The 57671-nt window shown below is 63.3% G+C and carries 50 protein-coding genes and 1 tRNA gene (1 of these 51 running past the window's edge); 7 read left to right on the top strand and 44 right to left on the bottom strand.

What is annotated here, in order from left to right:
* The 3 genes in view from RDW26_RS03690 to cpaB are tightly spaced (at most 32 nt apart) and all read right to left on the bottom strand, a layout consistent with a single transcriptional unit that may run on beyond the window.
* Nucleotides 1-548, bottom strand: partial view of a CpaF family protein gene (locus RDW26_RS03690; protein WP_307982571.1) — the 5' end (the start) only. It extends 781 nt beyond the left edge of the window; 548 of the gene's 1329 nt are visible here — the first part of the coding sequence; the start codon lies at nt 546-548; the stop codon falls past the left edge of the window.
* 2 nt (nt 549-550) lie between these two features.
* Nucleotides 551-2080, bottom strand: coding sequence for a hypothetical protein (locus tag RDW26_RS03685; RefSeq protein ID WP_307982570.1), 1530 nt, complete (start codon nt 2078-2080; stop codon nt 551-553).
* A 32-nt stretch (nt 2081-2112) separates the two neighbouring features.
* Complete coding sequence (cpaB, locus tag RDW26_RS03680; RefSeq protein WP_307982569.1) at nt 2113-2766, bottom strand: Flp pilus assembly protein CpaB; 654 nt, start codon at nt 2764-2766, stop codon at nt 2113-2115.
* Nucleotides 2767-3041: 275 nt separating this feature from the next.
* Here cpaB and RDW26_RS03675 point away from each other — a divergent pair.
* Nucleotides 3042-3116: transfer RNA gene (locus RDW26_RS03675), tRNA-Val, on the top strand.
* 464 nt (nt 3117-3580) lie between these two features.
* Here the strand turns inward: RDW26_RS03675 and recN are convergent.
* Nucleotides 3581-5257: a DNA repair protein RecN gene (gene recN / locus RDW26_RS03670; protein ID WP_307982568.1), complete on the bottom strand. Its 1677-nt coding sequence runs from the start codon at nt 5255-5257 to the stop codon at nt 3581-3583.
* A gap of 176 nt (nt 5258-5433) precedes the next feature.
* Nucleotides 5434-7467 carry a hypothetical protein gene (locus RDW26_RS03665; protein ID WP_307982567.1) on the bottom strand — a complete coding sequence of 678 codons (2034 nt, stop codon included), beginning with the start codon at nt 7465-7467 and terminating at the stop codon, nt 5434-5436.
* Nucleotides 7468-7562: 95 nt separating this feature from the next.
* Here RDW26_RS03665 and RDW26_RS03660 point away from each other — a divergent pair, with 95 nt between their 5' ends.
* Nucleotides 7563-9104: a VWA-like domain-containing protein gene (locus tag RDW26_RS03660; RefSeq protein ID WP_307982566.1), complete on the top strand. Its 1542-nt coding sequence runs from the start codon at nt 7563-7565 to the stop codon at nt 9102-9104.
* 27 nt (nt 9105-9131) lie between these two features.
* Complete coding sequence (locus RDW26_RS03655; protein WP_307982565.1) at nt 9132-10643, top strand: MoxR family ATPase; 1512 nt, start codon at nt 9132-9134, stop codon at nt 10641-10643.
* Nucleotides 10644-10999: 356 nt separating this feature from the next.
* Here RDW26_RS03655 and RDW26_RS03650 read toward each other — a convergent pair whose 3' ends face one another.
* Complete coding sequence (locus RDW26_RS03650; RefSeq protein WP_307982564.1) at nt 11000-11416, bottom strand: Rrf2 family transcriptional regulator; 417 nt, start codon at nt 11414-11416, stop codon at nt 11000-11002.
* Nucleotides 11417-12176: 760 nt separating this feature from the next.
* On the opposite strand from RDW26_RS03650, the gene RDW26_RS03645 reads away from it, so the two are divergent.
* Together RDW26_RS03645 and larE are read left to right on the top strand one after the other, a co-directional pair.
* The gene (locus tag RDW26_RS03645) at nt 12177-12764 is read left to right on the top strand and encodes a glycoside hydrolase family 25 protein (protein ID WP_307982563.1); all 588 of its coding nucleotides are present in this window, start codon (nt 12177-12179) and stop codon (nt 12762-12764) included.
* Nucleotides 12765-12853: 89 nt separating this feature from the next.
* Entirely contained in the window at nt 12854-13693 is an 840-nt protein-coding gene (gene larE / locus RDW26_RS03640) for an ATP-dependent sacrificial sulfur transferase LarE (protein WP_307982562.1), read from the top strand.
* A 197-nt stretch (nt 13694-13890) separates the two neighbouring features.
* Here larE and uvrB read toward each other — a convergent pair whose 3' ends face one another.
* Both uvrB and coaE read right to left on the bottom strand, forming a co-directional pair.
* Nucleotides 13891-16014, bottom strand: a complete 2124-nt coding sequence (gene uvrB / locus RDW26_RS03635) for an excinuclease ABC subunit UvrB (protein ID WP_307982589.1) — start codon at nt 16012-16014, stop codon at nt 13891-13893.
* Nucleotides 16015-16251: 237 nt separating this feature from the next.
* Nucleotides 16252-16860, bottom strand: a complete 609-nt coding sequence (coaE, locus tag RDW26_RS03630) for a dephospho-CoA kinase (RefSeq protein ID WP_258795715.1) — start codon at nt 16858-16860, stop codon at nt 16252-16254.
* A 187-nt stretch (nt 16861-17047) separates the two neighbouring features.
* Between coaE and RDW26_RS03625 the strand changes: the two genes are divergently transcribed.
* Entirely contained in the window at nt 17048-19216 is a 2169-nt protein-coding gene (locus RDW26_RS03625; RefSeq protein WP_307982561.1) for an acyltransferase family protein, read from the top strand.
* Between the two features lie 437 nt (nt 19217-19653).
* Here RDW26_RS03625 and rpsA read toward each other — a convergent pair whose 3' ends face one another.
* The 4 genes from rpsA to RDW26_RS03605 all read right to left on the bottom strand — a co-directional run bounded on the left by rpsA (nt 19654) and on the right by RDW26_RS03605 (nt 23569).
* Nucleotides 19654-20856, bottom strand: a complete 1203-nt coding sequence (rpsA, locus tag RDW26_RS03620; protein ID WP_042434903.1) for a 30S ribosomal protein S1 — start codon at nt 20854-20856, stop codon at nt 19654-19656.
* Nucleotides 20857-21223: 367 nt separating this feature from the next.
* Nucleotides 21224-21643 (bottom strand): transcriptional repressor, encoded by a 420-nt coding sequence (locus RDW26_RS03615; protein ID WP_307982560.1) that lies wholly within the window; start codon nt 21641-21643, stop codon nt 21224-21226.
* A 282-nt stretch (nt 21644-21925) separates the two neighbouring features.
* Nucleotides 21926-22264, bottom strand: coding sequence for a P-II family nitrogen regulator (locus RDW26_RS03610; protein ID WP_303861529.1), 339 nt, complete (start codon nt 22262-22264; stop codon nt 21926-21928).
* A gap of 30 nt (nt 22265-22294) precedes the next feature.
* Nucleotides 22295-23569, bottom strand: coding sequence for an ammonium transporter (locus RDW26_RS03605; RefSeq protein ID WP_307982559.1), 1275 nt, complete (start codon nt 23567-23569; stop codon nt 22295-22297).
* A gap of 195 nt (nt 23570-23764) precedes the next feature.
* Here RDW26_RS03605 and RDW26_RS03600 point away from each other — a divergent pair, with 195 nt between their 5' ends.
* Nucleotides 23765-24271 (top strand): GNAT family N-acetyltransferase, encoded by a 507-nt coding sequence (locus RDW26_RS03600; protein ID WP_307982558.1) that lies wholly within the window; start codon nt 23765-23767, stop codon nt 24269-24271.
* A 175-nt stretch (nt 24272-24446) separates the two neighbouring features.
* Here RDW26_RS03600 and dxs read toward each other — a convergent pair whose 3' ends face one another.
* From dxs to RDW26_RS03440, 32 genes are all read right to left on the bottom strand, one after another.
* Entirely contained in the window at nt 24447-26333 is a 1887-nt protein-coding gene (dxs, locus tag RDW26_RS03595) for a 1-deoxy-D-xylulose-5-phosphate synthase (RefSeq protein ID WP_307982557.1), read from the bottom strand.
* A gap of 45 nt (nt 26334-26378) precedes the next feature.
* Nucleotides 26379-26699, bottom strand: coding sequence for an exodeoxyribonuclease VII small subunit (gene xseB, locus RDW26_RS03590; protein WP_307982556.1), 321 nt, complete (start codon nt 26697-26699; stop codon nt 26379-26381).
* A 12-nt stretch (nt 26700-26711) separates the two neighbouring features.
* Nucleotides 26712-27179 carry a transcription antitermination factor NusB gene (gene nusB, locus RDW26_RS03585; RefSeq protein WP_294420702.1) on the bottom strand — a complete coding sequence of 156 codons (468 nt, stop codon included), beginning with the start codon at nt 27177-27179 and terminating at the stop codon, nt 26712-26714.
* A gap of 32 nt (nt 27180-27211) precedes the next feature.
* Nucleotides 27212-27565, bottom strand: a complete 354-nt coding sequence (locus RDW26_RS03580; protein ID WP_042434922.1) for an Asp23/Gls24 family envelope stress response protein — start codon at nt 27563-27565, stop codon at nt 27212-27214.
* Nucleotides 27562-28914: an acetyl-CoA carboxylase biotin carboxylase subunit gene (accC, locus tag RDW26_RS03575; protein ID WP_294415524.1), complete on the bottom strand. Its 1353-nt coding sequence runs from the start codon at nt 28912-28914 to the stop codon at nt 27562-27564. Before accC ends, RDW26_RS03580 begins: the two co-directional genes overlap by 4 nt.
* A gap of 1 nt (nt 28915) precedes the next feature.
* A complete protein-coding gene (gene accB / locus RDW26_RS03570; RefSeq protein ID WP_307982555.1) occupies nt 28916-30802 on the bottom strand; it encodes an acetyl-CoA carboxylase biotin carboxyl carrier protein in 1887 nt (628 codons plus the stop codon).
* Between the two features lie 400 nt (nt 30803-31202).
* Nucleotides 31203-31763, bottom strand: coding sequence for an elongation factor P (gene efp, locus RDW26_RS03565; RefSeq protein ID WP_114620514.1), 561 nt, complete (start codon nt 31761-31763; stop codon nt 31203-31205).
* Nucleotides 31764-31817: 54 nt separating this feature from the next.
* Nucleotides 31818-32963 carry a Xaa-Pro peptidase family protein gene (locus RDW26_RS03560; RefSeq protein WP_307982554.1) on the bottom strand — a complete coding sequence of 382 codons (1146 nt, stop codon included), beginning with the start codon at nt 32961-32963 and terminating at the stop codon, nt 31818-31820.
* 1 nt (nt 32964) lies between these two features.
* Entirely contained in the window at nt 32965-33477 is a 513-nt protein-coding gene (aroQ, locus tag RDW26_RS03555) for a type II 3-dehydroquinate dehydratase (RefSeq protein ID WP_307982553.1), read from the bottom strand.
* A 135-nt stretch (nt 33478-33612) separates the two neighbouring features.
* Nucleotides 33613-34728 carry a 3-dehydroquinate synthase gene (aroB, locus tag RDW26_RS03550; RefSeq protein ID WP_307982552.1) on the bottom strand — a complete coding sequence of 372 codons (1116 nt, stop codon included), beginning with the start codon at nt 34726-34728 and terminating at the stop codon, nt 33613-33615.
* Nucleotides 34710-35381, bottom strand: coding sequence for a shikimate kinase (locus RDW26_RS03545; RefSeq protein WP_307982551.1), 672 nt, complete (start codon nt 35379-35381; stop codon nt 34710-34712). Before RDW26_RS03545 ends, aroB begins: the two co-directional genes overlap by 19 nt.
* Nucleotides 35382-35400: 19 nt before the next feature.
* A complete protein-coding gene (gene aroC / locus RDW26_RS03540; protein ID WP_307982550.1) occupies nt 35401-36576 on the bottom strand; it encodes a chorismate synthase in 1176 nt (391 codons plus the stop codon).
* A 70-nt stretch (nt 36577-36646) separates the two neighbouring features.
* Nucleotides 36647-37597, bottom strand: coding sequence for a hypothetical protein (locus RDW26_RS03535; RefSeq protein WP_307982549.1), 951 nt, complete (start codon nt 37595-37597; stop codon nt 36647-36649).
* Between the two features lie 117 nt (nt 37598-37714).
* On the bottom strand, nt 37715-38281 hold the full coding sequence (locus RDW26_RS03530) for an HAD hydrolase-like protein (protein WP_307982548.1): 567 nt from the start codon (nt 38279-38281) through the stop codon (nt 37715-37717).
* Between the two features lie 8 nt (nt 38282-38289).
* The gene (gene mltG, locus RDW26_RS03525; RefSeq protein ID WP_307982547.1) at nt 38290-39441 is read right to left on the bottom strand and encodes an endolytic transglycosylase MltG; all 1152 of its coding nucleotides are present in this window, start codon (nt 39439-39441) and stop codon (nt 38290-38292) included.
* Between the two features lie 5 nt (nt 39442-39446).
* Nucleotides 39447-39869, bottom strand: a complete 423-nt coding sequence (ruvX, locus tag RDW26_RS03520; RefSeq protein ID WP_114620522.1) for a Holliday junction resolvase RuvX — start codon at nt 39867-39869, stop codon at nt 39447-39449.
* Between the two features lie 83 nt (nt 39870-39952).
* On the bottom strand, nt 39953-42586 hold the full coding sequence (alaS, locus tag RDW26_RS03515) for an alanine--tRNA ligase (RefSeq protein WP_307982546.1): 2634 nt from the start codon (nt 42584-42586) through the stop codon (nt 39953-39955).
* Nucleotides 42587-42635: 49 nt separating this feature from the next.
* The gene (locus RDW26_RS03510) at nt 42636-43913 is read right to left on the bottom strand and encodes an AI-2E family transporter (protein WP_307982545.1); all 1278 of its coding nucleotides are present in this window, start codon (nt 43911-43913) and stop codon (nt 42636-42638) included.
* A 12-nt stretch (nt 43914-43925) separates the two neighbouring features.
* Nucleotides 43926-44558 (bottom strand): hypothetical protein, encoded by a 633-nt coding sequence (locus tag RDW26_RS03505; RefSeq protein ID WP_307982544.1) that lies wholly within the window; start codon nt 44556-44558, stop codon nt 43926-43928.
* A gap of 182 nt (nt 44559-44740) precedes the next feature.
* Nucleotides 44741-46210 carry a replication-associated recombination protein A gene (locus RDW26_RS03500; RefSeq protein WP_307982543.1) on the bottom strand — a complete coding sequence of 490 codons (1470 nt, stop codon included), beginning with the start codon at nt 46208-46210 and terminating at the stop codon, nt 44741-44743.
* Nucleotides 46211-46611: 401 nt separating this feature from the next.
* Nucleotides 46612-48045: an ATP-binding protein gene (locus tag RDW26_RS03495; RefSeq protein WP_307982542.1), complete on the bottom strand. Its 1434-nt coding sequence runs from the start codon at nt 48043-48045 to the stop codon at nt 46612-46614.
* Between the two features lie 11 nt (nt 48046-48056).
* On the bottom strand, nt 48057-48749 hold the full coding sequence (locus RDW26_RS03490) for a response regulator transcription factor (RefSeq protein WP_307982541.1): 693 nt from the start codon (nt 48747-48749) through the stop codon (nt 48057-48059).
* A 12-nt stretch (nt 48750-48761) separates the two neighbouring features.
* Nucleotides 48762-49472: a response regulator transcription factor gene (locus tag RDW26_RS03485; protein ID WP_307982540.1), complete on the bottom strand. Its 711-nt coding sequence runs from the start codon at nt 49470-49472 to the stop codon at nt 48762-48764.
* 71 nt (nt 49473-49543) lie between these two features.
* Nucleotides 49544-50224 carry a phosphate uptake regulator PhoU gene (locus RDW26_RS03480; RefSeq protein ID WP_307982539.1) on the bottom strand — a complete coding sequence of 227 codons (681 nt, stop codon included), beginning with the start codon at nt 50222-50224 and terminating at the stop codon, nt 49544-49546.
* Complete coding sequence (gene pstB, locus RDW26_RS03475) at nt 50224-50964, bottom strand: phosphate ABC transporter ATP-binding protein PstB (RefSeq protein ID WP_307982588.1); 741 nt, start codon at nt 50962-50964, stop codon at nt 50224-50226. The genes RDW26_RS03480 and pstB (RDW26_RS03475) overlap by 1 nt, the downstream gene beginning before the upstream one ends.
* A gap of 70 nt (nt 50965-51034) precedes the next feature.
* The gene (gene pstB, locus RDW26_RS03470; RefSeq protein WP_374110308.1) at nt 51035-51841 is read right to left on the bottom strand and encodes a phosphate ABC transporter ATP-binding protein PstB; all 807 of its coding nucleotides are present in this window, start codon (nt 51839-51841) and stop codon (nt 51035-51037) included.
* A gap of 14 nt (nt 51842-51855) precedes the next feature.
* A complete protein-coding gene (gene pstA, locus RDW26_RS03465) occupies nt 51856-52773 on the bottom strand; it encodes a phosphate ABC transporter permease PstA (RefSeq protein ID WP_307982537.1) in 918 nt (305 codons plus the stop codon).
* Nucleotides 52766-53683 carry a phosphate ABC transporter permease subunit PstC gene (pstC, locus tag RDW26_RS03460; protein ID WP_307982536.1) on the bottom strand — a complete coding sequence of 306 codons (918 nt, stop codon included), beginning with the start codon at nt 53681-53683 and terminating at the stop codon, nt 52766-52768. The genes pstA and pstC overlap by 8 nt, the downstream gene beginning before the upstream one ends.
* A 51-nt stretch (nt 53684-53734) precedes the next feature.
* A complete protein-coding gene (locus RDW26_RS03455; RefSeq protein WP_307982535.1) occupies nt 53735-54679 on the bottom strand; it encodes a phosphate ABC transporter substrate-binding protein PstS family protein in 945 nt (314 codons plus the stop codon).
* Between the two features lie 414 nt (nt 54680-55093).
* A complete protein-coding gene (locus RDW26_RS03450; protein ID WP_307982534.1) occupies nt 55094-55858 on the bottom strand; it encodes a mechanosensitive ion channel family protein in 765 nt (254 codons plus the stop codon).
* Between the two features lie 82 nt (nt 55859-55940).
* Complete coding sequence (locus tag RDW26_RS03445; RefSeq protein WP_307982533.1) at nt 55941-56207, bottom strand: hypothetical protein; 267 nt, start codon at nt 56205-56207, stop codon at nt 55941-55943.
* Between the two features lie 5 nt (nt 56208-56212).
* Nucleotides 56213-57112 (bottom strand): homocysteine S-methyltransferase family protein, encoded by a 900-nt coding sequence (locus tag RDW26_RS03440; protein WP_307982532.1) that lies wholly within the window; start codon nt 57110-57112, stop codon nt 56213-56215.
* Between the last annotated feature and the right edge of the window lie 559 nt (nt 57113-57671).

Raw genomic sequence — 57671 nt, 5'->3', positions numbered from 1 at the left:
CGGATGGTGACGATGGGCCCGTCGGGCGCGAGCGGCGGGATGACCACGTGCACGCGATGGCCTTCGGGCATGCGGGCGTTCACCATAGGCGACGACTCATCCACGCGCCTGCCGAGCGGCCCGAGCACGCGATCGATAAGCGCCCGAAGCTGAGCTTGGCTTGAAAACGCCCGGTCGCTGCGCACAAGGCGCCCTTGCCGCTCGAAGAACACGTCGCCGGGGCCGTTCACCATGATCTCGGTGATGGTCGGATCGGCCAGCAACGGCTGCAAAGGGCCGAAGCCGAACACCTCGTCGATCAACTGCTCGGAGAGCCTCGATCGGCGCAAGGCATCGGCCCCCTGCCACACGGGCAGCGCGAACGCCTGGCGGCACGCCCCTAAAAGCTCGCTTCGCGCCCGCGCCGGCTCGAAGGCCATCAATGCCGCTATGTCGTCCACCGACACGAACAGGCGCACATCCTCCTTCAGGCGCGCAAGCGTCGCCGTGGGCGCATGACCTTCGCCGCCACCCGCACCCAACGCCTGCGCACGCTCGGCCAGCGTCATAATCAGGCCTTCTTGCGCTTGCGCGAGCGCTTTCCGCGAAGGAAGGGCATGCCCGGCCCCTCGCGCGAAGACCCCGCCGCAGCCGATACGCCAGGCAATATCTCGGCCATAAGCTCCTCGATGCCCTCGAACAGATCGTTACGCGAATCGATCAGGTCGCCCACCAGCCCCGCCGCCAGAAGCTCCTCCACATCGGCGCCGCCATCGGGCAGCTCATGCACATGAGCCCCCTTCAACGCGCACGACACATCCATCGACGACAACGGCGCCCCCTTGCCGCAGCCGTTCAGCGTGAACAGGAACGGGTTGACGGCTATGCCGCAACGAGCGCATAGGTCGAGCGCGCGCTGCGCCGCATGCACCGACGTGGCTCGCTGGTCGACAAGGAACAGCGCCTTCGAACTGCGCTCCAGCAGCACCGCATGCTGCTCGGCCCACGCACCGCCCGTGTTCGCCACGATCACGTCGAAGCGTTCTCGCACGGCATCCAGAAGCGCCGGGGCCTGCGCCACCACCGCCTCTGCGGCATCCACATGCTCCGGAGCGGTCAGCAGCGCCGGCACCTTCCCCTCGCAGGCAAGCTGGGCCAAGCGTTCGGGCCGGGCAAGCACCTCGTCGATGCGCAGGGGCTTTTTCACGCCCATGAGCTGCGCCATGTCGCCGAACTGCAGGTCGAAGTCGAGCAGCAGCGTACGCAGGCCCAGCCCCTGGGCCGCATGCGCCGCAAGCAACGCGACCGCGCTTTTGCCCGCGCCCCCGCTGCCGCTCACCACCGGCAGCAAAAAGCCCTTCGCCGTAGGGTGCTGCAGGTTCGCCGCCGAAGCCGAGGAGCTTCCAGAAGCTCCCGGTCCCGATGCGGTCCCATAGGGGGAAGCGGTTGCGGCAAAGGCCTTCGTCGCCGATGGGGCGGCAAGGCCCGTCTGGGCGCTCGCCGGCGTATACGATCCTCCCAGCTGGACCCCCGCAGACGAAGCCATCGCCGCCGCGGGTGCCGCCGCGCCCTCAAGCGCCCCCGGAAAGCCGGCCGTAGGCATTGCGACCGTTCCGTACGGGGAAGCGGCCGAAGGCGCGTTGCCGAACGCCGCCTGTTGCGACACGGCCGCCTCCCCCGCAGGCGCGCAGCCGGCCCCAGGGCCGATCCCCGTCTGCAGCTCGATCGCCCGCATGGCCGCCTGCTTGCACTGCGCATACCGCTCGACGAAGGCCTGCCTGGTCAACGACGCATCCACGCCCGCCGCGGTCGTCCTGGACCGAAGCGACCCCGATTCCTGCGCCGTCAGCATGCACACGCGCCTATCGGCGCGATCGTGCTTCAACGCCGCCGCAAGGTTGATAGGGGCCACATCCGCGCAGGAAACCACCCATACCTCCTGCACGCTCACCGCATCGCGCAACGCCGTACGCGCCGCTTCGGCGGACGTGAACGGCATGAGCCACTGCTGCGCAAGCAGGTTCTCCCCCTCAAGGCCCAACAGCTCCGGATGCCGAAAGCATTCCTCATCGGCGCACAGCGCCACCAACGGCATGGACATCCCTTCTCCTTCCGTTTGCTTTAATACCGCTCTCACCTCGCATCCGCGCCGGGCAAGGTCAGATACAGCTCGGTTTTCTGAGCCGCCGACACAAGCTCCTCCACCTGGTTCGGGTCGACGGCAAGCGTCACCCACGTCACCTTCGAGGCCGATCCCGATGCCTGCCGATCGTCCGTTCCAGCGCTGGTTGCCAACACGTTCACGCCCCGCGCCAACGCTTGCGTGGCAGCGCTTCCCGTGGCATACACGTCCACCGATGAACCCGCCGACACCGCACCGCCCACCGCCTGAACGTCCTTGGCCGGCACGCTGATCGCAACCTTGCCATCGGGCACGTCTATGGCCGCCGATGCCACGCCGAACCTTCTTGCGGAGAGGACCTCGCCGGAAAGCACCGTTGAAGACGCCTTCGACCCCACAACCTCCGATGTTTGCCGCACCGCTTCGGGCGGCAGGAGGTCGGCCACCCACAGACGCACCTCCACGGCTCCGGAATCAACCGTTTCACCTGCGGCTATGTCTCGTTTCGCCACGCAAACCTCCACCTGATCGCCGCCGTAGCGCGCCAGGGCGTCAGCACGGGCGCGCTCTGCCTCGCCGCGCACCGACTGGGTATATCCGAGCACGCACAACGCGCACAGCACGCCGCATATCGCACCCGCCGCAGCGGTCTTGTTCCGTCTCATGCGCACCTCCTTCGCTTCGCAGCATCCAGTATGGGAACGCCACCTTGCGAAACCCTTGCCGGCAACGCCGCCTCTTGTCGTCAAAACCTTGCAGGGCCGTCCAACCCGAAGCCATGCGGAATCCCCCTGCCCGCTCTCCAAACGCAAAAACCCGCCGACCCGAAGGGCAGGCTCGGACAAACTCGAGCAAGCCCAGCGGCATCGACGGGTTGTGCAGTATTTGCGAAAGCGGGTTTCTTATGCGACAATAAGCTTCACCCATTCAGGGAATCAACGGCCGGTTGGCGCAGCGGGAGCGCAGGTGCCTTACAAGCACAAGGTCACAGGTTCAAATCCTGTACCGGCCACCATTAAAACCGCAGGTCAGACGTTTTTCGTCTGACCTTTTCTTTTTTCAGGGCAACCAGGGGCTTATAAGGTAAAAGCGTGTCTGAATTAGAGGCGTCGGCGCAGGCCGGTGCCTCTTTTTACGAGCTTTAATTCGGCCACGCAAGCCTTCCACCCATACGTCGCACCCATAAAAATGGACGCCGGCCTGCGCCGACGCCCGAAAACCAACGCGCTTTTCGCGCCAAAAGCCCGGGCCCGACATGGGGCAGCGCCCGAAAACGGATGCACCTTCCGTTTTACGGACCCGGGACGCACCGGCGCCCGGGCGAGAATCCGCCCTACGCGCCACAAGCCCGATTCCTTCACGCAAACTCAAAAAGGCCGCCGGCTCAGCCGACGGCCCTCAAGCTATACGATTCCCATGTGGCGACCCGGAAAACCCCGAACGGGTACGTCGAGACCTGCAGGGCCGACGCGCCGCGCTTCATTCCCCTTGCGCGCCCTTCACGGCCCCGAGCATCTCGCGCGCATGGGCAAGCGATGCCTCCGTGGCGTCGCCGGAAAGCATACGGGCGATCTCGGCGGGCCGCTCGTCAGCGGATAGCTGTCGCAGGCAGGTCTGGGGCATCCCATCGTCGCCGGCTATCTTGGTGACCGCATAGTGCACATCGCCATGCACGGCAACCTGGGCCAAGTGCGTCACCACGATGACCTGATGGCTGCGGGCAAGGTCCGCCAGGACCTCCGCCAGCGCCACGGCCACGGAGCCGCCTACGCCGGCATCCACCTCGTCGAACACCAGCGTATCAACGCTGTCGGCCTGCCCGAGCACCACCTTTATGGCCAGCATGACGCGGCTGACCTCGCCGCCCGAGGCTATGCGGGCAAGCGGGCGGGCCTGCATGCCGGCGCCGGGCTGGAACATGAACTCCACCTCCGACGCACCGGAGCGGGTCCACGATGCGCGCGGCAGCGCACGCTGCTCGCACACGAGCTGCGCCGTGCCCATCTCCAACCGCTGCATCTGCGCCGACACCGCCTGGGAGAACCTTGGCGCAGCTTCGCCGCGCGCATCGTCGAGGGTCCGCGCCGCCGCCGCCAATGCCTGTTCGGCGGCATCGACCGCTCGCTGCGCGACACGCTCGCGCTCCTCGGCATCATCCACCAACGACACCAGGTCAGCAGCCTCGTCGCGCGCCGCAAGCACATCGGCCATGCGCGGCCCGTAGGTGCGCATGAGCCCCTGCAAGGCCGCCATGCGCTCTTGCCCTCGCTCCAGTTCCTCAGGGTCGAATTCCACCCCATCGCGATAGTCCCGGGCTGTGCGCGAAACGTCCTCCAGCACATACCCCGCCTCGCGCAGGGATTCCGCAAGCTTGCCGAGCTCAGGGTCGTAGCGGGACCCTTCGTCCAGGGCCGCCGCGGCGCTGCCCAGCAAATCGATGGCGCCCTCGTCGCCCCCGAGCGCCTGATGCGCGCGATATGCCGACATCGCAAGCGTTTCAGCGTGCTCGGCGCGGGCAAGCTTAGCCGAAAGCTCCTCGTATTCGCCCTCGCGCGGGTCCACGGCATCGATGCGCTGCAACACGAAGCGCGCCTCATCGAGCTTCGCCGACGAGGCGGCTCCGGCATCGCGGACCCGGGCAAGCTCCGCCGCCGCCCGCGACGCCTCGGCGAACGCCCCCTGATACGCGTGAAGCGCCTCGGCCACGCTCTGCCCGGCCCATGCGTCGAGCATCCCTACGTGCGCCGCCGGCTTCAATAGCTGCTGCTGATCGTGCTGGCCGCACAAATCGATGGAAGGCGACACCGTACCCGCCAGCTCCCGCACGCTTGCCATGCGGCCGTCAAGCGTGACGCGCGAGCGCCCGTCGGCGCCCACGCGGCGCACGGCCACCAGCTCATCTTCGTCTTCGCGCGGCTCATCGCCATCAGAGGACGCGCGGGAAAGCCCGAAGAAACGTCCGCTGACCTCCAAGCCATCCTGGCCATCGCGCACGGAATCCTTGTCCGCGCGGGATCCCATAAGCAGCTTGAGCGCCGACAGCAACGCCGTTTTGCCAGCGCCCGTCTCACCCGTGAGCACGGTCAGGCCCTGAGCGGGGACAAGGGAGGCCTGCTTTATCAGCGCCAGGTTCTTAACTTGCATCTCGTCGATCATGGCGGTTCCTTCTGCGTGCGGATCATGCGGCCGCAACACGTACGGCTGTTCTATATGGCACAGTATACCAGCGTTACCGCACAACAAGCGCGCACGCGGGGGGCTTTTCGGGGTATCCGACATAAGTTGGCAGGAAACCTCCCCATACCCCCGAAAACCTTGCACGCCCATCCCCTCTAAAGGGCGAACTTGCTCCTCAAGCTTGCAGGCGCATCCTGCTCGCCGCCCCCATCGACCTGCGCGCCGGTGCGATGCCGCCGCTCCATGAGGAATGCCACGCAATCCATGCGGTTGCCCTGGCGCAGCAGCTCGATCTGCGCGTCGAAGCGTTTATCTTCCATAAGCCCTAGATCGGCCAGCTGACGCACCATCTCCAGGCTGCCCTCCCGGGCGATGCGCACGAGCGCCTCGCGCCCCGCGGCGCGCACTTCGTCGGCGAAGGCGGCCTGCATCTGCGCATCCAGCCCAACGGGCCGCTCCAGGCGATGCAGCAGCGCCCCTAAACGGTCCGGCACGTTCTTTCCCGATCTGAGCACCTCGTCGTAGCGAGGCAGGTCGAACGGGTCGCACCCGGGCTCGGCGTCGAGGGTGAAGCAGCTCAGCAGCTGGTCGGCGGGCACATGCACTGCCACGCCCGACCACGCCAGCCGGCACACGGAGAACTCGAAGCTGCCCTCGCCCACCGACCGAAGCGATTTCGGCAGAGCCACGGGTCCCTCGAGCGTGCGCGAGCAGAAGCTGTGCGCGCCCACGCGCTCAAGACCCTCGGGAAGCACCAGGCGCTTCGTTCCGCGACACGCGTTGCCGTCTCCCACTTCGCGAACCGTTGCGGGGATGATCAGGGTCTTCGGCGCATACGGCAACGCGCTCGGGGCGATGCGCGTCAACTCCGCGCCCCGCACCTGAGCAGGCAAAGCCAACGTTTCGACGACCTGGGGCTGCGCGAGCACCGCCGCCGACGGCCCCTGGCCGACCGGTCCCAACCTGCCGCCCGACACAAGCCCGCCGCAATCGTTGGCCTCGGCGCGCGCCGCCGCTTGCTTCGCATCCACGGCAACGCCCTCGTCGCTGGCCGCAGCAGCGCGCACACGCGCCGCCACGCTGGCGAAGCGCTTCGATGCGGACTTCGGGGGCTGCGGGCCCGCCACCAGCAGGGCCGCGCCGTCACGGCAGTCGAACCAGCAGCCGTCCGCCTCGATGGCGTCAGGGCCGCACACGCGCACGCCTCGGCGGCGCAGGCGGCGCGCACCGTCGCACCCTGCCGGGCACATCCACAGCGCGGCATCCCATTGCTTGACCCGGACATGCTGCAAACACGCCGGCGCGGACACCACGTGCGGCGGCTCGCAACCCTGCGCGAACGCCGTCTCGCCGACCACCTCCACGCCGTCGGGAAGGTCATAACGCTCTTCATAGGGCGGGGCGCAGAACAAAAGCATCTTCCCGTCCGCGGAAAGCAGGCTGCCGTCCTGCGCTTGATAATGCTCGTTTTCCCCGCTCACCGAATAGGTGCGACGCTCGAGCGGCGGCGTGACGCCGGAAAGGTCGCAGGCCTGGGCACCGCCGGCGCGCACGCCCGCCCCCAGATGGATATGACGCCCGGGCAAAGCTGAGAAGGCGCCGGCGCCGATGCGCTGCACCGTGTCGGGCACCACCAGCACGTCGACACCCACGCCGCGCACCAAACGACGCGCGAACGCACCGGGCGCGATGCGCACCACGGGAACGCCGTCCACGAACGAGGGGAGCACCACGGCAAGCCCCGATTGCGCTCCGGTCGCTTGCGCAAGCGCGCGCAGATCGAAGCCGACCAGGGCATATCCCGCCTCCTCGCGCTGAACCGACACGGCCGGGGCATCCTGCTCGTCGGGCACGTCCACGGCAGCGGCGCCGCCCACACCCTCCTGACGGGCCGCCATGGCCAACAGACGCGCGCGGGCGTCGTCGTCCACGCCCATGCCCAACGACCCCGCCGCCAGCAGATCGCCATCGGCATCGCCGTCCACCTGCCCGGCGCGCGCGGAGCCGCCTTCCCATGATTGATACGGCAGCAGCTGCGGCGACCACACCTCGCCCGCCTGCGAGCGCCCCGGGCTCACCTCGCGCACCTGATCGGCCGCAAGGCTCACCGGCGCCGCAAGGGCGCGCGCCACCACCTCCTGCGCTTTCGCGCCATGCGTTGCGAACACCATCTCCTCAGCCGCTGCCATCGAAGCACCTCCCATATCAAGGCCCTGTGTTTACCCGCTTTGCCGCCCATGCTACACTGCGCGAAGCGACGAAATCAAGCGACGGGAGGCCCTCAATGGCACATAACGCCTCAGGTCGGCTTGCCCAGCAAGCCCTTGAGCTCACCCGCAACAAGCTGCTGGTCAGCTTGCGCTTTATGAACGCCGCGTTCGCCCATCTCAAGCTGCTGGCGCAACCTGGGCAGACCATCGCCACCGATGGCACGTACCTGCGCTACAGCCCGGCCGACGTGGCGCGCACCTTCGCGTCAAGCCCGGAGGAGCTTGCGCGCACGTACCTGCACATCATGCTGCACGACGTGTTCCTGCACCCCTTCCCCAACCCGAACATGGACGCCGCGCGCTGGGATGCCGCATGCGACATAGCCGTCGAAGCGGTCATCACCCAGCTGGCATTGCCGGCCACGGCAAGCCCGCGCGCCGCGCGTCAAACGGCAGCCCTCGCCCAGCTTCAAGCTGAATGCCCGCAGCTCACGGCCGAGGCGCTATACCGCTACTTCGCCGACAAGGGAATGGACGACCAGGAACTCGCGCAGCTGGCCGCGCCCTTCGTCGCCGATGACCACGAACCCTGGCACCGCATGGCTGCCGAGGAGGCAGCACGCCGTCAGGCCCAAACGGGCGAGAAGCAGGAAAACGCCGCCGATTCCCCCGCCCCCGCCGCCGGCGAGGCAGGCAAGAACGGCACGGACATGCCCATGCCCGACGAGGCGCGCAAGGCCAAGCCCAACCACAAGGCCCACCGCGGCCTGTCGCTCGACGACATCACCGAGAAGGAGGCGCCCGAGCAGGCGCGCGGCGTGCAGGCGAACCGCTTCGCCGACACCGTCAACCTCGACCGCTCGCGCGACCAGTGGAAGAACGCGGCGCTGGAAATGGGCGTGCAGCTTGACTCCTATATCAAGCTTTGGGGCGTGGAAGGGTCCAACCTCTCCATGAACCTGCGCTCGGTCACACGCCGCAAGCAAGACTTCACCGCTTTTCTGCGCAAGTTCGCGCGCATGGGCGAGCATGTACGCGTCAACGACGACGAGTTCGACTACGTCTATTATTGCTACGGCCTTTCGCGCTACGGCAACCTGCCCCTGATCGAGCCTTTGGAATACGTCGAGGAGCGGCGCATCCGCGATTTCGTCATAGCCATCGACACTTCCGCATCCACCAAAGACGGGCTGGTCAGGCGTTTTCTTGAGCGCACGTATCCCATCCTGTCCAACGAAACGGGATTTTTCACCCGCATGAACGTGCATCTGGTGCAATGCGACGCCGCCGTAACGGCCGTCGACTGCATCCACAGCTTGGACGAGCTGGACGATTTCCTGGACAATGTGCAGGTCAAAGGCCTGGGCGGAACCGATTTCCGACCCGTGTTCGCCTACGTCGAAGATGCGCTTGAACGAGGCGAGTTCCAAAACCTCGGCGGCCTTCTCTACTTCACCGACGGCCAAGGCACCTACCCTGCCCACAAGCCGTCCTTCGATACCGCCTTCGTGTTCCCTGACGCCGAGACCGCCGACGCAAGCGCACCGGTGCCGCCCTGGGCCATGAAGGCCGTCCTCGACGAAACGTTTACCGAGCAGGCCCCCGACCTGGCCTAGCACCACCCCATCGAGCAAGGAGCAGCCATGGATATCCAACAGGCGAAACAGCAGATCAAGTACACCATGCAGGCGTATTTCGCCAAAGACGAGTTCGGCGGCTACGCCCTGCCGCCGCAGCGCCAGCGCCCCATCTTCCTGTTGGGCGCGCCCGGCATCGGCAAAACCGCCATCGTCGAGCAGATCGCCCAAGAGCTTGAGGTGGGCTTCGTTTCCTACTCTATGACCCATCACACGCGCCAAAGCGCGCTGGGTCTGCCGTTCATCGCCCAGAAGGAATACGGCGGCAAAACCTATGACGTGTCCGAATACACCATGAGCGAGATCATCGCCGCGGTCTACGACGCCATCGAGCAAACCGGGCATCGCGAGGGCATCCTGTTCCTCGACGAGATCAACTGCGTGTCGGAAACGCTCACGCCCGCCATGCTGCAGTTCCTGCAGTACAAGGTGTTCGGCCGCCACAAGGTCCCCGAGGGCTGGATCGTGGTGACGGCAGGCAACCCGCCCGAGTACAACCGCACGGCGCGCGACTTCGACCTGGCAACGTGGGACCGCTTGAAGCGCCTTGACGTGGAGCCCGACTTCCAGGCATGGCGCGAATACGCGCTCGGCCACGGCGTGCATCCGGCGGTCATCACCTACCTTGACGTCGAGCAGGACCACTTCTACCACCTGGAGACCACGCCCGACGGCAAGGAATTCGTCACGGCTCGCGGCTGGGACGACCTGTCGAGCGCCATCAGGCTCTACGAGGCGCAGGACCTGCCCGTCGACGAGGTGCTCATCGGCCAATACGTGCAGGCGCCCCAGATCGCCAAGCGTTTCGCCGTGTACTACGACCTGTTCACGAAGTATCGCGCCGACTACCAGGTGGACCGCGTGCTTGCGGGCACGGCCGGCCCCGAAGTGGTCGAGCGCGCCCAGGCCGCGCCCTTCGACGAGCGCGTGTCGGTAGTGGGCCTGCTCTCCGACGCGCTTGCAGGCGTGCTGCGCGAGGCGGTGCTCGAGGAAGGCGCCGTGGAGTTCGCGCATCCTCGCCTGGCCGCTATGCGCGACAAGCTTGAAGCCACCGGCACCGCCGATGCCACCGAGGAGGTGCGCGCGCAGGAAGCCGAGGTGCGCCGCTTGCTGCGCACCGACCGCGCAAGCGGGCTTCTGTCCGAGCAGAAGTATCGCTCCTACGAGCGCGCCATCGACATGCTGCAGCAAGCGCAGCACCTGGGAGCGCAAAGCGGGTCGCTTACGTTCGACCAGGTCAAAGAAGCGTTCTCCAAGATGCTCGGCGGGCTTGAGAGCCGCGTTGAGCAGGGCGAGCAAGCCCTTGACCGCGCATTGGCGTTCGCCGAGCAGGCGTTTGGCGAAGGTCAGGAGATGCTGCTGCTTATCACCGACCTCTCCGCGAACCGCTACAGCATGGCGTTCATCAACGCACACGGAAGCGAGCGTTTCTTCAAGCACAACAGCGTGCTTCTGTTCGGCGACCGCGGCGCCGACCTGGCGGCCCGCATCAAGCAAACCGCGCTCGACGAGGAATAGCGCCAACAATGGCGACGGGCTGCAAACGTTAATTCGCAGCCCGTCGCCGTATTCCCCGATCGGATGCTGGCAGCCAGCAGGCGCCGGGCACGAATCGAGCCGACATCGGCGAAGCCTTAGCTCGATGCGTTTTCCCGCTAGCTATCAACAACCCGGGCGATAGCCGCGACACAACGGAAAGCCTCCATTCGCAATGAAGTGCGATTGCCAACACGGCTCAAACCGCTCTTTTTTGTGCACACGTATAAAAAGAAACGGGCATCGCCAAATGAAAACACCGGGCCGCAGCTTGCAAGCTGCGGCCCGGTGCGTTTGCAGGGCTGATCGTCAACGACGTATTGCGCCCCTGGAATCGGTTATGCCTCCACGTTGCCTTCCAGCACATCGGCGAGTGTGATGCGGTCGATATAGGCGTTGATGGCGTTGCCCATCCCCCGCCAGAAGCTGCGCGCCTCGCAGCCGTCAGCAAAATCGCATTTGCCCTCATCGTCCACGCATGCAACCGGCATGCAGGAACCTTCCGTGGCGCGCAACACGTCGCCGATACGAATCTGATCCGCCGGCTTGACCAGATAATATCCGCCGCTCACGCCCCGAATGCTCTTCAGCACCCCGGCGCGCACGAGAGCGCCGCCCAGCTGCTCTAGATACTTGACGGAAAGCCCCTGACGTTGCGCGGCTTGTCTCATAGTGACAAGCGCGCCTGCCTCCCCCTGCTTGGCGATATCGATCATAAGCCTGAGGGCATAGCGCCCCCTTGTCGAAACCATCATCGTAGCGTCCCATCCTCACCTTGTCGCGCCCCGCTTCCCCAACGAGGCGAACACCCGCTTGCTTGCGCACATGCGCAAGCATCCCGAAATCACGCGCAAAACACCTGCAAGAGCGTGCGCATCAGGTTAAAACCAACAATGAGATGAGCATATTAGAAGTAAGTTAGTATCAATTGGATTAACGCCGTTAACGTGCGTCAGCGGCGGGAAATCACTATGAGCGGCATTTGAAAACCCCGCGCTCAAACCATGGACGGGCACCCCGCGCCCCACGCCGTTTGCTACCATAACGCCTATGAATAGCAGAAACCGCAACGGGCAGCCCGCCCGCACCTCATCATCAACGCGTAATGCGTCCACAAAACCCCGGGTCTCAACGCCGACGCGCAACGCATCCGCGCGGCCTCAAAGCTCATCATCGGCACGAAACGCATGCGCGCGATCCCGCACCTCTCCGTCGACGCGCAACGCATCCACACGACCCGGATCGACTCGCCCCCAGCAACACCCACGTCGTAACACCAGCGCCCGCAAGCCGTTCGTCATCCTTGCGTTCGCGCTTGCGCTCATCGTCGTCGGCATATCGGCATGCAACGCAACATCGGCGCTGCTCAACGGCTCGTCGCAAGAAGAAGCCTCCCGCTCGGCCAACACGAAGCAGCCCTATGTCAGCCCGTACGATTTCTCGGGGCTCTCCCAACAAAACGGCAGGTTCTCATACTCCGAGAACGGGGCAGAGAAGTCGCAGACGGGGATCGACGTGTCCGAAATGCAAGGCGCCATCGACTGGGAGCAGGTTGCAAGCGACGGAATCCAGTTCGCCTTTGTACGAGCTGGCTATCGCGGCACCACCGAAGGCGGTCTGTTCGCGGACGCTCGCCTGAACGAGAACCTTGACGGAGCAACCGAAGCGGGCTTGCAAACCGGCGTGTACTTTTACTCGCAAGCCACCAGCGCCGAGGAGGCGCAGGAGGAGGCCGACTTCGTGCTTGACCAGCTTGGCGGCCGCAAGCTCGACCTTCCCATAACCTTCGACCACGAGAAGGACACGACGGTGAACGCACGCGGTAATAACGTGGACCGAGACACCCTCACCGCTGCTGCGCTGGCGTTCTGCCAACGCATCGAGCAAGCAGGTTACCGCTCCATGGTGTATGGCAACAAAGTGGATATCGCCCGCATGAACCTGGATAGCCTAGGCGACCGCCCCGTCTGGTTCGCCGAATACAACGCGCTGCAGCCCTCCGGGCAGTTCGATTTCGTGCTGTGGCAATACAGCAACACCGGTAGCGTTGCCGGCATCTCCACCCCCGTCGACATGAATCTGCGCTTCACCGATATGCTCTAAACGCGAAATCTTGCAGCTCGGCAAAACCTGAAGCTAACTTCATGTGCTAGCGTGCGTAACGAAACCACCTGCAACGCGAAAGGCCTTCCATGAGCACCGACACTCCCTCCCCGCTGTCCGCTGAGCTTTCCAAGAAGCACGAAGCGCTGAAAGAGCATCTGACAAAACTGGGGGCGGTTGCCATAGCGTTTTCCGGCGGCGTGGACTCCACCCTGCTGCTAAGCGTTGCCGCCGATGTGCTAGGCGATAGCGCCATTGCCATCACCGCCCGCGCGCAGATGATCCCCGCACGAGAGATTCGCGAAGCCAGCGATTTTTGCATCACGCGAGGCATCCGCCATGTGGTGATGGACGTCGACGCCTTGACCATACCCGGCTTCGTCGAAAACCCCGCAGATCGATGCTACCTCTGCAAAAGCGCATTGTTCACCCGCATCGTGGACCAGGCCGCACGCCTGGGAATACCCTACGTGGCCGAAGGCACCAACACCAGCGATCTGGGCGATTACCGCCCTGGGCTTAAGGCTCTTGGCGAGTTGAAGGTGGACAGCCCCTTGCTGGCAGCAGGCTTATCGAAAGCCGATGTTCGTGCCCTGTCCCGCAAGCTTGGCCTTCCAACCTGGGACAAGCCCTCTTACGCATGCCTTGCAAGCCGCATCCCCTACAACGAGGCCATCACCGCCGACAAACTTCGATCCGTCGAGCATGCCGAGGATGCGCTTATGGACGCAGGTTTTCCCCAGATACGCTGCCGCGCCCATGGGGACCTCGCACGCATCGAGGTAGCGTCCGACCAGCGAGCAGCGCTTATGGACGCGCTGATATCCACCGACCTGACCGCACGCATACACGATGCGGGGTTCGCCTACGTGACCGTTGATGCCGACGGCTATCGCACCGGCAGCCTGAACCAAAACGTTTCCGAATAAACCGAATGCGGCGGCGACGCCGCGAGACCGTAAGCTGCCGCCCATACGCAGCATCCACCTGTCCTGCGCAAGCCGCAAACCGCCACAGCCAAGAGCAGCATGCGATCTGCCCCGCGCAAATAACCGGTGCAGGCAAGCGCTACGCAGCCGCTCCCGCAATCGCCCTATCAGTCCGCAAACGCCGAGCAACCGCAGCTCTACGACCGGCGCGAGCTGCCGTACGCCGCGTTCTTGCGATTGCCGAAGGCGCTGCCCTTGCGCGCGCTCTTCTTCAAGTCCTTGAGCACGTCGGCCTCGCTTTCGCCTTCAACGCCGGCACGCAAGCGCACCACCTCGTCTCGCAAGCGCGCCGCCTCCTCGAAGTCCATATTGCGCGACGCCTCCGCCATGTCTTCCTCCATGCTGGAGATAACGCGCAGCACCTCTTCGCGCGACAGCTCGGCAAGCTGCATGTTCACCTGCTCGGACGACACATCGCCCATCTCCCCATGCACGTAGCTCATGATGTCCACGACCGCCTTCGTGACCGTTTTAGGCGTGATGCCGTGCTCTTCGTTGTAGGCCATCTGGATGCTGCGACGGCGCCGCGTTTCCGTGATAGCAAGGTCCATGGAGTCGGTGGTTTTATCGGCATACATGATCACCTGGCCATTCGCGTTGCGAGCCGCGCGGCCGATGGTTTGGATCAGGCTGCGCTGGTTACGCAGGAAGCCTTCCTTGTCGGCATCAAGGATGGCGACCAACGTCACTTCAGGCAGGTCCAAGCCCTCACGGAGCAGGTTGATTCCCACCAGCACGTCGAACTTGCCCAAACGCAGATCGCGCAGGATGTCCACGCGCTCAAGCGTGCCGATGTCGCTGTGCATGTAGCGGGCGCGTATGCCGCGGTCCAGAAGATGATCGGTCAAGTCCTCGGCCATCTTCTTGGTAAGCGTGGTTATGAGCACACGCTCATTGCGATCGGCGCGCTCCTTCGCCTCGTCGATGATGTCGTCGATCTGGCTTGCACTGCCGCGCACGATGATCTCGGGGTCAAGCAAGCCCGTGGGGCGGATGATCTGCTCCACCTGCTGCTGGCTGACCTTCAGCTCGTAATCGCCGGGCGTTGCCGACACGTAGATGAACTGCGGCACGCGCTCCTCGAACTCGTCGAAACGCAGCGGACGGTTATCCAAACAGCTGGGCAGCCGGAACCCATGCTCGGTCAAGGTGATCTTGCGGCTGCGATCGCCTTCGTGCATACCCCGGATCTGAGGCACCGTCACATGGCTCTCGTCGATGATGCACAGGAAATCATCCGGGAAATAGTCGATGAGCGTGTACGGGGGCTCTCCGAGCTCACGTCCGTCGAGATGCCGGGAGTAATTCTCGATGCCGCTACAAAATCCCATGGTCTCCAGCATCTCAAGATCGTAGTTCACGCGCATCTCCAGCCGCTGGGCCTCAAGCAGCTTGCCCTCTTCCTTGAACTGCTGCAAGCGCTCGCGCAGCTCCTCTTGGATGGTTTTGATGGCGTGCTCCATCTTCGGGCGCGCCGTCACGTAATGGGAGGCCGGCCAAATGGGCAGGGCCTCATAGGTTTGCAAAACCTCGCCCGTGACGTTATCGATCTCGGAGATCTGCTCTATCTCATCGCCCCAGAACTCCACGCGCACCGGATTGTCCGCATATGGCGGGAACACATCCAGGTTATCCCCACGCACGCGGAACGTGCCGCGTTTCAGCTCGTAGTCGTTGCGATCGTACTGGATGTCGATAAGGTCGTGAATCATCTGGTCGCGATCCATCTCTTTCTGCTTGTCCACGAATACGGCCATGCCCGCGTAATCCATGGGGCTGCCGATGCCGTAGATGCAGCTGACCGATGCCACCACGATAACGTCGCGCCTGGAAAGGAGCGCGCTGGTTGCGGCATGGCGCAGTTTCTCCACCTCTTCGTTGATAGAGGCGTCCTTCTCGATGAACGTGTCCGACGAGGGCACGTACGCCTCGGGCTGATAATAATCGTAGTAGCTGACGAAGTACACCACGGCGTTATCGGGGAAGAACTCCTTCAGCTCGCTTGCAAGCTGAGCGGCAAGCGTCTTGTTCGGCGCCATGACAAGCGTAGGGCGCTGCACCGCCTCGATGGTTTTCGCCATGGTGAATGTTTTGCCCGATCCCGTAACGCCCAGAAGCGTTTGATACCGTAGCCCGTCTTCAACGCCTTGCGCCAGCTTCTTGATGGCTTGCGGCTGATCGCCTGAAGGCTCATAAGGGCTGACCGCTCGAAACGGCGTGTTCGCAAGGCGCACTTCAGGCAGCTTGCCCTCCATTGTCATGCCCTCGATGTTCTTCAGATGGCTGCTCATATGCAATCACGTCCTTCGCAGGCGCTTCCTTCGAATCAGTGTTCGAAGTCTAGCACGGCACACGGAAAAGAACAAGTGTACGTTTTCGCTTCACATATGCGACAACGCAAAAGGCCCCTGCAGCACGTTGCACCCGGCAAAACCAGGTGCCGTGCCGCAGGGGCCTATAACGTTTCGAACGATCGCGCCCATCAGCGCGATGCCGTCCTAGTCCAGCGTCTTGCTGTACTCACGCCACCACTGCTCGACCTGCTCACGCAGCTGCTCGGGCGTGCCATCGTTGTTGAACACCACGTCAGATTGCTCGATGCGGTCCGCGTCGCTGATCTGGCGGGCAATGCGGCGACGCACGTCCTGCTCGTCCCAGCCGCCTGCAACGGCGCGCTCGATGCGATCGTCAAGCGGGGCTAGCACGGCGATGACCACATCGGCGCCGTTGGCCATGGACACCTGACGGTTCTTGAACACGGAGTACTCCACCACCACGGCCTTGTTGCCCTGACGCTCAAGCTCGTCGAGCTGATCGGTGAACGCCTCCTCGATGCGCGGCATGGTGATGCGGTTGAGCTTGCGCGTCTCCGCCGGCGTGGCGAAGGCCTTCGCCGCCACCTTCGAGCGCACGATCTGGCCGTCGGCGCCCAGGATATCAGCGCCGAACGCCTCTACCAGGTCGGCTTTGACCGTATCCCACAGCAGCACGTCATGACCGACCTTGTCGAGGTCGATGTACGGGACTCCCTGCTCGGCCAGAACCTTGCGGGCCGTCGACTTGCCGGCGCCCATGCCGCCGATGACGAACAGCTTCTTCATACCCATGCCTGCCTCCTTTGTCGGCATCGCAGCGTTACCTTCACGCATATCTTCTTCATATGATACACGCACCACGCAGCCGAAACGCACGGCACTTGCCATCATTTGCCGACAGGTTACGGTAGGCGGCACTGGTATACTGGGGCGATGTGCTGCGGATTAAGGGAGCGCAGCAGATGAGAAGGGAACTATCATGCCGGAAACGCCGGCTGGGAGCCATGCACGCAATCGCTCGCGAAGCGTATACGCAAGCCCCGCATCGAATTCTTACACGCAAAACCGTTCCAATATGCACGGCCGCGCCTCAAGCGTCCCGGCCACCGAATCGCACGACACCCGCCGCGCAAACGCCGCAACGGACGGCCGTCACGGCAACGCGCACGACGCATCGCCGCGGACCTCGCGCGCATCCGGCAGCGTAGAACAACCCAAACGGAAGAAATCGCGTTACATCCCCGCCCTCGACGGCCTGCGCGCGCTTGCCGTGCTCGGCGTCATCGCCTATCACATGGGCATGGCCTGGATGCCCGGCGGCCTGCTCGGCGTCACCGTGTTCTTCGTGCTGTCAGGCTACCTGATCACCAGCCTGCTGCTCATCGAATGGGACTCCACGGGCACCATCGACCTGCCCCAGTTCTGGCTACGCCGCGTGAAACGCCTATTCCCGGCCATCGCCTTCGTCATCATAGTCACCGCCGTGCTCTGCACGCTGTTCGACCACAGCCTGCTCACGAAATTACGCGAAGACATGTGGGCGGCGCTTTGCTGGGTGACCAACTGGTGGTACATCCTACGCGACGTGTCCTACTTCGACGCCTTGGGCGCCCCTAGCCCCGTTACGCATTTCTGGTCGCTCGCCATCGAGGAGCAGTTCTACGTGGTTTGGCCCGTGGTGCTTATCCTTGCGCACAAGTTCGGCGTGAAGCGCACCCATATGCGCAACGCCACCTTCGTGCTCGCGCTTGCCTCCGCGCTTGAGATGGCGATCCTGTTCAACCCCGACGTCGACCCCTCGCGCGTGTACTACGGAACCGACACCCGCGCGTTCAGCCTGCTCATCGGCGCATGGCTTGCCTTCGTATGGCCGTCGAACCAACTTGGCGCGAACAACGAGATCCACCTTGACCGCAACGTGCGGCTGGCGCTCGACGCCGTGGGCGGCATCGCGCTCATCGGCTTGGTGGCCATGATGGCGGGCATCGATGGCACGTCGGCGTTCATGTACCGCGGCGGCATCCTGCTCGCCTCCGTGATCACCATGGTCATCATCGCCGTCATCGTGCACCCGTCAAGCCTGTTGGCGAAGGTGTTCGCCGCAAAGCCGCTCGTATGGATCGGCCTGCACTCCTACGGCATGTACCTGTGGCACTACCCCATCCTTCTGCTTATGAACCCGCGCAGCAACATCGAGGGCACCCCATGGTGGATGTACCTGGTGGAACTCGCCATCATCTTCGCCATCTCGTGGTTCTCCTATAAGTTTGTGGAAGACCCCATCCGCCATGGCGCCATCGGGAAGTTCGTGGGCGACGTGCGCGGCGGGCAGATCCTGCTTGCCGACTGGCTTCGCAGCCATGCCCTGCCCACGGCTGCGGCATCCGTTCTCACCATCGTCTGCATCGGCGGGCTGATCTTCGTGCCCAACACCTCCGCGCTTGAGGGCGGCGATCTGCTGAAGGACGAATCGGCGCATGTCGCAGGCTTGCCTGCGGATACGTCGAATGCCACCGCAGCAGCCGAAAAGCCCAAGCTCGACGTGCTCATGATCGGCGACTCGGTATCGGTGCGAGCCATCCCAAACTTTACCGATACGTTCCCCTACGGCGCCATCGATGCCGCCGTGAACCGTCAGCTCACCGTCGGCGAGGAAGTGTACCGCTCCTATGCCGACCAGGATATCGTGGGCGACGTGGTGGTGTTCGCCCTGGGAACAAACGGGCAAGCCACCGACGAGCAGCTGGACGACCTGCTTGGCGTGGTGGGCACCGACAAGCACGTGTTCTTCGTGAACACCCGCAGCCCGCAAAGCTGGATGGCGGAAACGAACGCCGCGCTCGACCGCGCTGCCGAGCGTTACAGTAATGTGCAGGTTATCGACTGGTACGACCTAAGCGCATCGCACGGCACCTGGTTCGACGGTGACGGCACGCATCTGTCCTCGGAAGGTGCACAAGCCTACATCGACATGGTCCACGACGCCATCGGAGACCTTCTGCCCGAGCATAAAGAAGGCGACCAGGTTGCGCACGCAGAAACGCCTATGGAAGCCGCAACCTCGAAGGCCATTGCAGCCCAGCAGGCAGCCGTTGCCTCCATTGCCACCAACATCGCCAACAGCCTAGGGGAGCACCCGCAGGAGTAGGCGCGTCCAAACCAACGAGCGCACGCATCGAACGATTTCGGGCCGCAACCGTATGCGAACAACGCATCACGATTGCGGCCCGACCTGCATTAAGAGAAAGCACTGATGATAGGGCCCTTAACCCACGCTTCCTGCTTGATTCATGCTCACCGCAACCGTTTTCCGGCCTTTAAGGTTTCCGATAACCGAAAACGATAAAGTCGCGTTAAAGGCAAATATGCTATAGCTTTGCCGGCATTTCTCGCGCCTAGGAGAAGGATGCCTATTGCAGCGCAAAGATATGGCATAAAGCTACGGCATCGACCGAATACCTTGTCGCCCTACAGTTCCGGCCTTGGGAATCCTTCGGCAACCCTCAGACGCAACAAGGCCCCCGGCGTATGCCGGGGGCCTTGCAGGATTCACGCTTCAGCTTAAAGCTTGAGGCTTAGGTCAGCTTATTCAGCCTGCTCCTCAGCGGGCTTGTCAGCCTTCTTCTCGCGCTTCTTGGCCGGCTTCTCCTCAACCTGGATGGACTCGTCCACGGGGATCTCGAAGCCCATCTCAGCAGCAGCAGCCTTCATGGACAGGCTGATGCGACGACGGTCGGGGTTGATCTCCATGACCTTGACCTTGACCATGTCGCCAGGCTTGACGACCTGAGCAGGCGTGTCGATGTGGCGCATAGCCATCTCGGAGATGTGCACCAGGCCCTCGATGGACTGACCCAACTCGACGAAGGCGCCGAACGGGACGGTCTTGGTGACCTTGCCGTCGACGATGGAGCCGACCGGGTAGCTCTCGACCAGCTTGATCCACGGATCCTCGGTGGTCTGCTTCAGACCCAGGGAGATGCGCTCGCGCTGCAGGTCGACGTCCAGAACCTCGACCTCGACCTCGTCGCCGACCTTGACGACCTCGGACGGATGGTTGACGTGGTTCCAGGACAGCTCGGAGATGTGGACCAGACCGTCGATGCCGCCCAGATCAACGAAGGCGCCGAAGTCGACGATGCTGGAAACCGTGCCCTTGAGGCGCATGCCCTTGGACAGCTTGGAGAGGATCTCGGCGCGCTCGTTCTTGCGGCCTTCCTCAAGCAGCACGCGACGGGACAGGACAACGTTGTTGCGGTTGCGGTCCATCTCGATGACGCGGGCCTCGATCTCGGTGTGCAGGTACATGTCCAGGTCCTTGACGCGACGCAGGTCGACCAAAGACGCAGGCAGGAAGCCGCGCAGGCCGATGTCCAGGATCAGGCCGCCCTTGACAACCTCGATAACCTCGCCGGTGACGGTCTCGCCAGCCTTGAACTTCTCCTCAACGCTGATCCAGGCGCGCTCGTACTCAGCACGCTTCTTGGACAGGATCAGACGGCCGTCCTTGTCCTCCTTCTGCAGGACCAGAGCCTCGATCTCGTCGCCGAGATTGACGATCTCGGACGGATCGGCGTCCTTGCGGATGGACAGCTCGCGGACGGGCACAACGCCCTCGGACTTGAATCCGATGTCCACCAGCACCTCGTCATGCTCGATCTTGACAACCGTGCCGTTGACCAGGTCGCCCTCGTCGAACTCGGTCAGCGTGCCGTCGATCATCTGGTTCATCTGATCGTCGGAGATGTCCTCGAAGTCGATGACGGACGTGTTCTTGATGTCGGTCAAAACGGACCCCTTCCATACTTTGCCGGGGACCCTTCGTCATGAATGATTGCTACATAAACCATGTTCGCTTGCAGGAGATGCTCCCTTTTAGCAGTGCAACAAACATGTCTCGGGGGCCTACATTACCAATGCTTACGGGACCTTCCCATAAGCCAATCGAGTATACCATGCGCAATGCGGCATCCAAACCACTATTTTCCAACAGCGTTCCGCCCTGCACGATTTCTACGCGGAATGGCAAGCCGTTCGTTTCGCGCCCTTGCACCGCCGCCTTGCGATCCGGCCGCGCGCTGCGCGACGATCAGCCGTTTCGAGCTCAACCCTCCTAAACACCCAGATTGGAGGACGAGAACCAACGCACTCCGCGCTATTCCCCGCTATTGCGGCGGCAATCAGGGCACACGCCGGAAAACGCGAGGTCGAAGCCCGTTACCTGGAACCCGTAATCGTTCACGATACGCGCAAAGGGATCGACCCCCTCCGTCTCGATATCGAAGACGCCTCCGCAACGGCTGCACTTCGCATGGAAGTGATTATCGCAACGGAAATCGTAACGGTCTGCCGCATTGGGCACGGGGATGCGCAAAACCTCCCCGCGATCCGACAACACGCTCAAATTGCGATACACGGTGGCGCGGGACACGTTAGGGTAATCGCGGTGAACCACGTCGTAGATATCCGCCGACGTCGGATGGTTGTGCAGCGAGCGCACCGCATCGAGCACCACCGCACGCTGCTTGGTGTTGCGCGAGCCGCGCGGGCTCTGAACCTGGCCGTTCGAAGTCATCGCGTTGCTCCTATCCTTGTTGTCAGGCTTTCTTCTTAATAGGATCTTATATCGCTAGTAAGCCAAGTGCAATTCGCTCACAACCATTCCATCGAGCATTGCAGAAAACAAGAAGCCCCTGCTCCCGCTTCCTAGAACAGGGCCTCCTCAAGCTCCAAGCGGATTCGCAATCGCCGCGATTTCGTGAACTGCCCGCGCACATAAGAAGGCCTCCCATTTCCAGAAACGGGGGGCCTTCGAGCCCCTTATGAGCGCATCGCGGTCGCAACCAGCCGTCAAAGGCTAGATCGCCTCGTCTCCTCGCTCGCCGGTGCGGATGCGCACCACCTCGTCGACCGGGAAGACGAAGATCTTGCCATCCCCCACGCTGCCGGTTCGAGCAGTGGCGCTGATCACATCGATGAGCGCGTCCACCTCGGCATCGTCGCAGATGATCTCGAACTTCACCTTCGGCACCATGTTCAGGAGCACCTCAGTGCCGCGGTAGTACTCCTTCCAGCCATGCTGGGACCCGCAGCCTTGCACCTGCGAGATGGTCATGCCCGAAACCTTCGCCGCGAACAGGGCATCCTTGAGCGGCTCGAGCTTTTCAGGGCGAACGATAGCGGTGATCTTCTTCATGGTTCAACTCCTTCCAACGCTAGCCGCAACTTAATCCAGGCCGATGTATGCAGGGTAAGCAGATTCGCCGTGGGCTGCAATATCGAGACCCTGCGCTTCCTTCTCCTCGCTGACGCGCAAGCTGCCCTTGAAGCAGGCCTTCACGATGAACGCGAGCACCACATCGAGAATGCCGACGAACACGATGGTGATGGCGATGCCGGCGATCTGGCTGCACAGCAGGCTTACGTCGCCGGTGTACAGAAGGCCGCCGAAGTCGGTCCAGGACAGCTCGGGCACGCAGAAGATGCCGGTGCAGATACCGCCCACGATGCCGCCGACCGCGTGGCAACCGAAAGCGTCGAGTGCGTCGTCGTAACCGATCTTGGCCTTGCAGAACGAGATGGCGAAGTAGCAGATCGGGGAAACGATCAGACCCATGATGATCGCAGCCCAGGGCTCGACGAAGCCAGCGGCCGGGGTGATGACGACCAGGCCGGCGACAAGGCCGGTGGCAGCACCGACGAGCGTGGGCTTGCCCACCTTCACGCGCTCGACGATCATCCAGGAGACGAGCGCCGCGCCGGAGGCGACCACGGTGTTGATCAGGGCCAAGCCCGCAACGCCATCGGCAACGAACTCGGAACCGGCGTTGAAGCCGAACCAGCCGAACCACAGAAGGGTTGCGCCCAGGGCCACGAACGGCACGTTATGCGGACGGTAGCTCATCATGCCGAAGCCCTTGCGCTTGCCGAGCATGAGGCACAGGATAAGGCCGGTCAAACCAGAGGAGATGTGCACCACATCGCCGCCGGCGAAGTCGAGCGCGCCGATGGTGTCGCCGATAAGGCTGCCATCACCGCCCCAAACCATGTGGGCGAGCGGCGGATACACCACGATGGTCCACACTGCCACGAATGCGCACACCGCGCCGAACTTCATACGGCCGGCAAGAGAACCCGTGATAATGGCGGTGGTGATCATGCAGAACGCCATTTGGAAGATGAAGTTGATGATGGTCGGATACGTCGCATCCTCGGGAACCGCCTCGGCCTCGGCGAGCATGTCGGTCACGCCGCCTAGGAAGCCAAGCTGATCGAAGCCTCCGAAGAACGGGCTGGAGCCGTCCCCGCCGTATGCCAGCGACCAACCGCAGATCGTCCACGTGATCGCTACGATGCCGATGGCCGAGAACACCATGATCATCGTGTTCACAACGTTCTTTCGACGCGACAGGCCTCCGTAGAAAAACGCCAAGCCTGGTGTCATGAGCAAGACGAGCATGGCGCATATCAGCATGAATGCCGTTGAACCCGTGTCATACATCGCGCTACCTCCTTCGCTTTCCGATACCCATTCCCTCTGAGCACCTTTTTCTTACGCATTCAATACTGCCACCGATTGACCTGGCCTTTTGCGTAATATGCCATTGTTAACGCTCTGGGAAACGCTTTGTAACGAGCACGAGACGCGGGTGTTACAATGTGGAAACAGGCGAACTTTGTTGAAAGGAACGGGCTTATGGGCGTGCGATTCGTTGCCGTCGAAACGGATGAAGATCAGGAAAAGCTGGCGAAGCTTGCTGACGAGATTTGGCACGAATACTGGCCCGCGATCATCGGCGATGCGCAAACCGATTACATGGTCGAGAAGTTCCAAAGCCTGGAAACCATCAAGCGAGACATGGCGGAGCATGCCTACGAATACTGGTTCGTGGTCGACGAGGCCGACAAAACCGTAGGCTACACCGGCGGCCGCGAGGAACCCGAGACCAGCCGCTATTTCATCTCGAAGATCTACCTGCTCGCCGAAGAGCGTGGTAAGCACTATGCATCGCAGATCATCGCCTTCTATACCGATATCTGCCGTTCCCGCGACCTGCATAGCATGTATCTGACCGTGAACAAACAGAACGACCTGGGCATTCGAGCCTATTACGGCAAAGGGTTCGTGACCATCGAATCCGTCAAGAACGACATCGGCAACGGGTTTGCCATGGACGATTACGTGATGGAAAAGGAAGCGTAAGCGCTTTCGCCTATCTACCGTGAAGCCTCGAACGGCTTTACGGCGCAAGAAAGGCCCCACGCCCTCAGCTCCGTTCGTTACATCGCAGCGGCAACGCAAGCACATGGCGCTAGCGTGAACGGATTCCGAATGGCGTGGGGCCTTTTGCTGTTTACGAAGCTAATAAAGCTGCGGGCTACAATGCCCGATAGCGTTCTTGCACGCTGGCAGCGATGCCCTCGGCATCAAGCCCTTGTTCGTGAAGCAGCTGGCCTACCCCGCCTTGCGTGACGAACGCGTCCTTGATACCCAAGTTCATTGCCGGGGTATGCAAGCCCATGCGGGCCATCTCGCCGAGCACGCCTTCACCGACGCCGCCTGCGATAACGCCCTCCTCCACCGTGACGACCAGCTTCGTTTCGGCAGCAGCTTGAATAGCCTGCACATCCAGCGGCTTGACCCAGCGCATGTCCACCACGCGAGCGGAAACCCCCTGCTCGGCAAGCTTATCGGCAGCCGCCAATGCTTGGCCGACCATGCGGCCGAACGCCAAAATGGCGACGTCTTCGCCTTCGCGTACCACGCACGCCTTGCCCTCCGGCAGCACCTCGGCAGCCTCGGGCAGCACAACGCCCTCGCCCTCGCCGCGTGGATAGCGGATGGCGAACGGGCCGCCCATCGCAAGCGCCGTATGCAACGCATGCACGAGCTCGGCCTCGTTCGAGGGCGCCAGGACGCGCATGTTGGGCACCATGCGGGCATACACCAGGTCGAACACGCCATGGTGCGTGGGGCCATCGGCACCGACGATGCCGGCGCGGTCGATGGCGAACACCACGTCCAGCTTAGGCAACGCCACGTTGATGATCATCTGATCGATGGCGCGCTGCATGAACGTGGAGTACAGCGCCACCACGGGCTTTTTGCCGTTCGCCGCCAAACCGCCGGCGAAACCGACGGCATGCTCTTCGCAAATGCCCGTGTCCACGAAGCGCTTCGGGAACTTCTCGGCGAACTCGTCAAGGCCGGTGCCGCCCTTCATGGCGGCGGTGATAGCCACGATATCCTGGTTTTTCTCCGCCTCGGCGACCAATGCCTTGCCGAACACGTTCGTGTATTTCGGCGCAGAGGGCTTGCCCGACTTGATGACCTCGCCGGTTGCGATGTTGTAGGGCGCGATGCCGTGGAACTTCTCAGGGTTGCGCACCGCGGGCATGTAGCCTTGGCCTTTGCGCGTGACCACGTGCATGAGCACCGGGCCATCGGCGTTCAGGACGGCTCGCAGCGTTTCCCTCAGCTGCGCGATGTTATGCCCGTCGATAGGCGCCGTGCACACGATGCCCAGCTGCTCGAAGATCATGGAATGCGGAATGACGAACTGCTTCATCGATTCCTTCATGCTGCGGCCGAAGTTGGTGATGGCCTTGCCCACCGGACCGCTGCTCTCCAGATGCTCCTGCACGTTATCGCGTGCCTGGCGGTACTGCGAAGATGCGCGCATATAGCCCAGATGCTTCATGAGCGCGCCCACGTTGTGCGAGATGGACATCTCGTTGTCGTTAAGGATGATGACCATGGGCGTTTGCGCCTGGCCGATATTGTTCAGGGCCTCGAAGGCCATGCCTCCGGACAGCGCCGCATCGCCGATAAGGGCGACGACCTTCTGATCGGTACCCGCCAGATCGCGGGCCTCCGCCAAGCCGAGCGCCACCGAAAGCGAATCGGATGCATGCCCGGAATAATGCACGTCATAGGGGCTTTCGCTGGGCTTGGGGAAGCCGGAAAGGCCGCCGTAGGTGCGAAGCGTGCCGAAATCCTTCAAACGCCCGGTGACCAGCTTGTGCGCATACGCCTGATGCCCCACGTCGAACACGATCTTATCCTTGGGGCAATCAAGCAGGCTGTGAAGCGCCAAGATGATCTCCACCGCACCCAAAGAAGAGGCGACGTGGCCACCGGTTTTCGAGGTGGTGGTCACGATCTCCTGGCGGATCTCGCCCGCAAGTATAGATAGCTCCTCATTGCTGAGGAGCTTCAGGTCGGCAGGGGATGCGATTATGTCCAGAATGCGCTTATCGCTCATGCTGCGCCTTTCCTTTTGTCATGCCATCCGATCGCCTTGCGCGACCTAGGCGGAAACGGGGGCCTGGCCTTGCTGCGCCGTGCCGCCGCCCGCTTGACCTTCCTTATGCGCATCCGCCGCGGATGCCGCGGATTGCGCCGTGCCATCGGCAAGCTCTGCCGGGGCATCGGAGGCCAGCGCCTCTTGGACGCTGGCCTCATCGATGCCCTGCTCAAGCAGATCGCTTGCGCGAAGCCCCAGGCCAACCGCTTCCTCATATAGGGAAAGCGCCTGGTCCAAGGGCAGATCCTTGTCGTTTACCGCCTCGACGATCTCATCGAGGCGGCCCTTGAGCTCCTCGAAGGACCCGTACGATTCCAACGCCACCGAATCGCGCCCTTACAGCACGAGGGGCTGCGCCGGGTCATCGCCGGCGGGAGCCGCCGCAGCGCCGTCGACGTCCTTGGCGATACGGCCCAGCACGCCGTTGACGAAACGCGGGGAATCATCCTCGCCGCCGAAATCCTTCGCCAGCTCCACCGCCTCGTTGATGGCGACGCTGGTGGGCACGTCCTCCACGAACATGATCTCGTAGGCGGCCAAGCGCAGGATGGAGCGGTCGACGATGGGCATGCGGCCCAACGACCAGTTCTCCGCAGCGGCCTTCAGGCTGCCGTCGATGACGATACGGTTCTGCTCGACGCCGCGCACCAGGTCCTGAGCATACTCCGAAAGCGGGCCCTCCTCGGACGGGAAGACGCCTTCAGCCACGATCTGAGCAGCGGATGCGCCCTTGATCTCGGCGGTGTACAGAACCTGCAGCGCGACGCGACGTGCCGTCGTGCGCTCGTGTCTTTTCGATGCCATGTGCAAATAATCCCCTGTGCTTCTTCTTGTTCCTAACGGTTGAACTGGACGCCGTCGATGTAGACGTCGACCGATCCAACCTGCGCGCCCACCTGGCTTGCCACGGCGTCCGCCACGGACTGGCGAACCGCAGCCGCCACGTCGGGCAGCACATGTCCATAATAAACGTCGATGCGCACCGAGATCTGCAGCTTGTCGTTTTCGTCCGCTGCGATCTCGATACCGGACGTGGAGGGCTTGCCGCCGAGCACGCCGCGGATGCCGCGGCTTGCCGCGGGGGCGTTGCCCACGCTGGCGACGCCGTCCACATCTGCCACGGCGATGGAGACGATGGTCTCGACGACGCCCGGCGCAAGCGCCATGCCGTCAACGGTCAAATCGCTCATAACACATCTCCCATCTGGGTTTCGATGAAGTCCGTGGTGGCTTCGCCGGCGCAGAACACCTGGTTATCCAGCACGCGGCGGTGGAACGGCAGCGTGGTGGGGATGCCCTCGATGACGAACTCGTCAAGGGCGCGGCGACCGCGCGCCAGGCACTCCTCGCGATCCTGGCCGTACACGATGAGCTTGGCCACCATGGAGTCGTAGAACGGGCTGATCTTCGAGCCGGAATGCACATAGGCTTCCACGCGCACGCCCGGGCCCGCCGGGGGCTCGAAGCGCGTGATGGTGCCGGGGCACGGACGGAAGCCGTGCTCGGGATCCTCGGCGTTGATGCGGAACTCCATGGCATGGCCGAACGGCGTGAACGGTGCCCTATCAGCGCAGCTCATGGGCTCGCCTGAGGCGATGCGCAACTGCTCTTTGATGATGTCGGTGCCCGTGATCTGCTCGGATACCGGATGCTCCACCTGCACGCGCGTGTTCATCTCCATGAAGTAGAACTTGCCCGTGGTGTCCAGCAGAAACTCGATGGTGCCGGCGTTGCGGTAGTCCACAGCGCGCACGGCCTTGATGGCCGCAACGCCCATAGCGCGGCGCAGCTCGTCGGTCAGCGCCGGAGAAGGCGCCTCCTCGATAAGCTTCTGGTGACGACGCTGCACGGAGCAGTCGCGCTCGCACAGGGCCACGTTGTTGCCGAAGTCATCGGCGAGCACCTGCACCTCGACGTGACGCGGGCGCAGCACGAGCTTCTCCAAGTACACCTCGTCGTTGCCGAACGCGGCGCCGGCCTCGGCGCGGGCGGCCTTGTAGTGCGACTCAAGGTCGGCGGGGTCGTGAACCTCGCGCATGCCCTTGCCGCCGCCGCCGGCGGTCGCCTTGATGAGCACGGGATAGCCCACGTTCTCGGCGAACTGGCGAGCCTCCTCCACGGTGTCGATGCAGCCATCGGAACCGGGGACGGTGGGCACGCCGCAAGCCTTCATGGTCTCACGGGCGGAGGACTTGTCGCCCATGCGCTCGATGCACTCGGCGGAGGGGCCGATGAACACCAGGTCGTTGTCGGCGCATGCGCGGGCGAAGTCGGCATTTTCCGCCAAGAAGCCGTAACCGGGGTGGATGGCGTCGGCGCCGGTGATGTTGGCCGCCGCGATGATGTTGGACATGACCAGGTAGCTTTTCGTTGCCTGGGCGGGGCCGATGCACACCTTCTCGTCGGCATACTGCACGGGATAGGTGTTCTCGTCCTCGGTAGAGTACACCGCCACGGTCTTGACGCCCAGCTCCTTGCAGGCGCGCATGACGCGCAGAGCCACCTCGCCGCGGTTTGCGATGAGTACTTTCTTGAACATGTTACTGCTCCGAAACGGGCTGGACGGAATGGGGCTCGATGTAGAACAGCACGGTGCCGAACTCGACGGGGTCGGCGTCCTTGACGCACACCTCGCGGACGGTGCCCATCTCCTCGGCGGTGATCTCGTTCATGAGCTTCATGGCCTCGACGATGCACAGGGTCTGGTTGGCGGCAACCTCGTCGCCCACCTTCACGAACGCGGGCTCGCCCGGTGCGGGAGCGGCGTAGAACGTGCCGACCATGGGGGCCTTCACGGCGTACCAGTTGGCAGGACGCTCGGGCTCGGCAGCAGCGGCGGCCGGAGCAGCAGGCGCGGCTGCGGGAGCTGCAGGTGCGGCGGCGACCGCCGGAGCGGCTGCAACCGGCGCGGCTGCCGGCATGGCGCCGGGCATGCGCACGGCGATGCGCTGACCGCCGTCCTCGACCACGATCTCGCCTACGCCGCTTTCCTCGGCAACGCGAACCAATTCGCGAATCTGATTGATATCCACGTAATCGTCCTCCTTGGTATTGCTGGACTCCTCCTGCATGAGGAAGTCGACTTTCTCGGATGCGCGGTGCTTGCTCAGGAAGGTGCGCGCCTCGTTGGGGAACAGGGCGTACATAAGCACGTCCTCTTCGCTTTGGGCCAGATCGCCGATCTCTTCGACGACCTCGTCATAGGTGGTGGTGACCAGGCTCGACGGAGCCACATCGTCGGGCAGCACCTGGGAGTTGCCCGCGACCTTCTTCATGATCTCGGGGTCGATGCGTCCCGGGGCCTTGCCGTAGTAGCCGCAGATGTAATCCTTCATCTCCTTGGACACGACGCCCCAGCGCTTGCCGGTGAGCACGTTGAACACGGCCTGCGTGCCCACGATCTGCGACATGGGCGTGACGAGCGGCGGATAGCCGACCTCTGCGCGCACGCGCGGGATCTCCTTCATGACCTCGGGCAGGCGATCGGATGCGTTCTGCACCTCGAGCTGGCTCATGAGGTTGGACATCATGCCGCCGGGCACCTGATGCGAGTACACCTGCATATGGATGAGCGAGGACACGCCGCGCTTATAGTGGCTGCGCTTGCGCACTTCCTCCCAGTATTCGGCGATCTCGAAGAGCAGGTCCAGATCAAGGCCGGTGTCGTAACGGCTTTCCTGCAGCGCCGCCACGATCATCTCGACGGCGGGCTGGGAGTTGCCGAAGGCCAGCGGAGCGGATGCGGTGTCGACGATGGACACGCCCGCCTCGGCCGCCTTGAGGTAGTTGGCCGGGGCCATACCGCCGACATAGTGGCAGTGCAGGTGCACGGGCAGGCCGATCTCGGCGTTGAGGGCCTTCACGATGCGCTCGGCACGGTACGGCGTCATAAGGCCGGCCATGTCCTTCACGCAGATGGAGTCGGCGCCGAGCTCCTTGAGCTGCTGCGCATATTCAAGATAGCTGTCAAGCGTATGCACCGGGGAGACGGTGTAGGAGATGGCGCCCTCGAAGTGGCCGCCGCATTCGTTGACGGCCTCGGCGGTATCCACCACGTTGCGGATATCGTTGAGCGCGTCGAACACGCGGAACACGTGCACGCCGTTGCGCTTGGACGCCTTGATGAAGCGGTTCACGATCTCGCGGGAATAATGCTTATAGCCGACCAGGTTCTGACCTCGGGTGAGCATGGACAACGGCGTGTTCGGCGTTGCCGCGTTGATGGAACGCAGGCGGTCCCACGGATTCTCATCCAAAAAGCGCATGCACGAGTCGAACGTCGCGCCGCCCCATGCCTCGATGGCCCAGTAGCCGACGCGATCCATCTTCGGCAGGATCGGCAGCATGTCGCCGATGCTCATGCGCGTGGCCCACAGGCTTTGCTGGCCGTCACGGATAGTGGTATCCATGATCTGAAGCCTTGACATGAACTCGCACCCCCTTCGTTTTCAAGTGATACAGACCGTATTGATCGAAACCAGGATTATAGAAGATGCCGGCGCCGATACCGTGCGCACACGGCGAATTCACGGGCAAGAAACAGAAACGCCGCCCAGGCGGCGCGCTTCGCAAGCCCTGCAGTCTCGATGATCCGCACATACGGCGGAGACCCGCGCACACTCGAAGGAACTGCCCCGAATACAGCGAATGCGCCCTGAACGGGCGCATTCGGAGATATCGTCGCACTTGACGAACCTTGATGTATGCTTCGGCTCGCCAAACATGGGCAGATACCGGCTTCCGCAGACGTCTTTTGCCATGCTTCAACCGCGCAGCAAAAGCCGCTCGATGAGAAAGCGCGGTCGTCGACCGCCAAGGCGATGCGAACTAGACGCGCTTGATGACGCGGCCGTCGCGGGTGTCGATCTGCAGCACGTCGCCGATCTCGACGAACGTGGGCACCTGCAGCTCGACGCCGGTCTCGAAGGTTGCCGGCTTGGTGGTGTTGGTGGCGGTGTCGCCCTTGAAGCCGGGCTCAGTGTGCGTGCACTCCAGCTCGACGAACATCTGCGGCTCGATGCTGATGAGCTCCTCGCCGGCGTACAGCAGGCTGGCCTCGTCGTTCTCCTTGAGCCACTTGGCGGTGTCGCCGACGGTCTCCGCGGGCATGCTCATCTGGTCGAAGGTGTTGGGATCCATGAAGTAGAAATCGGAACCGTCGTTGTACAGATACTGCATCTTACGGGTTTCCAGACGCACGGTGTCGAACTTCGTGCCGGCGTTGAACGTGTAGTCGACCACACGGCCGGTCTTGATGTCGCGAAGCTTCGTGCGGACGAAGGCGCCGCCCTTGCCGGGCTTGACATGCTGGAACTCGACGATGGTGCACATCTTGCCGTTGTTGACGATGCACATTCCGTTCTTGAAATCGGCGGTAGAGATAGCCACTGGTAGATCCTTTCAACCGTTCAGGCGACCAAGGCCGCCCCTTTAGTTCAACCCTTAAATTATAACCATGTCATGCGTAGATTGCGTGAAAATCTGGAATCCCGTTTCGGTAACCACGCCGAAATCCTCTAAACGCATGCCGAAATCGCCCTCCAGATATATGCCCGGTTCCACCGTGACCACGTTGCCGGGGACGAGCGGCTCCTTGTTGCGAGGCGACAGCACGGGCTCCTCATGGATGTCGATGCCCACGCCATGACCCAGCCCGTGGCCCATCTTGCCGGCGAATCCGCCCGCAGCAAGGGCGTCCTCGGCCATTTGATGCATCTGCGCGCCGGTGACGCCGGGTTTTATCGCGGCCTCCACCTGCTCATTGGCCTCGCGCAGCGTTTCATAGGCAGCGCGCATCCGCGCATCGGGCTGGCCGACGAACACGGTGCGGGTCATATCCGAACAATACCCGTGGGCGCGGGCGCCGAAGTCCATGACCACGCACTGCCCCGCTTCAAGCCTTGCCTCGCCCGGAATGGCATGCGGGCTTGCGCCGTTGGCGCCGCAAGCCACGATGGATGAGAACGCCAGGCCGGATGCGCCATGACGCAGCATCCAGTCCTCAAGCTCGATCTGCACCTGCCGTTCGGTCATGCCCGGCTTCATGTAGGTGACGATATAGGAGAACGCCGCATCGGTGATGGCCTGGGCCGCCTTCATACGCGAAACCTCCGACGGCTCCTTGACCGCGCGCAGCGAGCGGACGAAGTCGGAAGTCTCGCGCAGCTGCGGGGACGCCGGCGCCTTGGCAAGCGCGACCTCGAGCGCACGGAACGCCGCAAGCGTCATGGAGTCCTCGATGCCGAGCACGATGCTCTCGGGCGCCGGCGAGCCGGCGGGAGCGTTTGCATGCCGGGCCGTGAACACGTCGGCAACCCATTCGCCATGACCCTGACGCGCGTCATCGATGGCGATAACGCCTTCGCCCTGCGCCGCTTTTCGCGCCGCGCCGCTGTAGCGGGAATCGGTGTGCAGCACCGCGTCATGCGGCGTGACCAGGAGCGCATGCGCCTGTTCGTCGTCGAACACGTCGTCGAAGGCCGTCAACCATTCGATGCTTGCCGTGTCACGTACCAAAAACGTGCGGATGCCGTTTTCCGCCGCCGCGTTGCGCAACCGCTCCAAACGCCCTGCGGCCTGGGCTTTCATGCTATTCGTCAATGAGATCACGACCTGCCACGATAACCTGGCCCGGCGCGTAGCGCCCCTCGAATCCCTCGCCCAAGCGCTCGTTCGTGCCTTCGAGCAGGATATCGAGCGCATCGTTGTAGCCGGCGAAGCCGCGGCCCTTGACCTGGGCAACGCACGCCGGGGCGATCACCGAGATATGGCGGAACGCCTCGCGCGTGCTGACATCGGAGATGTGCACCTCGACGCACGGCGTGCTCACGCTGCCGAGAGCGTCGCGCAGCGCATAGGAATAGTGCGTATGCGCGCCGGGGTTGTACACGATGCCGTCGCACGTGCCGTGCGTGGCGTGGATCTTATCGACCAGGTCGCCTTCATGGTTGGACTGGAAGCACTCCACCTCGCAACCGTGCGTGCTGGCATATTCGCAGAAGCCCGCCTCCAAATCCTTCAGGGTATCGTTGCCGTACACGCCCGGCTCGCGGATGCCGAGCATGTTCAGATTAGGCCCGTTCATCAGCAGGATCTTCTTCATGTTGCATACCTTTCGTTGCTTTCCGTCGCCGTGTTCGACAGCAGCTTGAAACGAAGATGGTCGCCGCGGCGGCTTTTCAAGCCAACCCGCAAGGCGACCTTCTTCCCATACGCTCAACCTTATGCTAGCGCAACGTCACCGCCGCTTCTGCGCGAAATACGCCTCCAGCTCTTCCAGGATCACGCCATCGGCCACATCCTGGAGTTGCCACTTCCCAACATCCTGCAAGCACACGAAACGCACCTGCCCGCGACGCGCCTTCTTATCGCGCTTCATGACATCGAGCACCTGCGCCGGGGAAGCGATCCAATCAAGCTCGGGCAAGCCCAGATCGTCGAGCAGCTGCCCTTGCGCCTGGGCGAGCTCTGCCGGCATATCGGCGAGCCGCATACCCATACGGGCCGCGAAGCGCATGCCCTCGGCGACCGCATGCCCGTGGCTATACGTGCCGTAGCCCGAAAGCTTCTCGATGGCGTGTGCCAGGGTATGGCCGTAGTTCAGGCACTCGCGCACGCCGCGGCTTTCCGTTTTGTCCTGCGCCACCACGTCGGCCTTGAACACCACGCAGCGGGCGATGGCCTCGGAGACGGCATCGGGCTGGTGGTCGACCACGGCCGACGCCTGGTCGGAAAGCCAGAAGAAGAACTCGTCGCCGTCGATGAGCGCGGTTTTCGCCACCTCGCCGCAACCGCATGCCCACTCGCGAGGCGGCAACGTTGCCAACACCTCGGTGTCGGCGCACACGAACGCAGGCTGCTTGAACGCGCCCACCAGGTTCTTTCCGGCGGATAGGTTCACGCCCGTCTTCCCGCCCACGCTTGAATCCACCATGGACAGAAGCGTGGTGGGAACCTGCACCACCTGTACGCCGCGCATGTAGGTTGCCGCGGCGAAGCCCGCCAAATCGCCCACACAGCCGCCGCCGAGCGCGACCACCACGCAGTCGCGCTCAAGCGCCAAAGCGGCCATGGCCTCGAGCACCTCGCCGAGCACCGTGAGCGATTTCGCCTCTTCGCCTGCGGGAACGCAGATGTCGGAAACGCGATACCCCGCTTGAACGAGCGATGCCTTCGCCCGGGCCAGGTACAGCGGGCCGACATTGGCGTCGGTGATGACAAGCGCTTGCCGTGCATCAGCGACGGCCGGCACGCCGCGCATGGACGACCCCAGCGTATCGAGCACCCCAGCGCCGATGCGCACGTTGTACGCGTCTTCGCCGGGGATGTTCACCACTACTCTTGTCGCAGGCACAGCACGCCTTCCTTCTCCAAAATCTCCTGGATTTCCTGAGCCACGACGTTGATGGACTTGCCCACGGTGTCGATGGACACGCTGGCAACGTCCTCGTACATGGGCAGGCGGCCGGCGATGGTCTGTCGCGCGGTCTCGAGGTTTTTGAACAGCGGGCGCGTGGACACGTCGCCGACGCGCTCGACGGCCTGCTCGGCCGTGACCTGCAGATACACTACGAAGCCGTTGTTCTTCAGGATCTCGCGGTTCTCCTCGCGCAGCACGATGCCGCCGCCGCACGACACGAGCATGGGGCCCTTGTGGGCGAACTCGTCGAGCACCTGGGTTTCCATATCGCGGAACGCCTGCTCGCCCTGCTCGGCGAAGATCTGGTTGATGGCCCTGCGCTCGCGACGCTCGATGTAGGCGTCCAGGTCGATGGTGGCAAGACCGCACTGACGGGCCAGGCGGCGCGACGTGGAGGTTTTGCCCGCGACCATGAAGCCCACGAAGAACACGTTGCGCGTCAACTCGTACGTCGGGCGCGCATGGGGCTTGATCTCGGGGTTGTTGACGACGGCGACGACCTCGTCGGGGGTGGTGACCGACAGCGTGTAGGCTATCGGGTTGCTTTCCGGGGTGATGGCATCGCCCTTGACTTCCTGCTGTTCCATGATGGTCCTCCTGGCTGCTTTAACGAGATACGGTGTTCAAACGTTGCTTGTAGGCTTTGATGGCCGCTTTGATGTCGGCCATGTTGTCGGAGCCGAACTTGCGCATATAGGCATCGGCTATGGCGAAGGCGACCTCCCCTTCGGCGACCACCGCGCATGCCGGCACGGCGCACACGTCGCTTCGCTCCTTGGAGGCCTGGGCCACCTCGAGCGTGTCAAGGTCCACGGTCTGCAGCGGCTGCATGAGCGTGGGAATGGGCTTCATGGCCGCTGTGACCACCAGGGGCATGCCCGTGGTCATGCCGCCCTCAAGGCCGCCGGCGTTGTTGGACGCGCGCGTGAACTCGACTTTCGCCCGATCGAGCAAAATGGGGTCGTGCACTTGCGAACCGGGCTTGCGGGCCGCTTCGAAGCCCATGCCGAACTCCACGCCCTTGATGGCGGGGATGCTGAACAGGGCGCCGCCGATGGTGGACGTCAGGCGCTCGGTGGGCACGGCATAGCCGCCCACGCCCGGCAAAAGACCGCGCACGATCACGCGGAACGTTCCTCCCAGGCTGTCCTTGTTCTTGATGGCCCGGTCGATCTCGCGCTTCATGGCCTCGCTGGCCTCCGCATCAGGGCAGCGGACTTCGCTTGTCTCGATCTCAAGCGGCGTATAGCGCGCCGCGTTCATGAACGGATCGCCCTCGCGCATGACGGCGCTTCCGATGCCGGTAACGTAGGAGAAGATCTCCACGCCAAGATCGGCAAGAAACTCGCGCGCGATGCCCGCCGCTGCAACGCGCGGCGCAGTGGTGCGGGCGCTTGAGCGCTCGAGGATGTTGCGGCAGTCGTCGGTGTTCGTTTTCAACGCGCCCACCAGGTCCGCATGACCCGGACGAGGAGTCACCTCCCGAACCAGATCGAGCGGCGGCTCGCCGAACGGGGCCATGCGATCGGTCCAGTTCGCCCAATCCCTATTTGCCACGAGCATGGCCACGGGGCTTCCGATGGTGCGCCCGAAGCGCACGCCGGAGATCACCTGCACCGTGTCATGCTCGATCTTCATGCGCCCGCCTCGACCGTAGCCTGCTTGGCGGCGCGCCAGATCAACGTTGATCTGCTCCTCGGATATCTTCAGGCCCGCCGGCACGTCCTCGACGATGGCGACCAGGCCCTGTCCATGGCTCTCTCCTGCTGTGTAGTAGCGCATGCTGTTCTCTTTTCGTGCTAGTGCGCGGCTTGAGCTTTGCGCCGCGCCGATACGGATGACTATGCTTCGATCACGCGCGCGGGCAATCGAACCCGGCGGCGTCCGCCATAAGGTTGAACAGCTCCGCTTCGGAATACGGTATCTTCACTTCCGCTACGTCGGACACGATGAGCGCCGAAGCAACCGCTTGCGCCACCAGCATGCCCCCGCCGTTGAAAGCCGCCTTGCAACCAGCTTGCAGGGCGTCGGCCACCAGCTTCGTACGCCCCGATGCGTACACCGCGTCCATAACCACCTGGCCCGGACGCAAAAGCCCCGTATCGAACGGAGCCGGGTCGTCGGGTTTCATGCCCACCGGGGTGGCGTTGATAACGATGTCCGCAGAGCCCAGCGCCCCCGTCGAGGTGGTATAGCTGCCGAATTTGAACGTCGGCTTCGTGTAAGCTTCACGAAAGCTGCGATACCCCTCCTTGATAGCGGGGAAATCGATGGTTGCGTTGGCCAGCTTGCCGAAACGCTCGAGATAGGCGTCGAGCACGCTACGCGCGCGCTCCTTGTCGCGCGAGAGCAGCAACAGCACGTCGGCGCCGGCGATAGCGCACGCGTGAAGGATGGAGAGGGCCGTAGGACCCGTTCCGCACACCACCACGCGCTTGCCCTTGAATGTCACGCCCGCAAGCTCCAGGAACTTGACACACCCATCGCCATCGGTGTTGAAACCGATCAGCTGATCGTCCTTGCGGACGAGCACGTTGGCGCCTTGCGCCAGCTGCGCGCTAGCTGCTTTGCGCGTTGCGGCCTGGAAGGCCAGCGGCTTATAGGGAGTGGTGATGTTCACGGACAGGAAATCCCGCGCATCCAAAAAGGCGCGGGCATCGTCCAGCTCGGCGTAATCGGCAAGGGCATAGGTCCAAGGCAGACCCAGCCTTTCGTATAACGCGTTGTACATTACCGGCGATTTCGAATGCGCGACCGGATGCCCCAGGATATAGAGGCGCTCGCCTTCGCTCTGCTCGGTCATGAAAGTCCTTCCTGGTCGATCAAGGGCCTGCAGGTTAGCAGGGATTTCATCATACCAATGCAGACTACTTTTGTAGGGGTTAATTCGACCGCAGCGCCCATCAAATGGGCGGATTCGCTACTTTTGCTGCGCCAGGGCGTTTTGGGCAGCAGGTTTGTCGGCCATATGCGCTTGCGCCGGCTGAGGTGCGCCCTCGGGCACCGCCCCGCCTAAGATGGCCTGCTCCACCATGCGCACGTACTTCGTATGCCGCAGGTCCTGCTCCGCCAGCGGCGCCAACAGATAGGCCGACATGCCGGCGTTGTGCGCGGCAAGCACGTCGGTGGACAGCTGATCGCCGACCATGACGGTCTCGCTGCGCTTCGCCCCCAACAAGGAGCACGCCGCGAACAGCGCCACGGGCAAGGGCTTCATGGCCTTGGCGATAATGGGCATGGACAGGCGATTCGCAAGCTCGTGCACGTTTTTGTGCCAGTTGTTCGACACCAGGCAGAAGCTCACGCCGGCGTCTCGCGCCTGCGCAAGCCACAGGCCCACGTCGCGCGGAACGTCATGCGTTGCACGGGAGAGGATGGTGTTGTCGATATCCAGCAATACATAGCGGAACCCGCATGAAAGCAGGTCCCGTTCTATGTTGATATGCGATATGCGGGAGAAGTAGCGCTCCGGCTGCAAGTATGGCATGAATCCCCTTACGAGAATGCGGCCTGATGCTCGTCGTAGGTTTCGCTGAAGGTGTACTTATCGTTTTGGAAGTAGAAGAAGTAGTACTTGCCCAGCGCATCCTGGTTAGGCGAGCACACAGCCTGCAGGCACTCGATGGAAGGCGAGCAGATGGGCGTGGGCGGAAGCCCGGCGTTGGTGTAGGTGCTGTACGGGCTGCTCGCATGCACCTCGTCCGCCGTGGGATCGTGTCCGACCTCGTAGGCGGTGGTGGCATCGCTTTGCAGATAGCCGTTGCTCGGCTCGCCCTTGGTGGTCAGACGATTGTAGAACACGGCCGCCACCTGGGCGCGAACCGTTTCGTCGCCGCTGGATTCCTTTTCCACGATGGACGCCAGGTTGACGGTATCGTACACGGAAAGGCCCTGGGATTCGGGGTAGGACCAGTCAAGCCCCGCCGTTTCGGTTTGGAACTGGGTGAGCATGGCGCGAATCAGACTGTCGGCAGTAGCATCGGCGGCAACATCATAGGTTTTCGGGAACAGGAAGCCTTCAAGGCTATTCGTGCCCGCAGACTTCAGGAAGCTGTAGTCACCCGCATACACGCTGGCATCCGACGCCGCCTGCTTGAAGGAATCGGCGCTGATGCGCCCATTCGTGGCGCTGTCAACCGCCGACGCGATCTCGGTCAGGCGATACCCTTCGGGAATGGTGAGCACGGCATCGGAAACCGGACCGTTGCGCAATGCGGAAATGATGTCGTCGACCGTCGCACCGCCGGCAAAGGTGTACGTGCCGGGCTTGAGATCGGACCCCGCATCCAAGTCCTTCACGCGTTCGGTGAACTCCTTGGCAGACCCCACCAGCTTAGCATCCACCAGCGAGGAGCCGATGGTGTTGGCGGATGCGCCTTCGTTGACGGTGATGGTGGCCTGCTGGCCTTCCGCCAGAAGCTCGACCTTCGGCGACACGCAGCTGGCAACCGAGGAGCCGACGAACCACAGGATGCCGATGCCGAGAAGCGCCAGCACCGCAAGGAACACGTAATGCGGAACGTTGGACCGTTTGGGTTGGATATAGCTGGTATCGTACGTGCGGAACATACGGTCGCCGCGCGCGTGCGCCGAGCGTGCCGCATGGTTCGGGCGGCGGGAATAGGTCACTTGCCTACGAGGGGACATTTACACTACCTTTCGCCTGCATGGCGGGCATCAAGCCACGCCTGAAGGAACACACTTGCTGCAATCATATCTATCTTGCCGCGCATATCGCGCTCCGACATGCCGCTTTCACGCAAACTGCGCTTCGCTTCCTGCGAGCTGAGACGCTCATCGGTGAACTCCACCGGCAAACCGGCGGCCTTTCCGATACTTGCCGCGACACCGCGGATACGGCCGGCCTGAGGCCCCTCCTCGCCCGAAAGCGTATACGGCAGGCCTGACAAGATAAGCTCCGGCTCCCAGTCCTCGAGCACGCGTTTCCAGCTTTTCGCATTGGAAAGCACCTCGTTCGCGGGAAGCACGCAAACGGGCGACGCCACGCGCTCGCGCGGGTCGCTGATGGCGACGCCGATGCGCGTCTGACCGATATCCAGTGCAAGAATCCTCATTGTCGACCTAACCTTACGCAACGAACGGATAAGAAAAACGCCCCGCAGCCAAGGGCAGCGGGGCGTGAAAGCTGCATCAAAAGCTACAGCAGCATCTTGCGAGCAGCCTCGAGCGCATCATCGATGCCCGCGGCGTTCTTGCCGCCGGCCTGCGCCATGGCCGGCTTGCCGCCGCCACCGCCCTGCACGCAAGGCGCGATGGCCTTGATGACGGCACCGGCGTTGAAGCCGGCCTCGACGGCCTCGGGCGTGCCGGCGGCCATCAGCACGGCCTTGCCGTCCTTCTCGCCGATGAGCACGCATGCGCCGGGCTCGGCCATACGGGCGGACAGGACGTCCCAACCGTTGCGAAGGCCGCCCGCATCGGCGATCTTCACACGGGAGATGACCACAGGGTAGCCGGCAGCGGACTTCACGGCGGAGTCGACGAGCTTGGTGATGTTGTCGTCGGACACGATGCCCTTGGTCTGCTTGGCCTTCTTCTGGAACTCGCGCAGCTGCTTGACGTTGGCGGCGGTGCGCTCGGACACGTCGAACAGCGGGACGCGCAGCTCTTCGGCGGTTTCCTTCAGCTCTGCCTCGACCTTGTTGATGTAATCGAGGGCGCCATAGCTGGTGACGGCCTCGATACGGCGCACGTTCGCGCCCACGCTGGTTTCGGACGTGATCTTCATGATGCCGATCTCAGCGGTGTTGGCGACATGGCAACCGCCGCACAGCTCGCGGGAGAACCCGCCGCACTCGACGACGCGCACCTGATCGCCGTACTTCTCGCCGAACAGCGCGGTGACGCCGCTTTCGCGAGCCGCATCAAGCGAGGTCTCGTAAATGTTGGTGGGCGTTGCGGACATGATGAACTCGTTGGCAACGCGCTCGACCTGCGCCAGCTGCTCCGCCGTGACCGCGGCGAAGTGCGTGAAGTCGAAGCGAAGGCGGTCGGGACCCACGTAGCTGCCGGCCTGGGAGACATGCTCACCAAGGACCTGACGCAGCGCGGCGTGCAAGATATGCGTGGCGGTATGGTTGCGCGTGACGCGCGCACGGCGGTCCGCATCCACGGAGGCCGTGACGGCAGCACCCTGGGAAAGGGTGCCCTCGAGCACCTTCACCACATGGCAGACAAGGCCCTTCTCGGGAGCCTTCGTGTCGACGACCTGGACCTTGACGCCATCGGCCTCGATGACGCCCGTATCCCCCACTTCGCCGCCCATCTCAGCATAAAACGGGGTTACGTCCAGAACCGCTTCGCCGGTCTGGCCGGCCTGCAGCTCGCTCACGCGCTCGCCGTCGGCGATAAGCGCGCTGACCGTTGCTTGAGCGGAAAGCTCCTGGTAACCGACGAACTTCGTGGCACCAAGCTCCTTGAGCAGCTCGGCGTGGATGCCGCCGTACGTCGACCAGGCCGCCTCGGCGTCCTTGACGTTGGCCGCACGAGCGCGATCGCGCTGCGCCTCCATGCAACGCTCGAAGCCCTCCATGTCCACCACGACGCCGCGCTCCTCGCACAGCTCGCGCGTGATGTCCACGGGGAAGCCGTAGGTATCGTGCAGGGTGAACGCCTGCTCGCCGGGAAGCGTGGTGCCCTCGAGCTTATCAAGGGACTCGGACAGGAACGCACGGCCCTGGCGCAGGTTGGCGCCGAAGCGCTCCTCCTCGGACAAGATGATGCCGCGGATGAGCTCGCGGTTATCGATGACCTCGGGATACACGCTGCCCATGAGCTTGACCAGCTCGTCAACGTACTCGTTGAGGAACGGCTTGTCCAGGCCAAGCATATGGCCCTTCATGACGGCGCGGCGCAGCAGGCGGCGCAGCACGTAGCCGCGGCCCTCGTTGGAGGGCAGGATGCCATCGGCGATCATGAACGTGACAGAACGGCTGTGGTCGGCCATGATGCGCAGGCACAGGTCGGCAGCCTCGTCCTTGCCGTACTCGACGCCGGCCAAACGCTCGCCCACGCCGACCAGGCTGCGAAGCACGTCGGTGTCGTAGTTGTTCGTGACGCCCTGCATGATGGCGGCCATGCGCTCCAGGCCCATGCCGGTATCGATGTTCTTGGTCTTAAGCGGGGCCAGCGTGCCGTCCTCCTGGCCGTCGTACTGGGTGAACACGCAGTTCCAGTACTCCAGGAAGCGGTCGCAATCGCAGCCCGGCTTGCAGTCGGGGCTGCCGCAACCCACCTCGGGGCCCTGATCGAAGTAGATCTCGGAGCACGGGCCGCACGGGCCGGTAGGTCCGGCGCGCCAGAAGTTGTCGTCCTCGCCCAAACGGGAGATGTGGTCTTCGGCCACGCCAAGCGACTTCCAGATCTCGATGGTCTCGTCGTCGTCCTCGAACACGGTGAAGTACAGCTTGTCCTTCGGAAGGCCGAGCACCTCCGTGGAGAACTCGAAGGCCCATGAGCACATCTCGTGCTTGAAGTAGCAGCCGAAGCTGAAGTTGCCCAGCATCTCAAAGAACGACAGGTGGCGAGCATCGCCGATATTGTCGATGTCGTTGGTGCGCACGCACTTCTGCACCGTGGTGGTGCCGATATATGCGGAGTCGAGTTCCTTCTGGTGAAGGAAGTAGGGCTTGAACTGCACCATGCCTGCGCTGGTAAGCAGCAGCGAGGGATCATCGGGGATAAGAGAGGAGGACGGCATGCGTTTGCAGCCCTTGCTCTCGAAGAACTTCAAGTACTTCTCGCGGATTTCCGCGCTAGTCATGTACTCCATGTGCCTGTCTTTCTAACTATGCCTTGCCTTAAATCGGCGCGCGTGCGCCCTATTGCCGATCGCCGTCGCGACGTTGCTCTTTGCCGCGGCCCACCTTCGGAAGGGAGAAGCCCGTCGAAGCGTCCGGATGAGGGGACGTTGCATCGGCGATGGGGTCGAGCGATCCGTCGGATCGAGGCGTGCCCTGGAAGAACACACCGTCCTCGGCAACCAGCTGGCGCCCGGTTTGCTTCTCGAAATAATACACGAAAACGGACTTCATAACCGCCACGGCGGGAATAGAGGCCAGCATGCCCACAAGCGAGCCGGTGAACCCGCTCATGGCCCCGCCGATCGCGCTTCCCGCAACCAAGGCGATAAGGGTGAGCGCCGGATGGATGTCCACCGATGATGCCATGATCTTCGGGGATACGAACGTATACACCGCTTGCTGGATGATGATGGTGCCCACAAGCGCCACCAACGCGATCCACGGGCTGACGAACACGCCCACAAGCGCCGCCAGCGCTCCGCCGAGCCACGGGCCCACGATGGGGATGATGTTCAAAATGCCGGCGATGATGCCGAGCGCGGCGTAATTAGGAATGCCCGAGATAGCGAACAGCACGCCACATGCCACCCCGATGACGCCGCACTGGATGAGCGTGCCCTTGATATAGCCGCCCATGACGCGCGTGAACGTGACATGCAGCATATCCATGGTCTCGCGACGGGAAGGACCCGCCAACCGCATGGTCTCGCGACCGAGCGCAGGAAGCTCGATGAGAATCCAAAACGCTATGACCAGGGCAAAGCCGATCGCTATACCCGTGTTCACCACGCCGGCGCCGACGGCGACCACGCCCGTGGCGCTCTGGCGCGCCACATCGGATGCCGCCGAGCCCATAGAGGACAAGGCCTCGTTCATATAAGCTTGCACCGTGTTGTTCTGGAACACATCGGAATAGCGAGCATACACACCGTTTGCCCAGCCCATGAAGTCGTTGATGTAGCCGGGGATGCTCTGAACCAGGTCGGTGAACTGCTCGCCGAAGCCGAACGCCGGGGAGAGCATAAGGAAGCTGACGATCGCCAGCACGGCGAACATGAGCAGATAGGCGATGCCCGTTCCCGCCGGGCGCGGCACGCCCTTGGATTCCAGCTTGTTCACCGTGCCACGCAGGCAGAACACGATGACCAGCGTCCAGAGCAAGATGCCGATCGGGACGCTGAGGATGTTGATGAGGTAGACCGCTGCACCTGTGAGCAGGATGGCGCCTACTGCGGTCCATACCATGAGAAACCGTCGGCGTGCCTTCTCCATCGCGACATCGGGATTGGTGGCCATGGATACCAGCTCCTAGCGCTCCTGGGAGGAATCGTTGCCCTGGGGAGCATACGTGAAGTACGCAGGCTGCTCAGGCTGGTCATCAGGCTGGACTTGCTGGGGCGCATCGTCGTCGTTTGCCTGGACCTTGGAGGGGGTGCCGCCCTGAGCATCGTCTCCCTCGTCCGGCACGCCTGCCAATGCTGCGGCTTGGGCCTTCGCCTTCGCCTCGCCAAGAGCGACCGATTCATCGCTGGCATGCTTGGACTTGAGCTTCTCGCGAACCTTGGAGGTGACGTTGTTCATGATCTCCATGGGAGCGTTCGTGGCGGCCTCAACCGCGCCCACCGCATTCGAGGCGGAGTCGGTGATGTCGCTGACATCCTCCAAGATCTGATCGAGGCGCATGATCTCGAGATTCGCCGCATCCACGGTCAAGGACACGCGATCGACGAGCGGATCGACCTTGTCCATAGCGGGCTCGAGCGATTTCGTGATGCGCTGCACGCTTTCAAGCGTCGGGTCGAGTTGCTCCTTCATCTTGTCAACCGTGGTGCGCGTTTTGCGCACGGTGATGACAAGCTCGATCACGAACCACACCAAAGCCACGCCGAGCACCACGTACACGATAGGCAAAACCACGCCCATAACTTCGCCGAAATCCACCAGACGCCTCCTTCATATATCCATATACGCCGCCAACTATAGCATGCGGTCTTGGATTCTACCCCGCCGACGCATGCGTTTACACCCGCCGTTCATAGCGGTTGCAATGCAGTTACCTTCGAAAAGACGTGGGGTTTTGCCTTGCGCTCCTTAAGAAGAAGCGCCTAACGGGCACCCGGTTCCTAGCCTTCGGAAGCATCCCGCGCGCCCGGCTTCTTCGACCCGCTGCGCAAACCGTTCGCCTCGACATCGACCGGCTTGCCCTTCGGCAACCCAGCCCCATGATTGCCTCCTACCGCCGCATGGGCAGCCTGCGCCCTATCTCGGGCTGCCGTATGCATAGCCTGCGCCCGATCGCGCGCCGCGGCATCTACGCGATACGACTCCCAACCGCGCTCGGAGGGATGATAAAAGCAACCGCGCTCAAGCCCTTCGGGCAGATAGCGCTGGTCGACCCAGCCTGCAGGATAATCGTGCGGGTATTTGTACGCGCCGTAATGCTCGGAGCCGGGACGATGCCTGTCACGGAGGTAGTCGGGGACATCGCGCTTGGGCCCGTTGCGTACTTCCGCCAAGGCAGCATCGATGCCTGCTTCGCACGCGTTACTTTTCGGCGCAAGAGCTATATAGGTAGCCGCCTGCGCCAAATTGATGCGGCATTCGGGATACCCGATGACCTCCGCTGATTTGAACGCTGCCGCGGCCACCAGCAATGCCTGAGGATCGGCGTTGCCCACGTCCTCGGACGCATGGATGAGCATTCGGCGCGCGATGTATTTGGGGTCCTCTCCCCCATCGATCATACGGGCGAGCCAATACAGCGCCGCATCGGGATCGGAACCGCGCATGGACTTGATGAATGCGGATATGATGTCGTAATGCATATCCTTGTTCTTGTCATACGGCAATGCGCGATGCGGCGTAGCGCTTTCCACCTGCGCCTTCGTGATAACGGCAGGGTCCTCGCGCGTGCCGGGCTGCTGCATGCCCGCCGCAAGCTCGAGGGTGGTAAGCGATGCGCGGCCATCGCCGCCCGCCAAGAGCACGATAGCGCTGCGAGCAGCCGGGTCGAGCTTATACAAGCCGTCCAGCCCGCGAGAGTCGGCAACGGCCCGATCGACCAACTGCGCCACATCGCCGTCGGAGAGCCCCTTGAGACCGACTACGCGCGAACGGCTGATCAGCGCGGAGTTCACTTCGAAAAACGGGTTTTCAGTGGTGGCGCCCACCAGCACCACGGTGCGGTTCTCCACCGCATGGAGAAGCGCATCCTGCTGACTGCGATTGAATCGATGGATCTCGTCCACAAACAGGATGGTACGCGAGCCGTTGAGCGCCAAGCGCTTCTCGGCGGCGTCGATTTCCCGGCGCAGGTCGGATACGGTGCCGCCGATGGCCGACACCTCCACGAACGTGGCCTTCGTGGATTCGGCGATGACGTGAGCGATGGAGGTTTTGCCGGTTCCCGCCGGGCCGTAGAGGATGACCGAGCTGACGTTGTCCTGCTCGATGGCCGCACGCAACCAGCTGCCCGGGCCCACGGCATCCTGCTGCCCCACCACATCTTCCAGCGTTCGCGGGCGCATGCGCACCGCCAGCGGCGCCACCTGCTGCTTGCGTTCGTTCTCCATTGCCGTGAATAGCGTGTCCATGACCACCCCTGCCTGTTGATTGGCAAACCATGATAGCACGCGAACGTTTGTTTGCCTAGAGAAAAACGGGGCGTCTCGCTCAGCTCGAAAAGCAACGGCTTGCTTACACCTGCTTCACCGATTCTGTCAAGACTTTACTTTGCCTTGAGGTCCCATATACTCGATATCAGGTTCCACCCTTGTCGCCGTACTTTTTGCGATGGACCGATGCTATTTCCGAGGGAGCTCAAGATAGCAAGTGAAACGGAGATTCGCGCCCGTTGGCACGAAAGCCGGGAAGCAAGCTGCGAGCACCCACCTTGTTGAGGTGGGTTCATCCTTCCGGCCGGGGGTGGGACTTTTTTCATGCCCGAATCCAGCCCGCCCCGCCATCATACCCGCAACCATCTTGCGAAAAGCAGCTACGCCGCAGGCAGCCTGAGCACGAACGTGGTGCCCTCGCCTTGCACCCCTTCCACGCAGATCGTGCCGTGGTGGTATTGCACCGCATGCTTGACGATGGCAAGCCCCAGGCCCGTGCCGCCTGTTTCCTTCGAACGGCTTTTATCCAGACGGAAGAACCGCTCGAACACCTTTTCGCGCATCTCCTCGGGAATGCCCGCCCCGGTATCGCTCACGCGCACCGTGACCACCGATTCGGGGTCCGGCTCCGCCCCTGCCGCGCGCAGCGCCTCCAAAACCTCCTCGGACGCAGCGCCCTGCGACACGCGCACCGACACGCTTCCGCCGGCATGGTTGTAGCGCACCGCATTCTCGATAAGGTTGTATAGCATCTCCTCGGCAAGCGTCTCGCTACCGTTGATGTGGGCGGACCCGCCCTTTACGGAGATGGATACGCCCTCGTCAGCGGCGAACGACTCCAAGCGTCCGGCCATCCGTCGGGCAGCGGACGCCACGTCGATGGGCCGCTCCTCGCGCGCGAACGCGCTCTCGTCGAGCTTCGAAAGCGTGAGCACGTCGTTGATAAGGCCGCGCATCGCCTGCGCCTCGTCGTAGATAAGGCCGGCGAACTTCTGCCGGTCCTCAGGCAGCACCATATCGTTCTTCATAAGCTCGGCGTAGCCCGATATCACCTGCAGCGGCGTCTTCATCTCGTGGCTGACGTTGCTGGAGAAATCGCGGCGCATGCTTTCGGCTTCGGCAAGCTCCTTGTTCTGCTTCTTGAGCTGCGTCTGCTGATCGTCGATGCGCTGAAGAAGGGGCACCATTTCCCCGTAGATGTCGTTTTCCAAAGGTTCCGCCATGTCAAGGGCGTCGATAGGCTTCATGATGTGGCGCGTGAGCAGCCGGGACAGCAAGAATACCAATCCGGCGACGACCACGAGCGCGAACAGCGTTGGCACGAGCATCTCGCCCAAGAAGGCGAACAGGGAATGACGGGTTTCAGACAAGCGGACGATGCGCCCATCGGAGAGCTTCTCGGCGGCATACACCGTATCGGTGCCCAAGGTTTCCGAATAGCGCATGCTCACCGCCTCGCCCGTGCGCGCGGCCTTGCTGACCTCGGGACGGGAGGCGTGGTTATCCATCTGACCGGCGTCTGCCTGGCTATCGTAGAGCACCAGGCCGTTTTCGCTGATAAGCGTGTAGCGGGTGATACCGCTGAACTGCTGGGACAAGACGGTGGTCACATCGGCGGCCGGGGCCTCGTCAAGGGCCGTCGCCGCCCGGCTGGCTTCCTGGACCAGGGCCTGCTCGGCATCATGCTCATAGGAGTAATAAAAGATGCTGACCATCACCGCGGAAAAGGCCAAAAGAATCCCCAGGGAAAACGCCAAAACGGTGGTGAAGATGCGGCCGGCAAGGCTTTTAACGTGATCGGGCGAAGGGCTCATGCGGCAAACCTCTATTCCGGCTGTCTGATGCTGTAACCCACGCCGCGCACGGTTTTGATGCAGGCATCGGCACCCGGGCATGCGGCGGAAAGCTTCTGGCGCAGCGTTTGGATGTGCACGTCGACAGTGCGCGTCTCGCCCACGAACGTCATGCCCCATACGTCCTCGAGCAGCTGACCGCGCGACAGCACGCGCCCGACGTTGCGAAGCAGTGCGCACAGCAGGTCGAACTCCTTGAGCGTGAGCTCGACGGGGATGCCGCCTGCGGAAACGGTGTGCTCGAGCACGCGCAGCTCGATGGGCCCGCACTCCAGCACATCGCCGGCGGGCGCGGTTGGCGCCGCGGCGCGGCGCAAGAGCGCGTTCACGCGGCTGACCAGCTCCATCATGCCGAAGGGTTTGGCCAGGTAATCGTCGGCGCCCGCATCAAGGCCGCTGACCTTGTCGAACTCGGTGCCTTTCGCCGTGAGCATCATGACGGGAAGGAACTTGGTGGCCGGGTCCTCGCGCAGGCGGCGGAGAACCTCGAGTCCGTCGATCTCGGGTAACATGATGTCGAGCAACACCAGATCGGGAAGCGATTCCCGGCAAGCATCGAAGAAGTCGCCGGCATGGGCGAAGCCCGCTGCCTCAAGGCCCGCCTGCTTGAGCGCGTACACCGTCAAATCGCGGATATTCGTGTCGTCTTCCAAGTAGTAGATCATGCTTGCACCTCGTTATTCCACAACCGAATCGTCTGGACGCGGGCCCGCCAGGCGATAACCGACCCCACGCACCGTTTCAACGACATCGGCATGCTCGCCGAGCTTCTGCCGAAGTGTGAGCACGTGCATGTCGACCGTGCGGCTGCCGCCGCCGAAATCCCAGCCCCACACGTTTTGCAGCAGCTTCTCGCGCGACAGCACGACGCCGGGATGGCGCATCAAATACGCCAGCAAATCGAATTCGCGCATGGTAAGCGCCACGGGCGCCCCGTCGACGAGCAGCTCGCGCGCCTGGAAATCCAGGGAAAGGGCGCCCAGGCTCAGAACGTCCTCGCAACGGCCGCCTCCCCAATCGGGAGCACGGCGCAGCATGGCGCGCACGCGGCTCACCATCTCCATCATACCGAAAGGCTTCGTGATGTACTCGTCGGCCCCGGCATCCAACGCCCGCACGATGTCCAGCTCCGAGTTTTTAGCCGTGACCATCATGACGGGCACGCGGGAAAGCTTGCCAGGCGTGCTGCGGATGCGCTTGAGGATTTCCAGGCCATCGACGTCCGGCAGCATGATGTCCAAAACCACCACATCCGGGATGCTTTTGGCGCATGCGGCGCGAAAAGCCGTGTCATCGGGCTGCCCTTCGGCCTGGATGCCCGACTGCGTCAAGGCGTACAGCACCAGCTGACGGATGTTCTCATCATCCTCGACATAATAGACAGTCACCTGTCACGCACCCCTTCCACAGCCGAAGCGCCGGGCGCGACGCGAACCCTGCGCCCCGCTGCCGCGCTGCGCTACGCTTCGGCGTTTTCCTTACCCGCAGAGTTTAGCGCATGCTCGCCCGTTGCGCGGAAAACGGCCCAGCTTGCAATGCGCTCGGCATCGTCGCCCATGCGCTCGAAGTACTTCGCCACCATGAGCAGCTCCGGCAGATGGCTGGCGCCCTGCGTCTCGCTGCGGATCAGATCGACCACCACCTGCTCGCAGCGGTCGTACAGGTCGTCCACCCCGTCGTCCATGGCGAACACGCGCTGCGCGAGCGCGGCATCTGCCTGGGAGAACGCCTTCGTGGCAAGCGAGACCATGTTCGACACCTTGTCGGTCGCCTCGGCGAACTCGCTCTGCAGGTGCGAGACGGCCTTCGGCGTAAGCTGTTGGGAGAGGTACGCAACGTCGCGCGTCATCTCGTCGATATGCGCCAAGTCGCTGACCAGGCGAAACGCGCCGGTCACTTCCCGCAGATCATCGGCCACCAGCGGTTGCTGCATGAGCATGATGTCAAGGCAGCCGTCCTCGATGGCCTCGCGCATCCTGCGCGCCGCTTTGCTGCCGGAAAGCACGCTTTCGGAGGCATCGGCATCGCCGGCAAGCGCACGACCCGCGGCCCGAACATCGAGCACCGTCTTCTCGGACAGCTGATTGACCAGCGCCCCCAGCTCCTCCAGCTTGTTGATATAACGGGTACGGGTCTTCATCAGCTGAACCTTCCTGTCAGGTAGTCTTTCGTCTTCTGCTGCACGGGGCCGCCGAACAGCTGCTTGGTCGGCCTGGATTCCACCAGCTCTCCCAGGTAGAAGAAGGCCGTCTTGTCGGCCACGCGCGTGGCCTGCTGCATGTTATGCGTGACCACGACCACGGTGCGCTCGCGGGCGAGCTGCACCATCAGCTCCTCGACGAGCGCCGTGGAGATGGGGTCGAGAGCGCTCGTGGGTTCGTCCATGAGCAGCACCTCGGGCTTCGTGGCCAAAGCGCGCGCAATGCACAGGCGCTGCTGCTGGCCGCCGGAAAGCCCCAAGCCCGATTGGCCCAGCTTGTCGCGCACCTCGTCCCACAGGCCGGCGTCGCGCAAGCACTTCTCCACCAACTCGTCGGCCTCGGCGCGACCGAGCCTGCGCATGCGGCGCGGTCCGTACAGGATGTTGTCGCGGATGGACATGGGGAACGGGTTGGGATGCTGGAACACCATGCCCACCCTCACGCGCAGCTCGTTGGCATCGCCGCCGAAGATGTCGCGCCCTGCCACCTCGATGGTGCCTTCGGTGCGCACGGTGGGAACGAAGTCGCACATGCGGTTGAAGGTGCGCAGCAGCGTTGACTTGCCGCAACCGGAAGGCCCGATGAACGCGGTGGCGCGGTTCTTCGGGATGTCGAGCGTGACCCCTTTGAGCGCCTGGAAATCGCCGTACCACAGGTTGAAATCGCGGATGGAGATCATGGGCTCGTCGACCTGGGCACCCGCATCGCGCACCGCCGCGCCTTGCTCGTTTACGAAATCGGTCATATGATCAGCCGAACCTTCCCGTCAGATAGTCTTGCAAACGCTTATCCTGCGGCTGGCTGAACAGGTGCTTGGTGGGGCCGGTCTCCACCATATCGCCCACATAGAAAAACGCCGTGTTGTCGGAAATGCGCGTCGCCTGCTCCATGTTGTGCGTCACGATGATGGCGCAGATGCCTGACTCGGCGATGGAGCGGATGGTCTCCTCCACCGTGAAGGTGGAGATGGGGTCAAGCGCGCTGCACGGCTCGTCGAACAGCACCACGTCGGGATGCATGGCCAGCGTGCGGGCGATGCACAGGCGCTGCTGCTGACCGCCGGAAAGGGCATAGGCGCTCTCGTCGAGCTTGTCCCGCACCTCATCCCACAGCGCGCCGGCGCGCAGGCTCTGTTCCACCAGCGCATCGCAATCCTCCTTGCCGCTCACCAGGCCGTGGCGCTTGGGGGCGAACAAGATGTTGTCGCGGATGGACTTGCGGAACGGCGTGGGCTGCTGGAACACCATGCCGATGGATTTGCGCAGCTCGAACAAGTTCTCCTTGCGCGTGTTGATGTTGCGACCGTGATAGAGCACCTCGCCGCCGATCTTGCACTTGGGGATTTCCCGGTTCATAAGGTTGAGGCAGCGCAGAAACGTGGACTTGCCGCAACCGGACGGGCCGATCAGCGCCGTCACCTGCCCCGCCGCGAAGTCGAGCGACGTGGGATGCAGGGCCTCGTTGCTCCCGTAGCATACGGTAAGATCGCGCGTGCTCAGAAGCGTCCCACCGTCGGACCGACCGTCGCCCGCCTGGGGCGCACAAGCGCCTACCATTTCGTTTTCCCTGCTCATTCGCTGGTCAGCCTCCTTTCCAGATACTTGCCGATCACGCGTGCCAGGATGTTGAACGCCAGGATGCACACCATGAGCACCGCCGCGGTGCCGTTGGAGATGGCCGTCAGGTCGGGCACCACGCCCTCGCTGTTGATCTTCCAGATGTGCACGGCCAGGGTCTCGGCCGGGCGGAACACGTTCCACGGACACGAGGGGCTGGAGAAGTCAAGGCACGCGAAGTCGAGCACCGGGGCGGACTGGCCCGCCGTGAAGATCAGCGCCGCGGCCTCGCCGAACACGCGGCCCGCGGAGAGCACCACGCCGGTGACGATGGCGGGCATGGCAGCGGGAAGCAGCACGTGGATGGTGGTTTCCCAACGCGTCAGACCCATGGCAAGGCCCGCATCGCGCTGGCTGCGCGGCACGTCCTCGAGCGCCTGCTGGATGACGCGCACGAGGATGGGGATGTTGAACATGGTCAGCGCCACCGCGCCGGCGATGATGGAGAATCCCCAGCCCATGTACAGCACGAAGAACAAGAAGCCGAACAGGCCCACGACCACCGACGGCAAGCTGGACAGCGTCTCGATGGCGGTCTTGGCGATCGCCGTGGCCGCGTTGTCGGGCGCATACTGCGACAGGAAGATGGCCGCGCCCAAGGATAGCGGCACGCTGATGAGCAGCGTGAGGATCAGCAGGTAGAAGCTGTTGAACAGCTCGGGGCCGATGCCGCCGCCTTCCTTGAACTGCTGGGGCTTGCCGGTGAGGAAGTTCAGGTCGAACAGCTTCGGCGCGCCCGCCACCAGGATGTAGATAACGATGGCCGCGAGCATGAGCATGACGAAGGCGGCGATGCCCACCAGCACGCCGGTGGCGATGCGGTCCTGCCGGTTGATGCGGCGCACGTGCGCCGACATATCGAAGTTAGCCACGTTTTGCCGCCCCCTTATGCCCGATGAGGTGGATGATCATGATGAACACGAGCGACATGGCCAAAAGCAGCAGGGCCAGCGACCACAGAACGTCGTTGTGCACCGTGCCCATGGCCTCGTTGCCCATGCCCATGGTCAGCACGCTGGTCAGCGTGGACGCGGGCGTGAACAGGCCGGAGGGCATCTGGATGGCGTTGCCGATGACCATCTGCACCGCCAGGGCCTCGCCGAAGGCGCGCGTCATGCCCAGGATGACCGCCGTCATCAGCGACGGGGCCGCGCTTTTGAGCACCACGTTCCAAATGGTCTGCCAGCGCGTGCAGCCCAGCGCGTAGCTGCCCTCGCGATACTCGTGCGGCACGGCGGCCAGCGCATCGATGGACAGGCTGGTGATAGTCGGCAAGACCATGATGGCCAGCACCACGGCGCTCGAGAAGATGCCGAAGCCGGTGATGGTCTGCCCCATGGCGCCCGCCGCATCGCGCACCCAGGCCACGATGATCGTCAGGCCGATAAGGCCGTAGACCACCGACGGGATGCCCACCAAAAGCTCTAGAAGCGGCTGGAATACGCGGCGACCGAAACGCGGCGCCACCTCCACCACGAAGATAGCGCTGCCGAATGCGATGGGCAGCGCGAACAGCGTCGACAGCAGCGTGACGGAGAACGAGCCCGCGATCATGGGAAGCGCGCCCACCGTGGGCATGCCGTTCGCGTCCTCCTGATGCGGGTTCCATGTGGTCCCCGTCAAAAACGAACCGAGGTCGATCCCGTCGGCGGTAAACGTTGCGATACCGCGTCCGGCGACCATGGCGACAAGCGTGACGACAAGAAGCGCCACGAGCGCGATGCACGCGCCCGTGACGCCCTGACCGACCCGCTCGACGCGTGCTTTCGCCATCAAGGCCATATGCGCGCGTCTCCTTTCGAAACTAGTTGACTCGATGCGGGTATGGCGAACCTACTTGTTGGAAACCTTGCCGGAAGCGTCCTTCTCCACCTTCATGCCGGACATGGGGATGTAGCCCTGCTGCTCCACCAGGCCGCCCTGCACCTCTTCGCCCATCATATACTCGAGGAACGCCTTCGTGGCCTCGTCGGGGCTGGCAGCGGTGTACATATGCTCGTAGGACCAGATCTTCCAGGAGTTGTCCTCGACGTTTTGCGCATCCGGCTCCACGCCGTCGACCTTGAGAGCCTTGAAGCTGCTGTCGAAGTAGGAGAAGGCCACGTAGGAGATGGCACCGGGGGTGCCGGCGACCATCTTGGCGGCAGTGCCCGAGGAATCCTGCTCCTGCGGCTTGAAGGAATCGGGCACCTTCGTACCTGCCAGGACGACGTCCTCGAACGTGGCGCGCGTGCCGGAGCCGGAAGCGCGGTTGATGACGGTGATCGGGGAATCGGCGCCGCCGACCTCGCTCCAGTTCGTGATCTCGCCCGTAAAGATCTTCTTCAGGTCCTCGAGCTTGATGTCGTCGATGGCGACGTCGGCGTTGACGATCGGGCCCATGCCGACGATGCACACCTTGTTGTCGGCGATCTTGGAGATGTCGGAGGAATCCTTCAGCTTGGACTCGGCGAACACGTCGGAGTTGCCGATCTGAACCGCACCCTGGGCGATCTGCGTGACGCCCTGGCCGGAACCGCCGCCCTGGACGGTGATCTGGACGCCAGGGTTCTCCTCCATGAACTGCTCCGCGGCCGCCTCGCACAGCGGCTGCAGCGCGGTGGAGCCCACCGCCGTGATGGTGCCGGAAAGCGCCTTCTTACCGGAGGCGGCGTTACCGGATTCGGCGGAGCCGCCGTTGGAACCCGAGCAACCTGCCAGGCCGAAACCGGCGACGGCCAACGCGGACATGCCGGCGATGCCGATGAAGCTGCGGCGGCTGATGTAAGAACCCTGCATAGTACGTATACTCCCTTCGGATGTCTTCTCATGCAAAACGAGCTTGCAGGTGAGGATGGTACGCGCTTCGTCGGGGAGCGCACGACCGCAAGCGCAGTCCATGACCGAAGCGTGACAGGGTTTTACGCGCGGTTTACAAGCCGGACCGGGGTGCTTTACAAAGCGCTTGCTTCGCTGCGAAGGCTTTACCCTCGCCTGTCGCACGAAAAGGCGAAGCGGCGGGCGTTTTGCGAAACCCGCACGCGAGCAGGCGAAACGGGGCGGACGCCAGGACCAGCCAGAACATACGAGGCGAAAAAACGGCGCCGTCGCCGCCGAGATGAACGAGCGCAGCCCCTTCAAAGCGCGAACAGGCCGAGGGCCCCGGAAGCATCCGCCTCCGAGGCCCTCGGCCCGTTCGTATACGATATCCGTCTATTGCCTGGTCAGGGGCGCGATAGCGCGTAGCACGGCATCCTTCGCCGGCGTGGCGTCTTCGCCGCTTGCCATGGTGAAGATGAGCGACCCGGCGAAACCGACGTCGACGACCTCGGTGAACCACAGGCGCGGGGCCGCCTCCACCGCGCCCACCCGACGCGCCGCGGCGAGCGCCGCCTGCTCGATGCGCCCGGCCCTCTCGTCAAGATCCTCGCCGCCGCCTTCCACCACCAGGGACAGCGTCACCTTGCCCGTAGGCGGCAGATGCACGAGCGACGTCTTGTTGATGATGGAGTTGGGGATGACCACCGTCTCGCCCTTGGAGTTGGTGATGGTGGTATGGCGCCAGTTCACGTCCTTCACAACGCCCGCAGCGCCGCCGACCGAGATGTTGTCGCCCGGCGATACGATACGCAGCAGGCTGACCTGCACGCCGCCGATGAGATTGGAGATGGTGTCCTGGAAGCCCAGCGAGATGGCGATACCGCCGATGCCCAGCGCCGTGATGGCGGCCGACACGTCCACGCCGAAGCACGTGGACAGCACGACAGATCCGCCCACCACCCACACGATGGCGCGCCCGATGTTGATGAAGATCGACGACGAGGGCAGATCGTCGGAGTAGTTGAGCACACGGCGCAGGAACTTCGTGAGCAGATGCCCCACCACCGCCGTTGCCGTGATGATGACTACGGCGGTTATGAGCGTGCCCAGCCACGCGTTGCCCACCGCCGATATGATGCCGTGCTCGAAATCCTCCATATAAGGAAAGCCCCTTCCGCGGGATGACCCGCTTCAAACCACGGGGCCACGCCCGAACCGGGACGCGGCCCCGCAAGAACCGTTATTCCACCGTGCCGTACACCTGACCCCAAGCATGCCCGTCGATAGCCGAGTTCAGCTGATCGCACAGGCGCTGGCGCGTATAGGTGCCCGGCGGCAGCAAGGCGATGATCTCGTCGAGGTCGTCGGGCAGGTCGAACGACTCGGCCGTGACGACCACGTCAAGTCGCCGCACGAACTTCCCGCCGTCGGCGAACACCGAATCGACGACGCGCTGCAGCTGGCCGTAGTGCTCGCTGCGGCGTGTGTTCGTCGCGAACTTCGCCATAGCGGCTACGCCTCCACGTCGGGTCGATGCGCATCGAGGCCTTCCGTCGCCGCGACCAGGGCGCCGGCATAAGCGGGCGTGGCCTGGCCGGTTGCGCGCAGGAACTGCGCGCCGGCCGCGCGAAGGTGCTGGGCCGCCTCCATCATGACATCGGGGCGATGATACGGGTTTTCCGGCGTTGCCTGGCGCTGACGGGGGTTGTGCTCCACGACGTCGAGCTGCGCGAGCACGGGCAGGGGCAGCTTCGCCGCCTGCCGCGCAAGCTCGCAGGCGCGCTCGACGGGCGCCTGCGTGCAAAAGCCCGCCACGCTCGCCTCGAACTCGGCCATCACGTCGAGCGCCTCGTCGAAGCCGTGGCGGCCATCTGCCAGCATGCCGTCGGCGCCCACGTTCACGGAGGCGAACACGGGCAGGCCGCTAACCTGGCGCAGGCCCATAAGCGCGCATTTCAGGTCGCTTGGGTTGGTAAACCCGTTCAAGAAGAAGCCGTCAAGGGAAAGACCCTCGAAGGCGCGCGCCGCGCGGGCATACTGGTCGCGGTTCTCGTTGAGCGACGCCTTGCTAGACGCATCGAGCGGCAAACCGCACGGCCCAAGCTCCACCAGCACATGCTGGGGGCGCAGCTTCGCGGCGCACGCGACGGCGGCGCGGGCAAGCTCGGGTAGGCGCTCGGCCATGCCCTGATGCGCAAGGCGCGCCGGGGTCATGCCGGCCGTTTCAGTGACAAGGCACTGCACGCCCGCCACAAGGTTCAGGCGAAGGGCGTCCTCGACGGCCTCCGGCTCCATAAGCGTGGCATATTCCACATCGCCGTCGAGCTCGAACCCTTGGCGCGCGAGCACGGGGGCGACAGGGCTGGACAGCACGAGCATATCGCGGTGGAACCGCAGCTGGATATCAGGCATGGATGTTTCCTTTCGACCTGAACATGATACCAAAGGGCCCAAGGAGCCAGGCAAAGGGGCATCGCAGGCACACAAGCGCCACCCACATCTGCGCTCCATAAGGTTACGGGAAGAGAACATCTGCTTTCATCAGGGAAAACCGCTGTTTTACCACCCTGTTCCCGTCTGCTTGGCAACGGAACGGTAACGGCGTCTCCTGGGCATTCACATTCCGTTCACGAGCGCATCACCCCAAAGCCACTCCCCGGACACGCCCGCTTCAACATCGGCCGGTATAGTAAGCCTTGCAAGCGGGACATCCCCTTTCCACCGCTTGTCTGCTCCCCATAGCAGATCGCGATGCTAAAGCATCGTTCCTCCCCTCCTTTCGGGCCGCAAGTTTCCCCCTTTTCACTTGCGGCCCATCCCTTTTCTTGGCCGAAAACCGCCAACGCACGAAACCGCGCCGCCGAGAAGCCGGTCTCCGCGCAACGTCGCAAGCGGAAGATCATATCGGTCCGCATCCGCACAAGCCGCCTTACCTGCCAGGGCCCCGGCATCCCACCCCGACGAGCCCCGC

Origin of the sequence: uncultured Senegalimassilia sp. (assembly GCF_902464545.1) — a bacterium.
Taxonomy (GTDB): domain Bacteria; phylum Actinomycetota; class Coriobacteriia; order Coriobacteriales; family Eggerthellaceae; genus Senegalimassilia.
This window is presented reverse-complemented; position numbering and strand designations above follow the sequence as displayed.

What these genes read in the sequence shown, in the direction of transcription:
- aroQ (WP_307982553.1), bottom strand. Translation starts at nt 33,477, where the DNA reads ATGAAGAAGATCCTGCTGATGAACGGGCCTAATCTGAACATGCTCGGC.
- RDW26_RS03440 (WP_307982532.1), bottom strand. Translation starts at nt 57,112, where the DNA reads ATGCCTGATATCCAGCTGCGGTTCCACCGCGATATGCTCGTGCTGTCC.
- RDW26_RS03490 (WP_307982541.1), bottom strand. Translation starts at nt 48,749, where the DNA reads ATGATCTACTACTTGGAAGACGACACGAATATCCGCGATTTGACGGTG.
- RDW26_RS03665 (WP_307982567.1), bottom strand. Translation starts at nt 7,467, where the DNA reads ATGGCAGCGGCTGAGGAGATGGTGTTCGCAACGCATGGCGCGAAAGCG.
- aroC (WP_307982550.1), bottom strand. Translation starts at nt 36,576, where the DNA reads ATGCGCTACTACACAGCAGGAGAGAGCCATGGACAGGGCCTGGTCGCC.
- RDW26_RS03685 (WP_307982570.1), bottom strand. Translation starts at nt 2,080, where the DNA reads ATGTCCATGCCGTTGGTGGCGCTGTGCGCCGATGAGGAATGCTTTCGG.
- nusB (WP_294420702.1), bottom strand. Translation starts at nt 27,179, where the DNA reads ATGGCATCGAAAAGACACGAGCGCACGACGGCACGTCGCGTCGCGCTG.
- coaE (WP_258795715.1), bottom strand. Translation starts at nt 16,860, where the DNA reads ATGGGTATGAAGAAGCTGTTCGTCATCGGCGGCATGGGCGCCGGCAAG.
- RDW26_RS03605 (WP_307982559.1), bottom strand. Translation starts at nt 23,569, where the DNA reads ATGTATGACACGGGTTCAACGGCATTCATGCTGATATGCGCCATGCTC.
- cpaB (WP_307982569.1), bottom strand. Translation starts at nt 2,766, where the DNA reads ATGAGACGGAACAAGACCGCTGCGGCGGGTGCGATATGCGGCGTGCTG.
- larE (WP_307982562.1), top strand. Translation starts at nt 12,854, where the DNA reads ATGAGCACCGACACTCCCTCCCCGCTGTCCGCTGAGCTTTCCAAGAAG.
- RDW26_RS03660 (WP_307982566.1), top strand. Translation starts at nt 7,563, where the DNA reads ATGGCACATAACGCCTCAGGTCGGCTTGCCCAGCAAGCCCTTGAGCTC.
- RDW26_RS03495 (WP_307982542.1), bottom strand. Translation starts at nt 48,045, where the DNA reads ATGAGCCCTTCGCCCGATCACGTTAAAAGCCTTGCCGGCCGCATCTTC.
- alaS (WP_307982546.1), bottom strand. Translation starts at nt 42,586, where the DNA reads ATGGAGTACATGACTAGCGCGGAAATCCGCGAGAAGTACTTGAAGTTC.
- RDW26_RS03450 (WP_307982534.1), bottom strand. Translation starts at nt 55,858, where the DNA reads ATGGAGGATTTCGAGCACGGCATCATATCGGCGGTGGGCAACGCGTGG.
- RDW26_RS03445 (WP_307982533.1), bottom strand. Translation starts at nt 56,207, where the DNA reads ATGGCGAAGTTCGCGACGAACACACGCCGCAGCGAGCACTACGGCCAG.
- accB (WP_307982555.1), bottom strand. Translation starts at nt 30,802, where the DNA reads ATGTCAAGGCTTCAGATCATGGATACCACTATCCGTGACGGCCAGCAA.
- RDW26_RS03625 (WP_307982561.1), top strand. Translation starts at nt 17,048, where the DNA reads ATGCCGGAAACGCCGGCTGGGAGCCATGCACGCAATCGCTCGCGAAGC.
- pstC (WP_307982536.1), bottom strand. Translation starts at nt 53,683, where the DNA reads ATGGCCTTGATGGCGAAAGCACGCGTCGAGCGGGTCGGTCAGGGCGTC.
- RDW26_RS03530 (WP_307982548.1), bottom strand. Translation starts at nt 38,281, where the DNA reads ATGCCATACTTGCAGCCGGAGCGCTACTTCTCCCGCATATCGCATATC.
- RDW26_RS03615 (WP_307982560.1), bottom strand. Translation starts at nt 21,643, where the DNA reads ATGACTTCGAACGGCCAGGTTCAGAGCCCGCGCGGCTCGCGCAACACC.
- RDW26_RS03535 (WP_307982549.1), bottom strand. Translation starts at nt 37,597, where the DNA reads ATGACCGAGCAGAGCGAAGGCGAGCGCCTCTATATCCTGGGGCATCCG.
- RDW26_RS03580 (WP_042434922.1), bottom strand. Translation starts at nt 27,565, where the DNA reads ATGAGCGATTTGACCGTTGACGGCATGGCGCTTGCGCCGGGCGTCGTC.
- RDW26_RS03600 (WP_307982558.1), top strand. Translation starts at nt 23,765, where the DNA reads ATGGGCGTGCGATTCGTTGCCGTCGAAACGGATGAAGATCAGGAAAAG.
- RDW26_RS03650 (WP_307982564.1), bottom strand. Translation starts at nt 11,416, where the DNA reads ATGATGGTTTCGACAAGGGGGCGCTATGCCCTCAGGCTTATGATCGAT.
- RDW26_RS03545 (WP_307982551.1), bottom strand. Translation starts at nt 35,381, where the DNA reads ATGGAACAGCAGGAAGTCAAGGGCGATGCCATCACCCCGGAAAGCAAC.
- recN (WP_307982568.1), bottom strand. Translation starts at nt 5,257, where the DNA reads ATGATCGACGAGATGCAAGTTAAGAACCTGGCGCTGATAAAGCAGGCC.
- mltG (WP_307982547.1), bottom strand. Translation starts at nt 39,441, where the DNA reads ATGTCCCCTCGTAGGCAAGTGACCTATTCCCGCCGCCCGAACCATGCG.
- RDW26_RS03510 (WP_307982545.1), bottom strand. Translation starts at nt 43,913, where the DNA reads ATGGCCACCAATCCCGATGTCGCGATGGAGAAGGCACGCCGACGGTTT.
- RDW26_RS03480 (WP_307982539.1), bottom strand. Translation starts at nt 50,224, where the DNA reads ATGAAGACCCGTACCCGTTATATCAACAAGCTGGAGGAGCTGGGGGCG.
- RDW26_RS03500 (WP_307982543.1), bottom strand. Translation starts at nt 46,210, where the DNA reads ATGGACACGCTATTCACGGCAATGGAGAACGAACGCAAGCAGCAGGTG.
- RDW26_RS03655 (WP_307982565.1), top strand. Translation starts at nt 9,132, where the DNA reads ATGGATATCCAACAGGCGAAACAGCAGATCAAGTACACCATGCAGGCG.
- dxs (WP_307982557.1), bottom strand. Translation starts at nt 26,333, where the DNA reads ATGAGCGATAAGCGCATTCTGGACATAATCGCATCCCCTGCCGACCTG.
- accC (WP_294415524.1), bottom strand. Translation starts at nt 28,914, where the DNA reads ATGTTCAAGAAAGTACTCATCGCAAACCGCGGCGAGGTGGCTCTGCGC.
- pstB (WP_374110308.1), bottom strand. Translation starts at nt 51,841, where the DNA reads ATGGTAGGCGCTTGTGCGCCCCAGGCGGGCGACGGTCGGTCCGACGGT.
- RDW26_RS03560 (WP_307982554.1), bottom strand. Translation starts at nt 32,963, where the DNA reads ATGAAAGCCCAGGCCGCAGGGCGTTTGGAGCGGTTGCGCAACGCGGCG.
- uvrB (WP_307982589.1), bottom strand. Translation starts at nt 16,014, where the DNA reads ATGACAATGGAGGGCAAGCTGCCTGAAGTGCGCCTTGCGAACACGCCG.
- pstB (WP_307982588.1), bottom strand. Translation starts at nt 50,964, where the DNA reads ATGATCTCCATCCGCGATTTCAACCTGTGGTACGGCGATTTCCAGGCG.
- RDW26_RS03455 (WP_307982535.1), bottom strand. Translation starts at nt 54,679, where the DNA reads ATGCAGGGTTCTTACATCAGCCGCCGCAGCTTCATCGGCATCGCCGGC.
- ruvX (WP_114620522.1), bottom strand. Translation starts at nt 39,869, where the DNA reads ATGAGGATTCTTGCACTGGATATCGGTCAGACGCGCATCGGCGTCGCC.
- RDW26_RS03610 (WP_303861529.1), bottom strand. Translation starts at nt 22,264, where the DNA reads ATGAAGAAGATCACCGCTATCGTTCGCCCTGAAAAGCTCGAGCCGCTC.